Genomic DNA, 51972 nt, shown 5'->3' with positions numbered 1-51972 from the left:
CGGCCGCGCGTACGTGCGGTGCGTCCCGGTCCGGATCGGCGTAGACGGCTACGCTCGCGATTCCGGCATCCCGGCAGGCCCGTGCGACACGGACAGCGATCTCGCCACGGTTGGCGATGAGCACCTTAGTCAGCACGCCGCCGCCTCCCGCGTGGTCGCCCGCCCGCCGCTGAGCGGGCCGGGGATATCGATGACGCGAGGGACGCCGCCGAGGCGTATGCGCTGTCGCAGGTTGTTCATGGTTGCTCCGATCGGAAGGTCAGTGGGGCAGAGCCGGGGTGCGCCACCCGGCGGGGCCGTAGGTGTACGGAGTACGCGGGAGAAGGGGAGGAGACCCCCAGGCCCCGGCCGGGCGGGGGCCCGGGGCGGTGGCGGCGGTGGGGCCGGCGGTGCGGTCGGAGGACAACACCGCGACCATGGCGGCGAGTTCCTCGGCAGTGGGGTTTCCCCGGACAACCTTGATCACAGCGGCTCCTCATGGCACGCGGAGAGTCCTACAGGGGGATGTTGCCGTGCTTCTTGGGCGGCAGTGACTCGCGCTTGTTACGCAGGGCGCGCAGGCCCCGGACGAGGTGCCGGCGGGTCTCGGACGGCATGATCACCGCGTCGACGTAGCCGCGTTCGGCCGCGACGTAGGGGTTGAGGAGGGTGTCCTCGTACTCCGAGATCAGCCCGGCCCGGGTCGCCTCGGCGTCGTCCGCCGCCGCGATGGTGCGCCGGTGCAGGATGTTGACCGCGCCCTGCGCGCCCATGACGGCGATCTGCGCGGTCGGCCAGGCGACGTTCAGGTCGGCGCCCAGGTGCTTGGAGCCCATCACGTCGTACGCGCCGCCGAACGCCTTGCGGGTGATCACCGTGATGAGCGGGACCGTGGCCTCGGCGTACGCGAAGATCAGCTTGGCGCCGCGCCGGATGATGCCGTCGTACTCCTGGTCGGTGCCCGGCAGGAAGCCCGGTACGTCGACGAAGGTGATGACCGGGATGTTGTACGCGTCGCAGGTCCGCACGAAGCGGGCCGCCTTCTCCGACGCGTCGATGTTGAGACAGCCGGCGTACTGCAGCGGCTGGTTGGCGACGATACCGACGGAGTGGCCCTCGACCCGGCCGAAGCCGGTGATGATGTTCGGGGCGAACAGCGCCTGGGTCTCCAGGAATTCGTGGTCGTCCAGGACGTGCTCGATCGTGGTGAGCATGTCGTAGGGCTGGTTGGCCGAGTCCGGGATGAGCGTGTCCAGCTCCCGGTCGGTGTCCGAGGTCTCCAGGTCCGCCTCCTCAGGGAAGGCCGGCGGGGCGGAGAGGTTGTTGGACGGCAGATACGACAGCAGGCTCTTGACGTACTCGATCGCGTCCTTCTCGTCGCCCGCCATGTGGTGCGCCACACCGGACGTGGAGTTGTGGGTACGGGCGCCGCCCAGCTCCTCGAAGCCGACGTCCTCGCCGGTGACCGTCTTGATGACGTCGGGCCCGGTGATGAACATGTGCGAGGTCCGGTCGACCATCACCGTGAAGTCGGTGATGGCGGGGGAGTAGACCGCGCCACCCGCGCACGGGCCCACGACGAGGCTGATCTGGGGGATCACCCCCGAGGCATGGGTGTTGCGGCGGAAGATCTCACCGTAGGCGCCCAGCGAGGCCACGCCCTCCTGGATGCGCGCACCGCCGGAGTCGTTGATCCCGATGACAGGACAGCCGGTCTTGAGCGCGAAGTCCATGGCCTTGACGATCTTCTGGCCGTAGACCTCGCCGAGGGCCCCGCCGAAGACGGTGAAGTCCTGCGAGAACACGACGACCGGGCGGTCGTCGACCGTGCCGTAACCGGTGACGACCCCGTCGCCGTACGGGCGGTTGCTGTCGAGGCCGAAGTGGGTGGAGCGGTGCCGGGCGAACTCGTCCAGTTCGGTGAAGGACCCCTCGTCGAGCAGCAGGTCGATCCGCTCGCGGGCCGTCAGCTTGCCCTTGGCGTGCTGCTTCTCGATGGCGCGTGCCGATCCGGCATGTGTCGACTCCGACGTACGGAGCTGAAGATCGGCGAGTTTGCCCGCGGTCGTGTGGATGTCTGTGGCGTTCACTTCTGTGGCTTTCACTGGTTGTTCCACCCCGGAGGATCGTCGGTCAGAAGGTGTCGTGGGGGACGTGCACGCCCCAGATGTCGCGCAGCGCCTGGGCTACTTCGCCGACCGTGGCGTGCTGCCGCAGTGCCTCACGCATCGGGGGGAGTACGTTGCCGGTGCCCTGCGCGGTGGAGCGCAGAGCGTCCAGGGCACGTTGCACGGCGTCGTTGTCGCGCTCGGCGCGCAGGGCCGCGAGGCGCTCGCGCTGGTCGGTCTCGATGTGGGGATCGACTCGCAGCGGCTCGTAGGGCTCCTCCTCGTCGATGGCGTACTCGTTCACGCCGACGACCGTCCGGTCGCGGTTGTCGATCTCCAGCGCGATCCGGTACGCGGACTTCTCGATCTCGGACTTCTGGAAACCCTGCTCGATCGCCGCGACCGCACCGCCCCGGTCCTCGACCGCCTCGATCAGTTCCAGGGCCGCGCCTTCCACGTCGTCGGTCATCGACTCCATGACGTAGGAGCCGGCGAACGGGTCGACCGTCCTGGTCACGTCGGTCTCGTACGCGATGACCTGCTGGGTGCGCAGAGCGAGGCGGGCCGCCTTCTGGGTGGGCAGGGCGATGGCCTCGTCGTAGGAGTTGGTGTGCAGGGACTGCGTCCCGCCCAGGACGGCGCCCAGGCCCTGGAGGGCGACCCGGACGAGGTTGACCTCAGGCTGCTGCGCGGTCAGCTGCACCCCCGCGGTCTGGGTGTGGAAGCGCAGCATCTGCGACTTGGGGTTCCTGGCCTTGAACTCGTCGCGCATGATGCGCGCCCAGATACGGCGTGCGGCGCGGAACTTCGCGATCTCCTCCAGCAGCGTGGTCCTGGCGACGAAGAAGAACGACAGCCGCGGTGCGAAGTCGTCGACGTCGAGCCCGGCGGCGATCGCTGCCCTCACGTACTCCTTCGCGTTGGCCAGGGTGAAGGCGATCTCCTGCGCGGGCGTGGCTCCGGCCTCGGCCATGTGGTAGCCGGAGATGGAGATCGTGTTCCAGCGAGGCATCTCCCGGTGGCAGTAGGCGAAGATGTCGCTGATCAGGCGCAGTGACTGCTTCGGCGGGTAGATGTAGGTGCCGCGGGCGATGTACTCCTTCAGTACGTCGTTCTGGACCGTGCCCGTCAACCGGTCGCCGGATATGCCCTGTTCGGCGCCCACCAGCTGGTAGAGCAGGAGCAGGGTCGAGGCCGGTGCGTTGATCGTCATCGATGTCGACACCTGGTCCAGGGGAAGATCCCGGAACAGCGTCCGCATGTCCTCGATCGAGTCGATCGCGACACCGACCTTGCCCACTTCGCCACGGGCGATGGGCTCGTCGGAGTCGTACCCCATCTGCGTCGGCAGGTCGAAGGCGACGCTCAGGCCGCCTGTGCCCGCGCGGACCAGCTCGTGGTACCGCTCGTTGGACGCCTTCGCCGTGCCGAATCCGGCGTACTGCCGCATCGTCCATGGCCGACCGGTGTACATCGACGGATACACGCCCCGGGTGAACGGGAACTTCCCCGGGCTGCCCAGTTTGGTGTCCGCGTCGAAGTCCGCCAGCGACCAGCCGTCGTAGAGCGTCTGGATCGGCAGCCCTGACTCGCTCTCTGCAAGAGAACCCATGCCCCAACCTCCTGCGGTACTGGATATCGATAGGACGGTACTCAGTACCATTGGAGCGGGCAAGTGGTCTCGGCCTGCGAGACAGGAGAGGATGGGCCGTCATGAGCAAGCCACCCGCGCGAATCCGACTGGCGGACGCCGCCTTCGCGCTCTTCGACGAGCGCGGATACGAGCAGACGACCGTCGACGACATCGCGGAACGGGCCGGAGTCGGGCGTACGACGTTCTTCCGGCACTACCGGTCCAAAGAAGCGGTGATCTTCCCCGATCACGACCGGCTCCTCGACCTGATCAGGGACCGGCTGGCCACCTCCAGCCAGAGCACCGCCCTGGTCGCCGTGTCGGACGCGGTGCGCCTGGTCCTCCTGCACTACATCGACGAAGGCGACCTCGCCCGCAGGCGTTACACGCTCACCAGCAAGGTGACCGCCCTGCGCGACCGGGAGATCGCCAGTGTGGCGCGCTATCAGCGGCTCTTCCGCGAGTTCATCGCGGACTGGATGGGGGACCCGACGGCGGCGGCCTCACTGCGGGCCGAACTCATGGCGGCGTCGGTGGTCTCGGCCCACAACCATGTGCTGCGCCGCTGGCTCCGCGACGAGTGCTCCGAGCCGGTCGCCGAGGTGGACGAGGCGATGCGTGAGGTTCTCGCGCTCTTCTCGGGACCGCCGGAGCGCGAGAGCGTGGCGGCGGGGGCCGACACCATGATCGTCGCTTTCCGCACCGAGCAGGACTTGGAGGCGCTGCTTCCCTCGCTGAGGCGCCTGGCCGAACGCGGGCCCATGGGCTGATCCTGCCGCCGGGGGCCGGGGGCCGGGGGCCGGGGTCAAGGGCCAGGGGTCAGGGGGTCGAGGGGTCCTGTCGACGGGGGACGGGGGACGTGTCGCCCCCGCCGGCCGCGGTGGCGCCTCGGACGCAGTCGCGGAGCAGGGTGCGGCGCCGGTCGTGTACGTCATCTGGTTCCTGGCTGCCGGCCGCGTACACGTTGCTGACCGGTGACCAGGCCATGGACATGGCGATGACCACGGCCATGATGTCGAACGGGTCGCCCGCGCGGATCCGCCCGGCGGTCTGGGCCTCGGCGATGGCCGCGAGCTTGCGGTCGTCGTAGTGCTGATGCGTCTCGACGAGGTGCCCGGCGGGCCGGCGCTCCAGCCGTGTCCAGGTCGCCAGCCGGATGAGGTCGGGGCGGCGCAGATACTCGTCGTAGAGACGGACGGCCCAGCCCGCGAGATCGTCGGCGTCGATGGGCACGACGTTGGTGATGCGCTCCAGCGAGCTGAGGAAGATCGCGTCGAAGAGCCGTTCCTTGTCGCCGAAGTAGGCATAGAGCTGTGCCTTGTTGGTGCGCGCTGCCGTCACGATGCGTTCGATGCGCGCCCCGGCGATGCCGTGCTGGGCGAACTCTTCGGTGGCGGCGTCCAGGATGCGCTGGTAGGTCGCGGCGCCTCGCGAGGTCTGGGGCTGTTCCGGCATGCCCGCAGTCTACCAAACAGAACAGTTGGTTTGCCTTGGTGTGTGCGCCGCGCCTAGACTTCGGCAGACCGAACAGTCTGTTTAAGGAGTGGGAATGCGAACGAACACCGGATGGCAGGCGGCCGGCCCGACGGCGCTGCGGCGCACTTCGCTGGAGCGGCGTGACCTACGCCCGGACGACATCGCGGTGCGGGTCGACTACTGCGGTGTGTGCCACACCGACCTGCACGCCCTGCGCGCCTACGACCAGGACACGGACGCGCCCCTGGTGCCCGGTCACGAATTCACCGGCGTGGTGACCGGGACCGGACGGGAGGTGACGACCTTCGCGGTCGGCGACCGCGTCGCGGTGGGCAACATCGTCGACTCCTGTGGCGTGTGCGCCATGTGCGAAGCCGGACAGGAGAATTTCTGCCACTCCTTCCCGACTCTGACCTACGGCGGCACCGACCGGCAGGACGGGTCGACCACCCTGGGCGGCTACTCCCGCGAGTACGTCGTGCGCGACACCTTCGCCTACCCGCTTCCTTCCGGTCTCGACCCGGCCGCGGCCGCCCCGCTGATGTGCGCAGGCGTCACCGTCTGGGAACCCCTGCGCGCCCTCGGCGTGGGCCCCGGCAGCCGCGTCGCCGTGGCCGGGCTCGGCGGCCTGGGGCACCTCGCGGTCAAGATGGCCGTGGCACTCGGCGCTACCACGACCGTCATCAGCCGCACCGAGGACAAGCGCGACGACGCCCGCAAGCTCGGCGCCCACGACCTCATCGCCTCCACCGACCCCCAGCACATGGCCTCGGCACGCGACACCTTCGACGTCGTGCTCGACACCATCTCCGCCCCGCACGACCTCGCCCCGTATCTGAAGCCGGTGGCGATGGACGGCACCCTCAGCCTCCTCGGGTACCTGGGCCCCGTCACCGTCGACGCCATGGACCTGCTCCCCGGCCGTAAGAAGCTCAGCTCCGCGGGCAGCGGGGGCCGACCGGCGACAGCGGAGATGCTCCGATTCTGCGCCGACAACGGCATTGCCGCCGACATCGAGGTACTCCCGTCGTCACAGGTGGACACGGCACTCGACCGCCTCCGGCGCAACGACGTCCGCTACCGCTTTGTGCTCGACATGTCCGACCTGGACTGACCGGACTGAGCGGACAGTCGGCCGGGCCATGGCATCGTCGACGCGCCGCGGCGGGTACGGCCGGGCCGGGGGAGAAGAGGCCCTGGCTAGCCCGCGGCGGTGTTGTGCGCGCTCCTGCGGACGCCGATGGTGACCAGCGCGATGGCGGCGGCGGCGAACATCCCTGCCCCGCCGACGATCGCGCAAATGTGGAGAGCGTCGGTGAAGCTCGCGCCGTAGACGGCGTGCGCCTGAGCCGTGGCCCGGCCGGTGGGGAGACGGAGGACGGCGCCGGCCTGGATGCCGGTGTCGGCCACCACGCCCAGCACCCGGTTCCGGTCGGCGGTGTGCAGGCCGGAGGCGGCGAGGTGGCCCGGCAGGGCACTCAGGGTGCGGTTGGTGAGCAGAACACCGAAGGCCGCGGGGCCGAGCGCGCTGCCGATCTGGCGCAGGGCGCTGTTGGCGGCGCCCACGGTGGGGGCGAGGCGGCTCGGGAGGCTGTTCATCGCGATGGTGGTGATGGGCGCCGTGGCCAGGGCGATGCCGATGCCGAGTACGCCGATGACGGCGGCCGAGACGGCGATCCCGCTGGACGGGTCGAAGGTGGTGACCAGGAGGGCGCCGACGCCGCTCACGACGAGACCGACGACCAGCACGAGCCCGGGGGTGGTACGGATCATGAGCCGTCCGACCAGCGGGCCGAGGACGACGGTGAAGCCGTTGAGGGCGACGAGGCGGACGGCGATGTCGAGGGTGGAGGCGTGCTGGGCGAGGCCGAAGTACTCGCTCAGGGTGAAGACGAGACCGACCTGGGCGAAGAGCGTGAGGCACATGACGGCGGCGGTGCCGGAGAAGGCGAGGGACGAGAAGAGCCGCATGTCGAGCATGGGGTGAGCGGAACGCAGCTCGGTGACGACGAATGCGGCCAGGGCGAGAACGGCGACGACGAACGCGACGACGACTTCGGCGGAGCCCCAGCCGGTGACGCCGCCCTCGATGACCGCGTAGACCAGGGCCGCGATGGCGACGATCGCCAGGAGCTGTCCGGGAACGTCCAGTTGGCGTTCGCGTCCGGCACGGGAGTCGGCCAGCAGGAACGCACCGGCCACGCCGATGAGGGCGCCGAGAACCACGCAGGGCAGGAAGATCCACCGCCAGGATGCGTGGGCGACGATGAGCCCGTTGACCAGCGGGCCGAGTGTCAGTCCCAGTCCGAGGGAGGCCGTCCACAGGGCGATGGCCCGGGTCCGCTGCCGTCGTTCGGCGCATATGTGGGTGAGCAGGGAGAGCGTGGAGGGCATCAGGGCTGCGGTGCCGACACCGGTGAGGGCCTGACCCACGCAGAGCTGTACGACGCTGTTCGCCGTCAGACAGACGAGACCGCCGGTGACCACCAGGGCCAGTCCGGCCAGGTACACCTTCTTGCGGCCGAAGATGTCACCGAGCACTCCGCAGGTCAGCAGGAGCGCGGCGGACGGCATGATGAAGAGGTCGGTGATCCACTGCAGGCTGGTGGTGGAGGCGCTCAGAGCCTGCTGGATGACGGGCAGGGTGACCGAGACACCGACGACGGGCAGGTAGGAGACGAAGACACCCAGACAGGCCAGCACCGTCGTGGCCACCAAGTGCCAGGAAGCTGCCGGGAGTTGGGACGACTGCGGGGGCTGCGCTGAGGTGGGCGACGTGATGGCGGGCATGGCACCTCGAAACATTGTGGACAACGGCGGGCGGCTGTCTGCCCGTGCTGGATGACAGGCCGTCCGGCTGTGCCGTGGACGGTTGTGAGGCTGATGTGCGGTTGCCCTGCGAGGTGGCGGTGCGCCGGTGTGTGGCATCGGTGCGGCCGCCCGGCGCAGGGGTCGACGACACATGCTCGGCCCTGAGCTCAGCCGACCGTAGACGCTAATCGTGTACGATCACAAGAAGTTTCACAGTAAAGAATCGCTGCTCAGATATTCAGCGGGATGAGATGTCGTACATGATTGACGTATTCATCCCGGAGTGCGGGCAGGGTGCAGCGCGGTGCCCCGTCGGGGCACCCCGGAGGTGCCCGTGGGTGAGGGGCTCCGTGCGCGGGGCGGTCCGCCGCCGTCCCGGCCGATGCGTCCGCCGGTGTATCCGCGGGTGACGGCTCAGCCGACGAGTTCGCCGATGGCCCTGGCGGCGGCGGTCAGCCGCCGTGCGATTTCCTCCACGGGCCGTTCGCTCGTCACGTAGACGACGGCGACCGCCGCCCGTGCGGGGCCACTGGTGGGCATGGGTACCGCCACCGACGCCACCCCGGGGATCACCTCGCCGCGGCTGAGGGCGTAGCCGAGGCGGCGTGCTTCCTCGACCGCTGGTCCGGCCCCGGGGGCGCCGACCGGTTCGTCCCGTGCCGACAGGATCGCCACTCCCGGTGCGCCCTGGGTCAGTGCGTGCCGGGTGCCGGGCCGCTGCATCACCGTGCCCGAGGCGTGGCGGGGTTCGACGCTCACCAGGGTGACGCACTCCTGCTCGTCGTCGATCGCCACGAACGTGGTCATCCCCAGGTCCTCGGCCGCCGAGGCGAGTTCGGGCAGTGACACGGTGTGCAGGTCGCGCTCCACCGACTGTGCCAGCACCACCAGTCCGGCGCCGGGTGAGTAACGCCCGGTGGCCTGACGGCTGATCAGCCGGTGGCTCTCCAGGGTCCGCAGCATCCGGTACGCGATGGACCGGTGCACCCCGAGCTCGCCCGCGATCTCCTCGATGCTCAACGGCCGGTGCGCCGCCGCGAGTACCTCCAGCACGCGGATGCCCCGGGAGAGCGTCTGGGACGCGGGTGCCTTGCTGTCGACCATGTCGCAGAACTATAGCGGCCGACCCCTTGCGAGCCGACAGCCCGGACCTTTAGAGTTCTTTATTAGAACGATGAATTCGCATATAGAATTCACGCGATGTCACGGGAGGCGTCATGAGCGCTGGCACAACGCACCCCGCGGGTCTGGATCGGCGCTTTCGAGCCTCGCTGGCCCGCTTCGCCACCGGCGTCACGGTGGTGACCTTCGACGGTCCGGAGGGCCGGCGCGGCTTCACGGCCAACTCGTTCATCTCGGTCTCGCTCGACCCGCCGCTCGTGCTGGTGAGCGTGGCGCGAGCGGCCCGGTCGCACGACGAACTCGCCGACCGGCCGTTCGTGGTGAACGTGCTGGGCGCCGAGCAGGAGGCCATGGCGATGCACTTCGCCGGGCGGCCCCAGCTGGAGCCGGTGTGGGCCGACGGCCCCGCCGGACCCCGGCTGGACGGCGCGCTCGCGCACTTCGCCTGCGAGCCGTGGGCCGCGTACGACGGAGGGGACCACACCCTGTTCGTCGGCCGGGTGGTCGACTTCGACTACCGCAACGGCGACCTGCTCGGCTTCTGCGGCGGCTCCTTCGTGACCATCCCCGACCGGATGCTCGGCATCGAACACCTCATGTGACCCCACCCCGTCCGCAAGGAGACCCCCATGGGCGCACGTTCCGGCCAGGACTTCATCGACAGCCTGGCTCAGCGACACCCGCATGTTCAGATCGACGGTGAGACGCTCACCCAGGGCGGACTGCACCGCCACCCGGCCTTCGCCGGCTTGGCGCGCAGCTACGCCGCCCTGTACGACCTCCAGGTCAGCCCGGAGCTGAAGGACACGCTCACCTTCACCTCGCCCACATCGGGTGAGCCGGTCGGCGCCTCGTTCCTGGTCCCCAGGACCTATGAGGACCTGGTCAAGCGGCGCACGGCGTTCAGCACCTGGGCCAATCACAGCTTCGGCATGCTCGGCCGCACCGGCGACTACCTCAACAGTGGCCTCATGGCGCTCTCCGAGGCGTCCTCATGGTTCAGCGAGTCCAACAAGGACTTCGGGGAGAACCTGGTCCGCTATGTGGAGACCGTCCGCGAACAGGACCTGCTGACCACGCACACCCTGATACCGCCGCAGGTCAACCGCAGTGTCGCCGCGAGCCAGCAGGCCGGCGGCATGCTGGCGGCCCGGGTGGTGTCGGAGGACGACAACGGCATCGTCGTACGGGGTGCCCGGATGGTCGCCACCATCGCGCCGATCGCCGACGAGATCCTGGTCTTCCCCTCCACGGTGCTGCGCAACACCCCCGAGGACGAGCCGTACTCCTACGCGTTCGCGGTCCCGCTCGACACTCCGGGGCTGCGTCTGGTCGCCCGCCAGCCGGTGCTGCACGGCCGCGGCACCTTCGACGAGCCGCTCGCGTCCCGCTTCGACGAGAGCGACGCGCTGGTGATCTTCGACGACGTGCACGTGCCCTACGAGCGTGTCTTCGTGCTGCGCGACACCGCGATCTGCAACCAGTTCTACACACGCACATCGGCGACCGCGCACATGACGCACCAGGTGGCCTCCCGGACCCTGGCGAAGTCCGAGTTCTACCTCGGTCTGCTCTCGGCGATGGCCGACTCGATCGGCATCGGCCAGTTCGGCCACATCCAGGAGGACCTCGCCGAGGTCATCAACATCGTGGAGATCCAGAAGGCCCTGATCCAGGCGGCGGAGACCCAGGGATCGGAGAACGAGTTCGGTGTCCACACTCCGAAGTGGGAGCCGCTGAACACGTCCCGCAACTGGTTCCCCAAGGTGGCCCAGCGCTTCCCCGCCATCGTCCGGAAGTTCGGCGCGGGCGGTCTGATGGGCCTGCCCGGTGCCGACGACGTGTTCGGCGCCGCCGCCGAAGACGTGTCCACCTACCTGCAGGGCAAGGCCATCGACGGTCAGGAGCGGGTGCGCCTGTTCAAGCTGGCCTTCGACGCGAGCATCTCCTCGTTCGCCGGCCGCCAGACGCTGTACGAGAACTTCTTCTTCGGGGACCCGGTCCGGATGGCCGGCGCCCTGGTGAACAGCTACGACCGCACCGAACTCACCCAGCGCGTACGGGACTTCGTGCAGCGCGAGGGCTGATCAGGCTCCGCCCCGGGCGGCGGGCAGCAGGCTGCTTTCTGTTGCGCGTGAATTCATATACGATCTCGACTGTCCGTCCTGGACCGAGACGTTCCGTCCCCGGGCCCCGGGCCCCGGCTCGCGTGCGGGCCCCGGGCCCCGGGGACGGACCGGCGCGCCATGCGCCAGACAGGAGACGACGATGTCCCTCGGAGACTTCCGCAACCACCTCATCCCGGCCGACGCGGAGCGGCTGCGCGACGCGCGCGGCCTGGACCCGTGGACCTATGCCGAGCCGATCCGGCAGACGGACCGGGCCACCGGCCTCATCGACTACTGGCAGCGCCTCTACGCAGAGCCCTACCGAGGCATCACTACCGATGGCCACCCACTCGAAGGGCGCTACGCGATCGCCGACGAGGGGTTCGACGTGGCGGCCGCCGTCACGGCCGCGAAGGGGGTCGTCACCGCGCTGAGCGACGGCGAGCTGGCCCGGGTACGCCATCCCGTCGACGCCGCCGAGTGGCGGGACTGGTACAACCCCGAGTGGCCGATGAACGCACACGGAGTACGCCTCGACGAGGTCTCGCCCGAGGTCCGCACGGCGGTCACGGCCCTCATGCGCGCATGCTTCAGCGACGACGGATACGTCAAGACCAGCCAGGTGCGCTCGGCCAACCTCTACCTGGGCGAACTGTACGACCTGCGGAACATCATGAACGAGTGGAGCTACCACTTCCTGATGTTCGGCGAGCCCAGCGAGACCGAGCCATGGGGCTGGAACCTGTACGGCCACCACCTCGCTCTCAACTGCCTGGTCCTCGGCTCGCAGATCGTGGTCTCGCCCACCTTCATGGGGGCGGAGCCGACCACGGTGGACCGCGACAGCGGCGACAGCTTCGAGCTGTTCCGGCGGGAAGCACTCACCGGCATCGAGCTCATGCGGTCACTCCCGGCCGAGCAGCGCCATCTGGCCACGACTTACCGGCAGATGAAGGACCCGGCCATGCCGGAGGGGCGCCTGCACTTCGCCGACGAACGCACTCTCGGCGGGGCCTACCAGGACAACCGCGTCATCCCCTACGAAGGTGTGCGTGCCCGTGATCTCGGTCCGGCGCAGCAGAGGCAGCTGCTCAGCGTGGTGGAGAGCTTCATCGACTTCCTGCCCGAACGCCCGCTGCGTGCCCGGATGCGGCAGATCGAGTCGGCGCTGGAGGACACCTGGTGGAGCTGGATCGGCCCCGACGACGGTGTTCAGCCGTTCTACTACCGCGTACAGAGCCCTGTCGTCATGGTCGAGTTCGACAACCACCAGGGCGTGTGGCTCACCAACGACGAGCCCGCCCGCTTCCACGTGCACACGGTCGTACGCACGCCGAACGGCAACGACTACGGCAAGGACCTGCTGCGACAGCACTACGCCGCGGCGCACCGGGCCGGTACGGATCACCCCGGTCAGGCCGGTCAGGCCGGCCACCAGGGCCGCTGAGCAGAAGCCCGCGGTCATCACGTACGACGACGGAGAAGCACATGGTGTCACCGCTCGACCGCACACTGGACGGCGAAGAGGAGCCGGGACCGCTGACGTACGAGGCGCCGACGGCGATCCGGCAGATGCTGTTCGCCACCTGGGCGCTGCTCAACTCCCTCACCGGCGACCAGCGCGACCAGGCGTTCCTGCCCATGGACGACGAGCGTCGTGTCGACTGGGACTTCATTCCCAAGCCCGGCCGCTGCGGGGTTCCGCTGTTCGCGCTTGACCGGCACCAGCGGACCGTCGCCCACACCCTGCTGAAGGCCGGGCTGAGCATGCACGGCTACAGCCAGGCCCTGTCGATCATGGCAACCGAGAACATCCTGCGCGAACTCGAAGCCGTACCAAGGGGGTTCGGGGCGATCGCCGGTGACTTCCGTGATCCGGAGGGCTACTGGTTCAGCTTCTTCGGCCGGCCCGGCTTCGAGGACACCTGGGGGTGGCGGGTCATCGGGCACCACATCTCCTTCAGTTACACCATCGTCGGGCAGCGGTACCTCACCGTCACCCCGCTCGCGATGGGGGCCCAGCCCTTCCCGGCCGGAGTGCTCAATCCTCTGGGCGGCAGCGAGGAACTGGCCTTCCGGCTCCTGGGAGCGCTGGAGCAGGACAAGCGGTCCAAGGCACTGATCCACCCCGTCGCCCCGGCGGACTTCGTCACCCGGCAGGTGCCGCGGGTCGGCGCCGAGGAGTGGCCCGACCATGTGGACCTCGGCATCGTGGGGTACCACATCACCGACGAGGACCGGCAGGCCCTGCGCTTCGTGAAGAACGCGCCGTCCGGAGTCAACGGTGCCGAGCTGTCACGTGCCGAACTCGACCTGGTGCATGAGCTGTTGTTCCGCTACTTCGCCACCGTGCCCGAGGAGCTCGCCGCGCAGTACCGCGACGCCGTGCTCGCCGAGGACCCGGAACGTCTGACGTTCGCGTGGGCGGGCGGCACCGGCCCCGAGAGCCCCCACTACTACCGGATCTCCACCGGGCGCGTCCTGGTCGAGTCCGACAACGCCGTCGCGGCCGGCCAGCACATGCACACCGTCTGGCGTGACCTGGACAACGACCTCGGCCACGACCTGCTGCTCGACCACTACGAGCGGCACGGGCACCACGGCGAGCACTTGCGCCGCCGGCTGGTCAGCACCCGGCCGGAGACCTCCTGAGCGACAGGGCCTGGGTGGCCCGCTGCCGTAGCAGGCGGCCGCTTGCCCTGACCTCACGGAAACGTATATGATTTCTCTAGAATCGAATACGTCGAGGGGACCCCATGAGTAAACAATCAGCGGCGGCCGGCGTTCAGCCGGGGGAGGGGGCGGATCCGCGCTTCAGCGCGCTCCCGTCCCGCCCCGGAAAGATCATCGGGGTCCATCTGAGTTACCTCTCACGCGCGGAGCAGCGGGGCCGGCGTCCCGGCCGGCCGTCGTACTTCCTCAAGCCTTCCAGTTCCGTCGCTGCCGGCGACGGCCGCGTCGAGCGGCCGGCCGGCACCGAACTGCTCGCCTTCGAGGGGGAGATCGCCCTCGTCGTCGGAACGCCCGCGCGGCGGGTGGGCCTGGACACGGCCTGGGACCACATCGCCTGGGTCACCGCGGCGAACGACTTCGGCCTGTACGACCTGCGGGCCAACGACAACGGCTCCAACCTCCGCTCCAAGGGCGGCGACGGCTTCACTCCGATCGGGCCCAAGCTCCTCGACGCGCGGACGCTCGATCCGGCCGCGCTCCGGGTGCGGACGTGGGTCAACGGCCGTCCTGCGCAGGAGGACACCACCGCCGGCCTGCTCTTCCCGCTGGCGCAGATCGTGGCCGACCTCTCCCAGCACTTCACGCTTGAGGCCGGCGATGTCGTACTCACCGGCACTCCGGCCGGGTCGAGCGTCGTCGTCCCGGGCGACACCGTCGAGGTCGAGGTCGACTCGCCCGGAGCGGGCCGCTCGCTCCCCGCGGTCACGACGGGCCGGCTGACGACCACGGTGACCGCGGGCGACGTCGCCTTCGACGGCGCGCTCGGCTCGCTCCCCGCGGCCGACGACACCCAGCGGACCGAGGCATGGGGCTCGCCCGAGATGGCGCGAGCCTCAACCACGGCCGGTTCGAAGGAACTTCACGAGAAGCTGCTGTCGGCACCTGTCGCGGGGCTCTCCGCCCAACTGCGCAAGCGTGGTCTGAACAACGTGACGATCGACGGGGTGAGGCCACTGCACCCCGAGGCCAAGATGGTCGGTACCGCACGGACTCTGCGGTTCGTCCCGAACCGTGAGGACCTGTTCGCCGCCCACGGCGGCGGCTACAACGCCCAGAAGCGGGTCTTCGACGCCGTCGGCGCGGGCGAGGTCCTTGTGATCGAGGCGCGCGGCGAGGCCGGTTCGGGCACTCTGGGCGACATCCTCGCCCTGCGCGCGCACGCGCGCGGCGCCGCCGGCATCGTCACGGACGGCGGGGTCCGTGACGCCGACGCGGTCGCAGCCGTCGGCATCCCCGTCTATACCGTGGGCCCCCACCCGGCCGTCCTCGGCCGCAAGCACGTCCCGTGGGAGGCCGACGTCACCGTCGGGTGCGGTGGTACGACCGTGCAGCCCGGCGACATCGTCGTCGGCGACGCGGACGGCGTGATCGTCCTCCCGCTCGCACTCGCCGAGGAGGTCGTCGACGCGGCGCTCGCCCAGGAGGATGAGGACGCGTGGATCGCCGAACAGGTGGCGGCAGGCCACCCGGTCAGGGAACTGTTCCCGTTGAACGACGAGTGGAGAGCGAGGTACCAGGCATGGCGAGCGGCACAGTGAACCCGGGCATGGCGAGCGGCACGGCGAACAAGGCCAATTCCCTGAGCAAGTCCCAGCAGGCATACCGCTGGATCAAGGAGCGCATCGCGCAACAGGAGTTCACCCCCGGATACCGGCTGGTGCTCGCCACCATCGCGGGCGAGCTGGGCATGAGCGTCGTACCGGTACGCGAGGCTGTGCGGCAACTGGAGGCCGAGGGGCTCGTCACCTTCGAGCGGAACGTCGGCGCCCGGGTGTCGATGGTCGACGACTCGCAGTACCGCTCCGCCATGCAGGTCATCAGCGTCGTGGAGAGCGCGGCCACCGCGCTCGCCGCACGTGAGCTCACGAAGGACGACCTGCGGCGGGCCCGTGCCCTCAACGAGATCATGGCCGGTCACCTCGAACGCTTCGACCCGCGCGCTTTCTCGGCTCTCAACCAGGAGTTCCACCACACCCTTTACTCCAGGTGCGCCAACGCACGGCTGCTGGAGATCGTGAACGCCGAATGGGCGCGCCTCGGCAGCCTGCGTGACTCGATCTTCGCGTTCGTTCCCGAGCGGGCACGTGAGTCCGTACAGGAGCACGACCAGATCCTCGGCCTCATCGAGAACGGCGCTCCGCTGCACGAGATCGAGGAAGCGGTGCGGCGTCACCGGAAGGGCACGCTCTCGGCCTTCATCGAGCACGAACACCCTGACGAGCCCCTCGGATCCGCGCCCATCTGACGGGACCGGCCGGCGCGGCGCAGGAGTCACCGGCACTCCGGAGGGCCCTGCCGGCACCGCTGGCCGGGCGCCGGCCGCCCCGGGAGACCACGACGATCACGGCCGGCGCTGCGCCGGGCCGCGGTCCCACGACAAAGGAGTACGGATGCTGTCCGCCGAGACGATCACCGCGATCGCCGAGGAGCTCGCCGACTCAGGACGTACACGCGGAGTCATCCCTCGCCTCACCGCCCGCTATCCCGACGCCACGGTCGAGGATTCCTACGCCATCCAAGGCGTGTGGCGCGACAGGAGCGTCGCTGCGGGACGCCGTCTGATCGGCCGCAAGATCGGTCTGACCTCCCGGGCGATGCAGGCCGCGACCGGGATCACGGAGCCCGATTACGGCGTGATGTTCGACGACACCGTGTGGGAGAGCGGCGCCGTCATCCCGCACGACGCCTACTCGAATGTGCGGATAGAGGTCGAGCTGGCCTTCGTGCTCGCGACGCCGCTCGAAGGCCCGAACTGCTCGCTCTTCGACGTGCTGCGCGCGACGGAGTTCGTCACGCCTGCGCTGGAGATCCTCAACTCCCACTTCGAGCTGGAGGGGCGCACGATCGTCGACACCATCGCCGACAACGCCGCGTACGGCGGTGTGGTGCTGGGCGGCTCGCCTGTGAGGCCCGACCGGGTGGACCTGCGATGGGTCTCCGCGCTCCTGTACCGCAACGAGAGCATCGAGGAGACGGGAGTCTCCGCGGGTGTCCTCAGCCACCCGGCCACCGGGGTCGCCTGGCTCGCGAACAAGCTCCACCAGCACGGTGCGCGTCTGGAGGCGGGAGAGACCATCCTCGCCGGGTCGTTCACCCGCCCGGTGGCGGTCGCCCGCGGGGACAGCGTCCTGTGCGACTACGGACCGATGGGAATGATCTCATGCCGCTTCGTCTGAAAGCCCCGTTCCGGGACGCACTCCGCGACGCCGCTCCCCGGCCGCTCGCCGGGATGTGGGTGTGTTCGGGCAGTGCGACCGCCGCCGAGATCTGCGCGGGCGCCGGACTTGACTGGCTGCTGATCGACATGGAACACGGCCCGAACGGGCTGGAGTCCGTGCTGGCGCAGCTCCAGGCCGTCGCCTGCTACCCGGCCGTGCCGCTGGTACGGGTGCCGGCCAACGACCCCGTGACGATCAAGCAGGTGCTTGACCTGGGAGCCCAGAACCTGCTCGTACCGATGGTGTCCTCGGTGGCCGAGGCACGGGCCGCCGTGGAAGCGGTCAGATATCCACCGCGCGGCCGGCGCGGTGTCGGATCCGCCCTCGCGCGCTCCGCCCGCTGGAACCGGGTGGAGGACTACCTCACCGAAGCCGATGCGTACACCTCGCTGTTCGTGCAGGTGGAGACGGTCGCGGGGGTGGAGGCCGCCGCCGGGATCGCGGCCGTCGACGGGGTCGACGGCGTCTTCGTGGGGCCGTCGGACCTGGCGGCCTCGATGGGACACCTCGGCCGGCAGACCCACCCGGACGTCACAGCCGCCGTGCTGCGGGCCTTCGACGCCATACGGGGCGCAGGGGTGCCGGTCGGGGTCAACGCGTTCGACCCGGCCGTGGCGCGGACTTATCTGGACGCGGGGGCGAGCTTCGTTCTCGTCGGCGCGGACGTCGCCATGCTGGCCCGGGGCTCCGAGGCCCTCGCCGCTCGTTTCGTGGGCGTGCCGGACGCGGACCGGGCGAGTTACTGACCTCTTGTATCGGGTCGGAGATCGTATATCGATCGCCCCTAAGCGGGCTCCCCGGTTGAGCGGAGAAGCCTCTTCCGTAAAGCGGCCGAAGCGTCGACCTCTCGGGCTCATACCGCTGTGACCTGGGAGTATTCTCCCGCGGCCTGGCCTTGGTGCAGCGCCGAGTGCCCCCTCGGACGCCCGGCCCGCCCTTCCGCTGAAGTCTGAAATCATGTACGATCCATGGAGTTCGAATCATGGCCACTGAGGGCGGTGGCAGCCGGAAACGGCAGGAGGAGCCCGCGTTCCGCGCTGCACACCCTCGACGACGCCCACGACCGAGGAACGGTGGCAGATGACCGCTCTGGTCTCACGAGACATCGACTACACGCACGACGGCACGCGGATGATCGGTCACCTGTGCGCACCGGCCGGTTCCGAAAGCCTCCCCGGTGTCCTGCTCATCCACGACGCCTTCGGCCTGAGCGACGACATGATCGCCACCGCCCGCCGGATCGCGGAAGACGGATACGCGGTGTTCGCCGCGGATCTGTGGGGCGAACGCAGGCTGCCCTTGGCCGAGTCGGAGATCGGCCCGCTCATCGAGAGCCTGGCCGGCGACCGGGCACGCTGGATGGCGCGGGTGGCGGCGGCCCGCGGGGCCGCGGCCGCACAGCCCGAATTCGACGGGTCCGCGATCGCGGTGCTGGGCTACTGCTTCGGCGGTTCCACCGCACTCGAATACGTCCGTACGGGCGGTGCGGTGCACGGCGCCGTGAGCATCCACGGCGGACTCGACCTCATCGAGTTCGACTGGAGCGCGCCGGCCCCCGCCGCGTCCGTCCTCGTGTGCACCGGCGCGGACGACCCGATGGCCCCGGCCGAGGCCCTGACCCGACTGACGGACGCCATGAGCGCGGCAGGCGTCGACTGGGAGGTGGACCTGTACGGCAACACCAAGCACGCGTTCACCAACCCGAAGGCGGCGCACTCTCCCACCCCCGAGGTCATCGCCTACAACCCCCGCAGTGCCGCCCGGGCCCGGGAGTCGTCCATGCGGTTCCTCGGCGGCCTCATCCCGGGCCCGCGGCCCGCCACAAGCTGACCTCTCCCTCCGACCGCTGGGCACCCGGCCGGCGGGCGCAGGGCAGGTCACCCCACCACCCCGAAAGAGAACGAGGACGCCATGCTCGACATCGCCATCATCGGAGCCGGCCCCTGCGGTCTCGCCACCGCGCTCCGCCTCCACCAGCAGGGCTTTCGGCCCCGCATCTACGAAGCGGTCCCCGAGCTGCGACCGCTCGGCGTCGGCATCGACGTCAAGGTCTACGGCACGCGGGAGATGGACGAACTGGGCCTGCTCGACGAGTTCCGTGAGATCTCCGTCGACGCCGACGAGTCGATCTTCTTCAACAACCACGGCCAGGAGATCTACGCCGAGAAGTGCGGTGTCCACATGGGATACGCGCACGAGCAGCGCTTCGTGCACCGCGGCACCTTCCAGATGTTCCTGTACCGCAAGGTGCTGGAACGTCTCGGCGACGACGCGGTCGTGCTGGGCGTACGTACGACCGGCTACACACAGGACACCGACGGGGTCACGCTCCAGGTGGAGCACGCCGACGGCACCGGCGGCCAGGTCCGCGCCGATGTCGTGATCGCCGCGGACGGCATCAACTCGGTGGTCCGCAGGCAGATGCACCCGCAGAGCGCGGAGCCGAAGTACTCCGGCCTCACCATGTGGCGCGGCACGACGCTCATGGAGCCGTTCAAGACCGGCGGCACGATCCTGCACATCGGCGACCCTCGCGTCTCCAGCCTCATCGTCTACCCGATCGAGAACGATTTCGAAGGGACGGGCCTCACGCTCGTCAACTGGGTGGCCGAGGCCACGCGCGGCGAATCCACCGAGGACTGGAACCAGAAGGGTTCCGTCGACGAGATCCTGCCGTACTACGACGACTGCAGGATCGACTTCATCGATGTGCGGCAGATGCTCTCCGACGCACGCGAGGTGTACCTCTTCCCGCTCATCGACCACGACCCCCTCGACAGCTGGGTCGACGGCCGTGTCGTGCTCGTCGGCGACGCCGCGCACGCGATGTACCCGCGCGGCGGCAACGGCGCGTGCCAGGCCATCGTGGACACACGTGTCGTCGCCGAGAAGCTCGCGACCGTCCCCGGCCCCCACGAGGCACTCCTGGCGTTCGAGGCGGAGCGCCTGGAGGGGGTCAACCGGATCGTGATGGCCAACCGCGGTGAGGGGTACGAGGTCATCCGCCGCATGGTCGCCGAGCGCACCGACGGCAAGCGGTTCGACGACATCGAGAAGGTGCTCCCGCTCGCGGAGGCCGACGAGATCTTCAGCAAGTACCACCAGCTCGTGGGCCAGCGGCGCACGGACGCAGGGGGCAAGCCGATGGCCGGCTTCCGCACGTCGGCGGCCGAGTCCGCCTGACGGTCCCGGCACTCACGGAAGGAAGCACTCCGTATGGATCTCGGACTGACCGGAAGGACGGCGTTCGTCGCGGCCTCGTCCCAAGGACTTGGATACGCGTGCGCCCGTTCGCTGGCGCGAGAGGGCGTCCTGGTCACGCTCAACGGCCGCGAGGAGACCAAGCTGGCGGCCGCGGCCGAAACGCTCCGTGGCGAGGTCGGCGGTGCCCGGGTCGCCTGGGTCGCGGCCGACCTCACCACCGGCGGGGGCCGTGCCGCGATCGCGGCTGCTGTTCCGTCCGCCGACATCCTTGTCACCAACAACGCAGGCCCGGCCCCTGGCGGCCTCGACGACTGGGACGAGGACGCGCTCGTGGGCGCGCTGCGCGCGAACATGGTGCCGGCCGTGCAGCTCATGCGCGGCTATGTACCCGGCATGCGCGAGAGGAAGTTCGGACGGATCGTCAACATCACGTCGGCGATGGTCAAGGGGCCCGCCTACGAGATGGGACTTTCGACCTCCGCCCGCTCGGCGCTCACCGCGATCAGCAAGTCCATCAGCAACGACGTCGTCGCCGACAACGTGACGGTCAACAACCTGCTGCCCGAGCGGATCGACACACCACGGCAGGAGTTCATGGCACAGCGGATGATGGCGGCGCAGGGGATCGACCGTGACGAGGCCCGGCGGCGCATCGCCTCGACCGTCGCTGCCCGGCGGCTGGGCCGGCCGGAGGAGTTCGGCGACGCCTGCGCGTTCCTGTGCAGCGCCCAGGCCGGGTACATCTCCGGCCAGAACCTCCAGCTCGACGGCGGCTCGTACCGGGGGGTCCTGTGAGTGCGGGGGGTCCTGTGAGTACGGTCGTCGGCGCGGACGACGGGACCAGGGCCGAGCTGCTCGCCCTCGAAGAGCGCCGCCGCGCGGCTCTCGTCGCGGGGGACATCCCGGCGCTGGCCGACATGTTCGACGCGTCGCTCGTGCACATCCACGCCCCCGGGCTCACCCACAGCAGAGCCCAGCTGCTGGACCACGTCGCGACACGCCGGGCATACCTCGACTCGACCCGGGGTGAACTGACGATCCGGCTCATCGGCGAAGTCGCCGTCATGACCGGCCGGCTGACCAACCGGCTGCGCTCGCCGGGCGGGGGCGAGCGAGTCCTCAGCGGGGTCGTCACCCAGGTGCTGCGGCGCTGCGACGACGGCGAGTGGCGCTTCCTCAGTTTCCAGATGACGCCGGACGGCGAACACGTATGGCCCGCGATGCCATCGGAGTCGGCGGCACCGGACGAGAACACAGGGAAAGACGGACAACGATGAAAATCGCACGATTCCGCGTCGCCGACGGCCCCGTACGGCTCGGGCGCGTCGACGGGGACCGCGTCACCGACATCTCAGGCGTGCCGGGGGTGGGAACGTCGTTGCGCGCGATCCTGCCGGCGCTCGGCACGCTCCGCGCGGCCGTCCTCGCAGCCGATGGCCCGAGTCACCCGCTCGACGCCGTCAGACTGGAGGCGCCGGTCGACGACCCGCAGAAGTACCTCGGCATCGGCATGAACTACAGGGAGCACGCGGAGGAGGCGCGCCAGGCAGGCGTCCCGGTCCCGACGAGCCAGATGTGGTTCAACAAGCAGGTGTCGTGCATCGTCGGGCCGTACGACCCGATCCACAAGCCGGCCGTGTCGGACGAGCTCGACCACGAGGTGGAGCTGGGCGTCGTCATCGGGCAGCGCTGCCGGCATGTGGCCGCCGAAAACGCGCGCGCGGTGATCGCGGGCTACCTCGTGGCCAACGACGTGTCCGTGCGCGACTGGCTGGCCAAGAGGTCACCCACGTTCACGCTGGGCAAGTCCTTCGACACCCACGGGCCGATCGGACCGTGGCTGACGACGGACGACGAGATCGCCGACCCGCACGCCCTGCGAATGCGGCTGAGCGTCAACGGCGAAATCCGGCAGGACTGGCCCACCGACGACATGATCTACGACATCTACCAGCAGATCGCCTACCTCTCGCAGGTCATGACCCTGATGCCGGGTGACATCCTCGCCACGGGCACCCCGGCGGGGATCGGCGCCCCCACCGGGCGTTTCCTGAAGGCCGGTGACATCGTGCGGGCCGAGATCGACGGGCTCGGCGCGATCGAGAACCATGTCGTCGCGGAGCCCTGATCCCGTGCCGCGCCGCGTCAGCGTCCACCTGCCGGGCTTCGGGCACGCCAACCCCATCCCGGTCGCGAGCCGCATCGGCCCGTTCCTGGCCTCGGGGGCCCTCACCGGCCGCGACCCGGCCACCGGTGAGATGCCGCAGGACATCGAAGCGCAGTGCGCCACCGTGTTCACCCACGTACGGGCGCTCATGGCGGCCGTCGACGGCACGACGGACGACATCCTCAAGATGACGTTCCGGCTCGCCGAGTACCGCGACCGGACCGCGCTCAACCAGGAGTGGACCGCGATGTTCCCCGACCCGGCCGACCGCCCCGCCCGCCAGGTCGTCGCGGCGCAGCTGGACGGGGGCGCGCTCGTCCACTGCGACCTCCTGGCGGTTCTCGGCGACACGGGCGGCAGGTGAGGGGGCGCGGCTCCGGGCGGTACGGAACCATGGCTGACGGGGGCTGAGAGAGGAGACCCGGCCGTATGCCTGAGTGGATCTGTGTGACCTGCGCCGTGCAGTACCCGGACACCGGACAGCCGCCGGCGCACTGTCCCGTCTGCGAGGACGAGCGCCAGTACGTCGGTCCTGAGGGGCAGCGCTGGACCACGATGGGTGACCTGGCCCGCGACCACACCAACGAACTGCGTGACGAGGAACCCGGACTCGTCGGGATCGGTGTGCAGCCCTCGGTCGCGATCGGCCAGCGCGCCCTCCTGGTCCGCACGCCGCACGGAAACGTGCTGTGGGACTGCGTGCCCCTGCTCGACGACGACGCGAAGCGGCAGATCGCCCGGCTGGGCGGGATCGACGCGATCTGCATGTCCCACCCGCACTTCTACGGCGCCCACATCGAGTTCGCCGAGGCTTTCGACGCCCGGGTCCTGATCCCGCGCGCGGACCAGCAGTGGATCCAACGGCCTTCGCCCCGCATCGAGTTGTTCGACGACGAAGCCGAGCCCGTGCCCGGGCTCACGCTGGCCCGGATCGGCGGGCACTTCGACGGCGCCTCGGTGCTGCACTGGCCCGCGGGCTCCGCCGGCCGGGGCGCACTGCTGACCGGGGACACCGTCGCCGTCGTCCAGGACCGGCGCTGGGTCAGCTTCATGTGGAGCTTCCCCAACTTCATCCCCCTCGACGAGCACACCGTCGACGACATCGCCCGCAGGGTCGAACGCTTCGCCTTCGACCGCGTCTACGGCGGCTGGTGGGGCCGCGTCGTGATCGGCGACGGCGCCGCGGCCGTCCGCCGCTCGGCCGACCGCTACATCGCACGGCTGCGCGGGGAACGGCCGTCACCGTGAGGAGCAGCGGTCAGTACGGCCCAGGTCCCGGGCCCGCGCCGCACCGGCGCGGACCCGGGACCTGTTTCGGCTTCCCCCGGTCACTCCGTGGTCAGGGATAGACCCTGCCGCTGCACGGATCGATGCCCGCCTTGCTGAGGCAGACCTTGTAGCTGGTCGCACTCTTGTCGAAGTACGCGTCGGCACAGTTGGAGTTGTGGCCGTCCTTGTCGCTGAGGGTGTACTGGGTGCCGCCGTCCGCGAAGTAGTAGACGCCGTAGACCGAGTGCCCGTCGCTCTTGTCGTCGCAGACCCAGGCGTGGTGGTTGGCGGTGTTGTAAGCCGCGTGCCCGCCTCCCACATAGGCTTTGGTGGTGCTCGCCGGGGTCATCGTGGCGCTCGCCGCCGCCGCGGTCACCAGTGAACCGCCGAGCAGCGCCGTCACACCTGCGGTCACTGCGGCGATCCGGCGGATCCTGGCCTTCTCACGTTGGTTGGGCATATCTGTTCTCTCCCGTCTGTGGGAAACGGTCCGCGATGAAACCGTCTCTGCTGAAGCGGTGAAACCGACTCCGGTGAAACCGTCTCCGGTGAAACCGACGCCCGCCGCGCCGAGGCGCGAGGAACCGCTGCCTGCTGCTCGTCGGGCGAGGACTGCACCCACCTTGGACGGCCGCACCCCCTGGGACGACCCCGACGGAGCCTTCCGGGACGGCGGGTCGGGAGATACCGCCCGGCCTGCGAGGACGGCGGTTGCTGGGACGGTCGTGGGACGGTCGTGGGACGGGGGAGGGGAGGAGGGGACGGTCAGCCGCGGCCGTGGGGGCGGCTCAGGACGAGGACGGGGGTACCGGTCAGCGTCAGGGCGCGGCCGTGGAGCGGCTCCTGGCGTCCGCCGATGTGTGCCACCGCCACGGCGTCAGCGGGCACGGGAACAGCCGTACGTCCCTCTCCGGCCCACAGCACGCTCTCCTGTCCGGCGCGCCCCGGCCTGCGGAAGTCGCACCTCCACACCGCTCCGGGTAGCCCGGCCGCCGGGCCGTGGCCGCACCCCACCGTGCTCGCCCCGGCCAGCCAGTCCTGCAACTGCCCGACCGCACGCGCCGCGGCGGTCGGCGGTCTGCCTTCCGCCTGCAGTACGACCGGGACACGCGTACCGCCCCAGCTGTACAGGTAGGTGCGCTCCAGATGCAGATCCCGGGCAGCCAGTCCGACCAGATAGGTGCGTACGGCATAGTCCGCCGCCCGTGCCCCGGTCAGTCGCTGCCCGTGGGGGATGTCGTAGGCGGGCCCGGTGTTCCACAGCGCGATCCCCGCGCCGGCCGAGTGGAGTGTCTCGTACGCGGTACGCACCTGTTCGTACAGCTGCTCCGGTGGCTCTGCGCCGGGCCGCTGCCGCAGTTTCAGGCCCGCCACATCGCAGAACCGGTACCCGCCGAGTGCCGCGAACCGGCGTACGAAGTCCTTCCCGGCCGGTTCACCGGCCCGCTCCATGGAGGGACAGACCACGGTGGCGCCCGGATCGGCGTGCCGGATGACGTCGGCCGCACGCCGGACCATCTCGACCAGCTTCGCGGGGCTCCCGGTGTAGAAATGCTGGTCGTCGGCGGTGTCCCACAGTTCATAGGCCGCGATCCTGCCGCGGTCCCGCCGGACGAGTTCCCGCACGAACCGGTCCCAGTCGGCGAGCGAGTCGGGCGGTGCGGTGCGGGATTCATCGGCGTAGAGCGAGCGGCCGCCCGCCGGCGCGGCCCAGGCCGGTGTCCCGCCGAACACGAACAACACCGGTCGGCCCGCGCGGCGCGCCCCGGCCACCAGCCGGTCGAGCGGAGCCCAGGCGAACGTGCCCCGCCGTGGCTCCAGGTCGGCCCAGCGGGTGCCGCTGTCCCACAGCCGGACACTGCCGACCCGGAACGAGGGCATGGCACCGGTGTTGGAATTGAGCGTCACCCCGAACCCGGCCGGCTCGACCGGATCAGGCGCCCACACCCAGGACATTCCGGGCCCGCCAGGGTCCGCGACAGCGCGCCGCCCGTGCTGCTGGACCCCGCTCCCCGACATCATGAACACCGCGGTCAGCACCGCGGCCACCACCAGCACCGTACGCGGCAGCCGCCACCGCCACCGCCACCGCGCCCGGCGTGGTGGGCTCGCCGCGGGCGCCTCACCCCTCGCCGCCGCGGGCGGTATCCGGTCAGGCGGTGCCGGTGCCGGTTCCTGTACCGGTTGTTGTGCCGGTTCCTGTGCCTGCGCCCGTTCCGGCAGCTGCCGCCGGGCCGCCCGCCACAGGCGGAGCAGATCCTCCAGCTCGCCCGGTCCCGCACCGCACTCCTCCGCGAAAGCCACCAGCACCCGGCAGTCCTGCGGAACGCTCGCCCCCGTGCAGTACCGGTGCAACGTGGAGCTCGTGGTGAACACCCGCCCGGCCAGAACCCCGTAACTGTGGCCGCTGCGCTGCTTCAAGTCCTGCAACAGTGCGGCCAGTTGCCCGGCGGCCTGCTTCGAACGACGGTCGTCTCCCCCGTTGACAGCCATGACCAGCAGGCTATCCAAGGGTGCGGCTTCCCTCAGGCGAAACGGTTCCGGGGAGGACGGACGGGACAGGAGTGGCCACTGTCATGGAGAAACCCCCGGCGCAGCGGGTGCCGCGCCGGGCGGGGCCCGACGGATCGCCGTACCGCCGTGGCTACTTGAAAGAGCGCAGCCGCAGGCTGTTGGTGACCACGAAGACCGAGGAGAAGGCCATGGCGGCCCCGGCGATCATCGGGTTGAGCAGCCCGGCCGCGGCGAGCGGCAGGGCCGCCACGTTGTAGCCGAAGGCCCAGAACAGATTTCCCCTGATGGTGCCGAGGGTCCTGCGCGAGAGCCGGATCGCGTCCGCCGCCACGCGCAGATCGCCCCGTACCAGCGTCAGATCCCCGGCCTCGATGGCCGCGTCCGTGCCCGTGCCCATCGCCAGGCCCAGATCGGCGGTGGCCAGTGCGGCCGCGTCGTTCACGCCGTCGCCGACCATCGCCACCGAACGGCCTTCGCCCTGCAGCCGCCTGATGACGTCCACCTTGTCCTGCGGCAGTACCTCGGCGATGATCTCGTCGATACCGACGGCGCGGCCCACCGACTCGGCCACCGCCCTGTTGTCGCCGGTCAGCAGTACGGGGGTGAGGCCGAGCGCCCGCAGCCTGGCGACCGCTTCGGCGCTGGTCTCCTTGATGGCGTCGGCGACGGTGAGCACGCCCCGGGCCTCGCCGTCCCAGGCCACGACGACCGCTGTGCGCCCGTCGGCCTCCGCCGCGGCTTTCGCGTCCGCGAGCCCGGCCGGCAGCGCGATGGCCCACTCGGCCAGCAGCTTCTCCCGGCCGACGAGCACGGCGTGCCCGTCAACGATGCCCTGGACGCCGAGCCCGGCGACGTTCTCGAAGTTCTCGGCCACGGGGAGTGGACCGGCCAGCTCTCCGGCGCCCGCCGCGATGGCCTGGGCGATGGGGTGCTCGGAGGCGTGCTCCAGCGCGCCGGCCAGCCGCAGCAGTTCCTTCTCGCCGACGCCCGGCGCGGTGAGGGCGTCCTGGAGGGCCATCCGCCCGGTCGTGACGGTGCCGGTCTTGTCGAGTACGACGGTGTCGACCCGGCGGGTGGACTCCAGGACCTCCGGGCCCTTGATCAGGATGCCCAGCTGCGCGCCGCGCCCCGTCCCGACCATCAGTGCGGTCGGGGTGGCCAGGCCCAGGGCGCACGGGCAGGCGATGATCAGTACGGCGACGGCCGCGGTGAACGCGGCGGTCGCATCCCCGGTCGTGACCAGCCAGGTCAGCAGCGTGCCCAGCGCGATGACGAGGACGACGGGCACGAAGACGCCGGAGATCCGGTCGGCGAGGCGCTGCACCTCTGCCTTGCCGTTCTGGGCCTCCTCGACCAGCCGCGCCATCCGGGACAGCTGGGTGTCGGCGCCGACCCGGGTGGCCTCGACGACCAGCCGGCCCGAGACGTTCACGGTGGCCCCGGTGACGGGATCGCCCGTCCGTACATCGACCGGCACCGACTCACCGGTCAGCGTCGAGGCGTCGACGGCCGACGCCCCGTCGATCACGGTGCCGTCGGCTGCGATCTTCTCCCCGGGGCGTACGACGAAGCGGTCGCCCACGACCAGTGCGGCGACCGGGACCCGGGACTCGCGGCCGTCCCTGAGCACGGTCACGTCCTTGGCGCCCAGCTCCAGCAGCGCACGCAGTGCGGCGCCCGCCTTCCGCTTGGACTTCGCCTCCAGATAGCGCCCGGCGAGGATGAACGTGGTGACTCCGGCCGCGGCCTCCAGATAGATGGAGGACGATCCGTCGGCGCGCGACACGGTGAACTCGAACCCGTGCCGCATCCCCGTCATTCCGGCCGTGCCGAAGAACAGGGCCCACAGCGACCAGCCGAGCGCGGCCAGCGTGCCGATGGAGACCAGGGTGTCCATGGTGGCGGCGCCGTGCCGGGCGTTGGTCCAGGCGGCCCGGTGGAACGGCAGCGCGCCCCAGACCACGACGGGGGCGGCGAGCGTCAGGGAGAGCCACTGCCAGTTGTCGAACTGCAGGACCGGCACCATCGCCATCAGGACGACGGGTACGGAGAGGGTCAGGGAGACGAGCAGCCGCTGCCGGAGCGCGACCGGCTCACCGTCGTCCGCCGGCGGTCCGGTCTCCGTGCGCTCCTCGGCCGCGGGCGGCGCGGGCTCCTCGGCGGTGTAGCCGGTTCTCTCGACGGTGGCGATCAGGTCCGCGACGTCCATGCCCTCGCCGTACGAGACCTTGGCCTTCTCCGTGGCGAAGTTGACCGTGGCGGTGACGCCGTCCAGCCGGTTGAGCTTCTTCTCGACGCGCGCCGCACACGACGCGCAGGTCATCCCGCCGATGGAGAGCTCGACTTCGGCGGCCGGAGCCACCGGTTCCTGGTGAGCCGTAGTGGTCATTGCGTGTCTCCTGGGGGAGTCCGGTGCGTACGGCTTCCGTATGAGCGGGGCGGTAAGGACCGGAGTGGAATCCCAGGCCCGGGACGGAGCGGCCCCGGGCGGGACGGAACGTCAGAGACGGCCGGCGAGCTCGTAGCCCGCCTCGTCGACGGCGGCGCGGACGGCTTCGTCGTCCAGTGCCGCCGATGAGATGACCGTGACCCGGCCGGTGGCGGACACGGCCTCCACCGAGGTCACTCCGGCGATCGCCGAGATCTCCTCCGAGACCGCGCCTTCGCAGTGGCCGCAGGTCATGCCCGACACCTGGTACGTGGTGGTGAGGGGGCCGGCCGCGACGTCGGCCGCGGCACCGGAGCGGGAGTCTGGCTGGGAGGTCATCGCATCTTCCTTAGGATCGCTGTGAGCGGGCAGTCGGGTGGAGCAGGGTCGCACCTTGCGCACCCGTCTTCCCGAAGACAGGAACACCATACCCAAGGGGGGTATTCCCTCGCCTGCCGGGTCACCGCTGCGGGCGGAGCGGCCCGTACGCCGTCCCTGCCGCTCCTGTGGGATCAGTGATCGTGCGGCCCCGCGTGGTGCGTGGGCCCGTGGGCGTCCTCGCAGTGCGCCGCGGAGCGGGCGGCGGACGGTGGAGCGGCGCCGATGGTGAGGTCCTGTACGGCGGCGGCCGTATGGGCGTGGTCGACCTGGAGGGTGGTGTGGGTGATGTTCCACTGGTCCGCCAGGAGCCGTTCGAGACCGCGGCGCACGGCGTGGCAGTCACCGGCCGGGGTGACCAGCACATGGGCGGACAGGGCGGTCTGCTCGGAGCTGATCTGCCAGACGTGCAGATCGTGCACCTCCACGACCCCGTCCTGCGCCGCGAGCTGGTCGCCGAGGATGTCGGGGTCGGTGCCCGCCGGGGCGGCTTCCAGGAAGATACGGCCCGACGCCCGGGCGAGCCCGGCGCCTGCACGCACCATGAGGGCCACCACGACCAGCGTCGCGATGGCGTCGGCCCTGGCGAACCCGGTGGTCAGCACCACTACACCGGCGACCGCGGTGGCGATGAAGCCGTACAGGTCGGTCAGGATGTGCTGGTAGGCGCCCTCGACGTTGAGGCTCGTGCGGTTGGCCCTGGAGATGCACCAGGCGGCGAGGAGATTGACGGCGACTCCGACGAGCGCCGTGACCAGGACCGGTCCACCGGTGACCGGGGGAGGGTCGATCAGGCGTCGCGCCGCTTCGTAGGCCAGCCATGCGGCGAGTACGAGCAGGGTGATGCCGTTGGCCTGGGCGGAGAGGATCTCGGCGCGCTTGAGGCCGAAGGTGTAGCCGCCCCTGGCGGGGCGGGCGGCCAGCCGCATCGCGACGAGCGCCAGGACGATGGACGCGGCGTCGGTGAGCATATGGGCCGCGTCGGAGAGCAGGGCGAGGGAGTGCGAGGCCAGCCCGACGGCGACTTCCCCGGCCATGAAGACGAGGATCAGGGTGAGGGCGCCGCCCAGCCAGCGGCGGTCCGCGTCCTGGGCCACGCCGTGGCTGTGCCCGTGGTCGCCCGAGCCCGGATGGTGGTGATCGTGGCTGCTCACGTGATGCCCCCTGTGCGGTCGCAGACGGGCAGTGAACCTCAGTACGGGCCATCGGTGCAAAGGCTGCACCGATGTCGGTTACCAGTGTCGATAACGGCTGGGCCGGCGCACCGTGCACAGTGCCCGGCCGGCGGGTCGGCGCGCCACCCGCCAGGCATGGGGGAGAGGGCCCGGCCGGGCGCCCGATACCACGCCGGGGTATCGTCGGCCGAACGGTGACGGTCCTGGAGTACCAGGCACCCGGAACACCGGAACACGCAGAGCGGGGAGTCGGGTGAGCAGCGCAGCCGCACGCGGACGGGTCATGGCCCGGCCGGCCGTGGTGTGCGCGCTGCTCTTCGGCCTGTTCCTGATGCACGGCGCCCCGGCCTCCGCGGCCGGCGGCTGCCACGGGGTGTCCGCCGCGGCCTCCGCGGCGGCTGTCATGCCCGGAGGCCACGGCCATTCCGCGATGACGCCCGAGGCCGGGGCCGACCGTCCGGTCACGGCTCACTCCGGTTCCGCGTTCCGGGCCGGCCCCGAGTCGGAGATGCGCGGGGCGGTCTGTGTGTCGACCCCCGCACGCGACCACACCCTGCTCGAGCCCGCGGGTCTCGGCGGGGCGTCCGGTATCGCACTCCTGGCGGCCGGGGCGCTGAGCGGCCGGCCGCTGCTCCCGGGCCGCACCGGCCGAAGAGGGCCGCCGAGAAGCGGGCGGAGTCTGCTGCTGCAGGTGTGTATCGCGCGGGCGTGACAGGACCGCGCCGGACCTGGCCGGTACGGCCAGGGCTTCTGGCAACGGTTCCCGCCCACCCGCGCGCCATGCGGCGCGCCCACCCGGAAAGACCCCGCCATGTCTGTTCACTCGTACTCCTCCGCACGCCGCCGCGCCGGCGTGGCCGCCGGTGTCGTCACCGCTCTCGCGCTGGGACTCGCGGCCTGCGGCTCCGGCGGCTCCGGCGGCAAGGAATCGTCCGCGTCCGGTACGCACCACGGAAGCAGTGCTTCCGCCTCGGCTGCGGGGAACTTCGACGCAGCGGACGTGACGTTCGCGCAGATGATGATCCCGCACCACCAGCAGGCCGTATCGATGGCGAAACTTGCCGACGGCCGGGCATCGGACCAGGAGATCAAGAGCCTGGCCGCCGACATCGAGAAGGCTCAGGGCCCCGAGATCAACACGATGCAGGGCTGGCTGTCGTCGTGGGGCAAGCCGGCGTCGCCGTCCATGGACCACAGCATGCCGGGCATGGACCACGGCAGTGATTCGGCCATGCCGGGCATGATGACCGCCAAGGACATGACCGGACTCAAGGCCGCGAAGGGCAAGGACTTCGACAAGAGGTTCACCGAGATGATGATCGGCCACCACGAGGGCGCGATCACGATGGCCGATGACGAGCAGAAGAAGGGCCGCAATCCCGCGGCCAGGAAGCTCGCTGTCGCCGTGGCGAAGGACCAGCGGGCCGAAGTCGCCAGGATGCGCAAGATCCTCGACCGGCTCTGAGCCCCGCCGCCTCGACCGCCTCTGAGCCCCGCTCCGTGCCCGGCGGGCTGTGACCGGCACGGCCCGCCGGGTGCCGCGTACTCCCTGTTCCGGGCCCTCCTCGCCGAGGGCCCGGAACCGAGCGCTGCCGTACGGCCGGTGGCCTGTCCCCTGTGTCCCTGTCGGGGTCAGGTGCCGGGCGCCGCCCGGCCGGGCAGCAGCCGGGTCTCCGGAGCCCGGTGGGGGCGCAAGTCCCGCAGGACGGACTCGACTTCGACGATGAGAGCGTCGTACGAGACCAGGCGCTGCCACTCCGGGTCGGGGGCACCCGGTACCGTGGCGCCGCGTGCTGTCCACTGGGCGGCCAGCTCCGAGTACAGCGGTGTCCTGGAGTCCGTTCGGCCGAATGAGTAAGCGCCAGCATGCCTTCCCGTTGACGGGGGAGGGCCTTGAGGTGCCACCGGCTGCGGCGTGGGGAGCAGCGGGGCCTGGGCGGGAGGCGGGATGAAGACCGCTGAACCTCTGGCTGTGGTGGTGGCGGGCGCGCGTGCGTTCATGACGGGGGTAACGACCACCGCCCGTCGGAGTAACTCCCCACGGACAGAACGATAAGCTGTGATTTACCCTCTTCGGTGTAATTCAACGTTAAGTCGTTTCAAAACGGGCAATCCAGCGTTGATCCAGCCATGGATCCAAGGGAGCTGTGGGAGCGCCATGCTGTGCTGGCACAGGCGTTCTGCGCCAATGACGAAGAGGTGCGCCGTGCCCAGGGGGCGCTGGACGAGGGACACGCGGTGCGTACGCGGACGCTCGCCGCGTTCGCGGTGACGCTGGGGAGCGACAGCACCGTCGCGGGGCTGCTCGGACTCCCGGAACGCGAGGTACGCATCGCCCGGCGCACCGTGGGCAAGGACGACGCCCGCGCGGTGGCCCAGGCGCTCCTGGCGGAGCACACTCCCGAGCATCCCGAGCCGCCCCCGGTTGACTGCGGCGACGCCAACCAGACGCAGCAGGCGCCCGAGGCCGCCCAGCAGTTCCGTGCCACCATCCCCGCGCCGCGCCCCGCCCAGGCTCCCGGCGTCCCTCCCGTTCCCGAGGAGCCGGTTCAGGAACCCGCCGCGTCCCCTGCCGTCGACGCCGTTCTCGTCGGTGCCTGGAGCACCGGGGTCGACCTCTCCGTACTGGCCAACGAGCTCGGTCTCGACCTGGCGCATCTGGTCGCCAGGGCGCGCTATCTGGAGACCCAGGGCCATCTCACCTATGCGGCGCCTCCCCCCGACCGGTCGGGGCGCCACCGCCGGTCCGGCGCCGAGGCTGCCGCCGCCGCACCCTCCCAGCAGTGGTACCACCCGGCCCAGCACCAGCAGGTCCACCAGCAGAACCCCTGGGACCAGCAGCCGCCGCTCGCCGACTTCACCACCGGTCCGATGCACGACTGGGACGGCATCCTCAACCAGTGGGACGCGAACTCCAGCCCGACCATCAACTCGTCGGTCTCCTGGCAGGGGCGTATGTGACCCTCCCGCTGGCTCCTTCTTCCGCGGCGTCCCCGGTGGTGGCCCGGTACGTCTCGTGCAGACTGGCGGTGTGGCCACAGACGACGCGGAGGACCGGCTCGCGGCGGTCGGACAGGATCTGGAGCGGGCGACCGCCCGGCTGCGGCTGCTCGCCGACGCCAGCACCGCGCTGTCGAGCGTCCTCGACGCGGACGAGGCACTCAACCGGCTGGCACGGCTGATCGTCCCTCAGGTGGCGGACGCGTGTGTGGTGGACCTCGTCGCGGACGGCGGAGTGCGCAGGCTGGCCGCCGTGCACCGCGACCCGGGCCGTGAGCTGCCGCCCGCGCCGGAGAGCCTGCCCTGGTCCGACGAGTTCGCCGCACCGCTGGCCCGGGTGCTGCGCGGCGCGGGACCGGTGACGGTGACCGGCTTCGCAGGGCGCGCGCCGGCGGGCACGCTCCAGTCAGCGCAGCTGGAGCTCTACCGCGCCCTCGATGCCAGGACGGTGCTGATCGTGCCCCTCCAGGTGCGCAGAGAGGTGTTCGGTGCGCTGAGCCTCGTCCGTACCGGGTCCGCCGAGCCGTTCGGTGAGGAGGAGACCTCTCTCGCGGTCGATCTGGGCCACCGGGCCGGGCTCGCCGTCGAGAACGCCCGGCTGTACGCGGTCCAGCTGCGCACCGCCGAGCAGCTGCAGCTCTCGCTCCTGCCCGACCTGTCGGGGATCGAGCACCTGGAACTCGCCGCACGGTATGTGCCCGCCAGGGAGGGGGCCGAAGTCGGTGGTGACTGGTTCGACGCCTTCCGGCTGAGTGACGGCTCCACCGTGCTGGCCGTCGGAGACGTCGTCGGACACGATCTCGCCGCGGCCGTGGGCATGGGGCAGCTGCGCAACATGCTGCGCTCGCTGGCGTACGACAGCGGCGATTCGCCCGCCGGTGTGATGCGCAGGCTGGACGGTGTGATGCAGGGGCTGAGCTCCATCGAACTCGTCACCGGCGTCATCGCGCGCCTCTACACGCCCCCCACCGGGCCGTGGTTCGTGCACTGGACCAACGCCGGGCACCCGCCCCCGGTGCTGACCAGCCCCGCCGACGGCAGCAGACTCCTCGAGGAGGGCCTTGCCCCGCTCCTCGGAGTGGATCCGGCCATCGAGCGGGAGGACGCGCTGGCCGTGCTGGAACCGGGCTCCACCCTGCTGCTCTACACGGACGGACTCATCGAACGGCCCGGTGAGGACATCGGCAGGGGCTTCACCAGGCTGCGTCAGCACGCGGCGAGTCTGGCGGGTGAGCCGCTGGAGACCTTCTGCGACGAACTGCTGGTGCGGCTCACGGACGGCCACTTCGACGACATCGCGGTCCTGGCACTGCGCGTGCCCCCGCGGCCCTGAGGCGCCGGGCCCGGCCGCTCAGTCGCCCGGGTGCGCGGTGCCGGTGGGGCCGGCGGCGCCGTCGTCGTCCGATTCCACGGACGCCCCGTCGCCTCCGTGGTTCTCAGGAGCCTCGGGGCCTTCGGGGCTCTGGGAGTCTTCGGAGCCTTGAGGGTCCTGGGTCTCCTGGCCACCCCTGCGGCGCCGTCGGACGTACCTGACGACCAGCACGACCACGACCAGCCCCACGAACAGCAGCGCGGCGCCCCGGCCGACGAAGTGCTCGATGCTGCTGTACGCGTTGCCCGCTGCGTAGCCGATCAGCGTGAAGCCCACACCCCAGACGAGTCCGCCGAGCGCGTTGAACAGGAGGAAGGTGCGGTACCGCATGCCGGAAGCGCCCGCGAGCGCCGGCATGACCGCGCGGAAGAACGCCACGAAACGGCCCAGGAACACGGCCACCGGGCCTCGGCGGCGGATCAGGTCCCGGGCGGATTCGATGCCGTCCTGGTGGCGGCGCAGGGATCGCGCCGCCAGCAGCCGCGGGCCGAACCGGTGGCCGATCTCGTATCCGACGGAGTCCCCGGCGATGGCCGCTGCCACCACGATGAGGGCGAGCCAGTAGACGGACACCTGGTGCTGCGCGGCCAGGACGCCCCCGATGACGGCAGCGCTCTCGCCAGGGATGACGAAGCCGAAGAACAGCGCGTCCTCGCAGAAGACCAGAGCGGCGACGACGGCGTAGACCGCGGCCCCGGACAGCCCGGACAGCCAGTCGGTGATCGTGCCCACCGTGTCTCCTCCCTGCCGCCACGGCCCTGCCACCAGGTCCCTGCCGTCATGGTCCGTCAGCGCTGTTCGCGGCCCCGAGCGAGCGCGGCCGTGGTGTCCGAGGCTGTCAGCCGCCGCGCTGATCCGCACTACGGCGACGCTACCTCCCGGGCCGCAGGCGCCCGCTGCGGGCTGTGACCGGCCACGGTATGATCAGGAAGATCGGGAGGCCGGTGGTCTCCCGTACGGCGGTGGGGCCCGCCGTACCCGAACTGCGGCGATGGTGCCGCCAACGGTCCCTACTTGCGATGACGCGCGCCCGGTGCGTGCGGTGACCGCCGAGTAGGAGAACCACGTGACGACAGAGGCCCACGCCCCGACGGTGGACGACGACCCCGTCAGCTCGAACCCCGGCACAGGTACTGCCATTCCCGCGCAGCGCGACGGAGCGCGGGCCGCCCAGTGGCCGGTCCTGGCGGCTGTCTCGTTCGGCGGGGCGGCCGGCGCGTCCGCACGGTACGGCGCCGCGCTCCTGTGGCCCACAGCAGGCGGGGCCTTTCCCTGGACGACCCTCGTGGTCAACGCCGTGGGCTGCGCGGTCATCGGCGTGTTCATGGCGCTCATCACCGAGGCGAGGTCGGTGCACCGGCTCGTACGCCCCTTCTTCGCCACCGGGGTCCTGGGCGGCTTCACCACCTTCTCCACCTACGCCGTGGACATCCAGGGGCTGGTCAACGGCGGCCACGCCCGTACCGCGCTGGCCGGTCTGGCGCTGACACTGCTGGCCGCGCTTGCCGCCGTCTGGGCCACGTCCACCCTGACCCGGCGTCTCGTCGCGGGGCGACGGCGGGCCACAGCGCACATCAGTGGGAGCGCCGGAGGTACCGGCCGTGACGAGGAGGAACGTTGAACTGGCTGCTGGTGATCGTGGGGGCAGCGGTCGGCGCCCCGCTGCGCTATCTCACCGACCGCAGGGTGCAGGCGTCGCACGACACCGTCTTCCCCTGGGGGACCTTCGCGGTCAATGTCTCGGCCTGTCTGGTCCTGGGTCTGGTCACCGGCGCGGTCGCCGCAGGGGCCGCGTCGTCCCAGGTGCAGCTGCTCATCGGTACGGGGCTCTGCGGGGCGTTGTCGACGTACTCGACGTTCTCGTACGAGACATTGCGGCTGGCGCAGGACGGCGCCCGCTTCTTCGCCGCGGCCAATGTCACGGCGAGTGTGGTGGCAGGGCTGGGCGCGGCCTTCGTGGGAGCGTCCCTGGCCCAGGCGTTCTGGGGCTGAGGCGCTCCCGCCGGAGGACCGATGGGGCGGTCGTCCGACCGGCCGTGTCAGCCCGCCGCGTGGGACCCGGCAGGTCCCGCGGTCAGGACGGGGGCCAGCACCCCGGTCCGCAGCCGCTCGACCAGCGGGGTGGCGAGGCGGCGCAGAGCCAGGCTGGTCAGGAACGCGACGGGCAGGGCGAGGATGGCCGAGCCGAGCACGTCGTGGGGGTAGTGGGCGCCCACATAGACGCGGGTGAACGCCTCGAAGAGCGCGAAGACGGCGGCGATGGCGCTCAGCTTCCGGTTCAGCAGGTAAAGGGCCGCCACGGTCGCCGCGGCCGTCGTGGTGTGGCCGCTGGGGAAGGCGAAGTCGGACGGCACCGGGCAGGTCTCGACGATGAACGCGTGCGGCATCGAGCGGCAGGGCCGCACCTCCGACACGAGCTTCTTCACCACCTCGGCCACGGCGAAGGCGACCACGACGCTCACCGGCACGGCCAGCGCGAGAGCCATCGACGCACTGTCGCGCCGCCGGGCCTGCCACCATCCGACGACCATGAGGACCGCGAACACGCCGAGGCCGATGTTGGTCCACGATTCCAGCGGAGCGTTCAGCCACCGGGTGTCACGTGCGAAGTCCGTGACGGTGGTGAACAGCGAACCGTCGATGTGTGAGCCGTTGAAGGCCAGCGGCACCGGGGAGACAGCAGTCATCAGGCGGAACTCTCAGGCTCGGCCGGGGCTGCCATGCTCCGCGGGAGACGTACGGCATCCACGGTCTGAATGGATCTACAGGACTGTAGACGGACTGTAGACGGTGCCCAGGGGGGAGCCAAATCATGGATGGCGGGTGACGTCCGCTTGAACGGACCGTGGCCCCGGACGGCCGGGCCCGGCCCCGGCCGTCCGGGGCCGGACGCGGAGTCCGGCCCCTCAGCCAGTGCCTGTGTTCACACGGTGGGCGTGCTCAGGACGCCGGGGAGTCTCAGGACGCCGGGGAGTCGAAGCGGGGCTCGGTGGTGAGCAGTCCGGAGAGGTCGGATTCCACCGGCAGCTCGCGGGCGGGCGCTCCCCGGGTGAACAGGACACCCGGGCGTTCCCCTGCGAGCGTCGCCGCCGGTCCGTCCACCCGCAGCCAGCTGCCCTCGCGCAGGCCCAGTACGGGTACGTCGTTCTCCTCCAGGAACTCGGTCAGCCGCTCGGCGCGCGTCTCGCCCTTGTGCGTGCTGCCCGGGTCGGGGTCGAGGTAATGCGGGTTGATCTGGAACGGCACAAGGCCGAGTGTGTCGAAGGACGGCGGCTGCACGATGGGCATGTCGTTCGAGGTGCGGAGGGTGGGGGCGGCCATGTTGGTGCCGGCGCTGGCGCCCATATAGGGGAGTCCGCCGCGCACCGCGTCGCGTACGGCCTCGCGCAGACCCGTACGGTACAGGGCACTCAGCAGCCGGAAGGAGTTCCCGCCGCCGATGAACACGGCATTCGCTGCGGCCAGTTCGGCCAGCGGGTCGCCGCTCTCGTGGACCCCGCGCACCGAGATCCCGGCCGGCTCCAGCGCGCCGCGCACGCGTGCGGTGTACGTGTCGTGGTCGGCCAGGGCGTAGGGGACGAAGGCGAGCCTGGCGCCCCGCGGCAGGAAGCCGGTGACGGTGTCCAGGGCGTGTTCCAGGTAACCGCGCCCGTACTGGGTGGAGTTGGACAGCAGCAGCAGATTCACGATGGCGCTCTTTCAGTGAAGGGACAGTGGGGAAGGGGTAGTTCGGTCTGACGGGGGTGGGGTCAGGCGCGCGGCCGGCGGGAGCGCTGGGGCGGGTGGGTGAGCCGCTTCTCCAGGAGCTGGGCGGCCTGCCGCAGACTGTCGAGCCGGGGCTCGGGGCCGTCGGAGAAGCGCTCCGCGGCGCCGCCGAGGCTGAGACTGCCGTACGGCTCCCGGCCGAGGAACACCGGAACGGCGACCGTGGCGATCCCGCTGTCGTACTCGCCGACCGTCCACGCGTACCCCTGGGCGCGGATGCGCAGGAACTCCTGCTCCAGCAGGTCGGCGTCGGTGACCGTACGGTCGGTGAAGCGGGCCATCGGGCGGGCGCGGAAGAGCCGGTGGCGCTGGTCGTCGGGCAGGAACGCGTAGTACGACTTGCTGGTGGCGCCCGCGTGCGCCGGATACAGCTCGCCGATCAGCGGGTAGTACCGCAGCGGCCCCGACTCGCCCTCCTCCGCCGCCACACAGCGCATGTGGAAGCTGTCCGGCAGACAGAACAGCACGGTGTCGCCCGTGGTGCGGCACAGCTCCTCCAGCACCGGGCCTGCCAGCAGCTCCAGCGAGCCCGAGCGTTCCCACTGCCGGCTCAGCCGCAGTACCGCGGGGCCGATGCGGTAGCGCCTGGTGGCCGGGTCGGAGACCAGGAAGCCGCGGCCCGCCAGCGTCGACAGCAGGCGCTGGGCGACGGAGGTGTCCCAGCCGAACTCGGCGGCCACCTCGGTCACCCCCCAGTCGGGGCGGGTGCGCTCGAAGGCCAGCAGCACGAGCAGCGCCCGGTCGACGGTCTGCAGCGCGCCCGCGGGCTTGCGACGGTCCAGGTCGATCTCGGCCATCGTCATCTCACCATCCAGACCCGAATTGCAAATAGAGGGAAACAGTTGCGCTCAACGCTATCGGATCCCGAATCTGCTGTCAGCACCCCCGGAACTCAGCGGGTGCTGACGCAGCGAGAAAGGCCCCTCATGTTGAAGTACGTCCTGGACATCGTGGATCTGCTGGACGATCCCGCGGCCGACGGTAAGCGCGTCGTCGAGTACCTCGACGCGGTGGCGGGTCCCGAGGGGTCGGGCGCCGGGGTCACCACGGTGGCAGGGGAGCGCGGATCCACCGACTTCGTGCAGATCCGCATCCCGGGCAGCCGCGGCCGGTCGTCGGGCGGCACGGCCCGCACCCTCGGTGTGGTCGGGCGGCTCGGCGGAGTGGGCGCCAGGCCCGAGGTGACCGGCCTCGTATCGGACGCCGACGGCGCGGCCGCCGCACTGGCCACGGCCGCCAAACTCCTCGACATGCGCCGCCGGGGCGACATCCTGCCCGGTGACGTGATCGTGGCGACCCACATCTGCCCGGACGCGCCCACCGAGCCGCACGACCCGGTGCCGTTCATGGGCTCGCCCGTGGACATCGCCACCATGAACCGCCACGAGGTGACGGACGAGATGGAGGCGGTGCTCTCCATCGACACCACCAAGGGCAACCGCATCATCAACCACAAGGGCCTCGCCCTGTCGCCCACCGTCAAGGAGGGGTGGGTGCTGCGGGTGAGCGAGCAGCTCGGCGAGCTGCTCGCCGTCGTGACGGGTGAGCCGTTGGTCACTTACCCCGTGACGACACAGGACATCACTCCGTACGGTAATGGGGCACACCACATCAATTCGATCCTGCAGCCTGCCACGGCGACCGCCGCTCCGGTCGTCGGCCTCGCTATCACGTCGGCTGCCGCGGTGCCCGGATGCCAGACGGGCGCGAGCCATGAGACGGACATCGCGTCCGCCGCCCGCTTCGCCGTCGAGACCGCCAAGGTCTACGCCGGCGGGCAACTGGACTTCCACGACGCGGTGGAGTTCGACAACCTCGTCAACCGCTATGGGTCGCTGTCGCACCTGCAGACCCTCGGCCGCCCGCCCAGGGAGTCATGAATGGCTACTTCACCACCCGCTGACGCAGTCACCAAGGGCATCGGCAGCGACGACTACGCGCTCTCCCGCGTCCCGCGCGACAAGCGCTTCGGCTTCGGCAGCATGCTGCTCCAGTGGCTGGCCCAGTCCGGGTCCATCTCCCAGTTCACGCTCGGCGCCACCATCGGCGTCGGGATGACCTTCGGCCAGGCGTTCCTCGCCTTCACGCTGGGCGCGGTGACCCTGGAGATCGTCATCTTCGCCATCGGCCTGGCCGGAATGCGCGAGGGACTGGCGACGCCGCTGCTCACCCGCTGGGTCGGCTTCGGCCGCAACGGCTCGGCGCTGGTCAGCTTCGTCATCGCGGTCAGCCTGGTGGGCTGGTTCGGCGTACAGAACACGATCTTCGGGGACAGCGTCTCCTCGCTGGTCGGCGGGCCCTCCTGGATGTGGTGTGTGCTCGCGGGGCTGGCGGTCACGCTCCTGGTGATCTTCGGCTTCAAGTACATGGCCGTCTTCGCCAAGATCGTCACGCCGCTGTTCTTCGCGCTGGTCGCCTGGTCGGTCATCTCCACCCTGACCAAGCACTCCTTCATGGACCTGGTCCACTCGCCGGCGCCGGCCCAGCACATCTCGCTGGCGGTGGCCGCCACCGCCATCGCGGGCGGCTTCATGACGGGTGCGATCGTCGCGCCGGAGATGACCCGCTTCAACAGGAAGGGCTCGCACGTCTTCCTGCAGAGCGCTTCGTCGATGATCCTCTCCGAGTACATCGTCGGTATGACGGGCGTCCTGCTCGGCCACCTCGTGAAGAGCGACCAGGTCTCGCACATCGTGCTGAGCACCTCGGGTGCGATCGGCGTCATCGTGGTCCTGATGTCCACGGCCAAGGTCAACGACTGGAACCTGTACGGCTCCTCGCTCGGCGTCGTCAACTTCTTCCAGGTCGTCTTCGGCAAGCGCCTGCACCGCGGTGTGGTCACCATCGTGCTGGGGCTCGCGGGCACCCTGCTGTCCGCGGTCGGCATCATGACCCACTTCACCGACTTCCTGTCCCTGCTGGGTGTCGCCATCCCGCCGATCGGCGGGATCATCGTGGCCGAGTACTGGATCGTCCGGCGGATGCGCAAGCCACTGGACGAGACCCGCGAGGCCCAGACCCTGCCGGCCACCTCGCCCACCTGGGTCCCGATGTCCCTGGTCATCTGGATCGCGGCGTTCTGCGTCGGCAAGTTCTACGACGGCGGCATCCCCGCACTCAACTCGCTGATCACCGCGTTCGTGCTGTACGCGGCGCTGGGCCTGCTGGGCTGGATCAAGCCGTACGGCACATCGACGCTGGAGACCGCCCCCGACCTCCCCGTCGCCGACAACAACACCCCCGTGGGAGCGGCATGAACACCCCCGACAGCGAAACCGCGGCGGCCGGACCGGTCCCCGCGTCCGAAGAGGCACAGCGCGAGGTGATCGACCTCTGCGCCGAGCTGATCCGCTTCGACACCTCCAACCCCATCAGCAACGAACGCGCCTGCGCCGACTGGGTCGTGACCAAGCTGGCCGAGGCCGGTATCGACTCCGAGCTGATCGAGAGCGCCCCGGGACGTGCCAGCGTCATCGCCCGGATCGAGGGCGCCGACCGCGAGCGCGGCGCGCTGATGGTCCACGGCCACCTCGACGTCGTACCGGCCGACGCCTCCGAGTGGCAGGTGCCGCCGTTCTCCGGAGAGATCCGCGACGGGTATCTCTGGGGCCGCGGCGCCATCGACATGAAGGACACGGTGGCCGTCATGCTGGCCACCGCCCGGCACTTCGCCCGGACGGGCACCCGGCCCTCCCGGGACCTGGTGCTGGCCTTCCTCGCTGACGAGGAGGCGGGCGGCAAGTTCGGCGGTCACTGGCTCGTCGAGCACCGGCCCGAGCTGTTCGCAGGGGTCACCGAGGCGATCGGCGAGGGCGGCGGCTTCTCCTTCGCCATCGACGACACCCGCAGGCTCTACCCGATCGAGAACGCCCAGCGTGGCATGGCCTGGATGGAGCTGACCGCCACCGGCCGGGCCGGGCACGGCTCATCGCCCAACGACGAGAACGCCGTCACCGATCTGGCCGAGTCCCTCACCCGCATCGGCCGGCACACCTTCCCCGTCCGGCTCATCGAACCGGTGCGGGCCCTGCTCGCCGAGGCCGCCCGGCTCTACGGTGTCGAGTTCGACGAGGACGACATCGAGGGCAGCCTCGCCCGGCTCGGCCCGGTGTCGGACTTCATGCAGGTGGTGCTGCGCAACTCCGCGAACCCCACCATGTTCCAGGCCGGCTACCAGACGAACGTCATCCCCGGCCGGGCCACGGCCCGGGTCGACGGCCGCTTCCTGCCCGGTCACGAGCAGGAGCTGATCGACGCCATCGACGCCCTGCTGCTGCCGTCGGTCAGCCGGGAGTGGGTCAACCACGACCTCGCGATGGAGACCACCTTCGACGGTCCGCTGGTCGACGCGATGTGCGACGCGGTGCGCGCCGAGGACCCGGACGGCCACCCGGTGCCGTACTGCAATCCGGGCGGTACGGACGCCAAGGCATTCACCCACCTGGGCATCCGCTGCTTCGGCTTCAAGGGGCTCAAGCTGCCGCACGACCTGAACTACGGGCGGCTCTTCCACGGAGTGGACGAGCGGGTGCCGCTCGAAGGGCTGCGGTTCGGTGTACGGGTCATGACCCGGCTCTGGCAGAGCGCCTGACCGCCCTGCCGCGGGCCCGCACCGGCCCGTCATCGCGTACGCCCTCGACGTCACGGACGCCGGGGGCGTACTGCGTGGTACGGGCGACCGGCTCGGCGACTTCAAGAGGCGACTTCAAGCGGTGACTTCAAGGGGCGGCCGGCGTGGGCGGCTCTCGCGGGCGGCGGGGGAGACCCGGTTATCGGCCATTCGTCCGCGTGCAGTCCAGCCGGTGCACAGGGCCTGCTCAGGGGTTGCGGTACGCCTCGACGACCCGGTTGAGGACCGCGGCGGCCGTGACCAGCTCATCGGGCGAGAAGCCCCGCAGGCTGTCGTCGAGCCAGCGCCGGCCCGCCTCCTCCGCGCGCGCCACGACCTCCCGGCCCTCCTCGGTGACGGCGATCCGGCGGGCCCGGTGATCGCCCGGATCCCGGACCGTGCACACCAGGCCGCGCTCCTCCAGGCTGCGGATCTCCCGGGTGACATGCGGCGCCTGCACCAGCAGGGCCTGCGCGATCTCGACCATCCGCAGCGGGGAGTCCGCCGCCGTGAGGGTGCGCAGCAGGGCGAGCGAGGCACGGTCGACCGTGACTTCCGCCTGGAGGCGGAGGCGCATGTGGGCGCGGTTGCCCGCCATGGTGTAGGCGAGATCGGCGAGTGATCTGTAGAGGTCTTGGGCGGCGGAGCCGCCGGATTCGGGATGGTCCACGCCACGATGATCCCGTACGCCGCCCGCTCCGGCTCCCCGCTCGCACGGATCCGGTGGCCAGAAAGATGCCCTATGCATGGACTGGGGGTTCCCGAGGCGGTGAGCGGAGTACTAGCGTCCGTGCTGAGAAGTTACTTTTGTTAAGTAACGCGCTCATCCCCTAGTGCTGGAGGAACGACGTGCAGATCACCGTGGACACCGACAAGTGCTGTGCTGCGGGCCAGTGCGTGCTCGCCGCCCCCGAGGTGTTCGACCAGCGGGACGAGGACGGGATCGTCGTCGTACTGAACAGCAGCCCGCCCGCCGAGCAGCACGCCGCAGTGGAGGAGGCCGCGCAGATCTGTCCGGCCGCCGCCATCACCCTGTCCTGACCGGGCGGCCCGGCCCCCGCACCACCCCACTCCCCACCGTGGAAGGACGACGATGACCGAGGTCCCCACCGCTGCACCCGCGTACAGCACCAGCCGTGCCACCGGATGCCCCTTCGACCCGCCCCCGGAGATGTCCGGGCTGCTCACCTCGGAGCCGGTCTCCCGGGTCACGCTCTGGAACGGCGCCACGGCCTGGTACGTGACCCGGCACGCGGACCAGGTGGCGCTGCTGCGCGACGAGCGCATCAGCGCCGACAACAGGCGGCCCTCCTATCCGAGCTTCAGCCCGGGCAGCGAGGCGACCCGTGCTCACAACCGCACGTTCATCACGATGGACGAGCCTGAGCACAACGAGCAGCGCAAGCGGTTCACCGGCGACTTCACGATCAAACGCACCCAGGCCCTGCAGGACCGCATACAGCGCATCATCGACGACCTGCTGGACGGGATGGAGCAGGCCGGACCGCCCGCCGACCTGGTCACGTCCTTCGCGCTGCCGCTGCCCTCGCTCGTCATCTGCGAGCTGCTCGGTGTGCCGTACGAGGACCACGGGTTCTTCCAGCGGGCGAGCGCCGTCATCATCGACACCCGCAGCAGCGCGCAGGACGCCCTGGACGCCTCGCAGGAACTGGTCGACTACCTGGGCGATCTGGTGGAGAAGAAGGCCAAGGACCCGGGTGACGATCTGCTCAGCCGGCTCGCGGCGGACTATCTGGTGACCGGGATCAGCACCCGCGACGAATGCGCCAAACAGGCGCGGCTGCTGCTGGTCGCCGGACACGAGACCACGGCCAACATGATCGCCCTCGGCACCTGCGCACTGCTCCAGAACCCGGAGCAGCTGGCCGCGGTCCGCGACGGCAGCCCCCAGCGGGTGGCGGGTGCCGTCGAGGAACTCCTGCGGTATCTGACCATCACCCACCTGGGGCGGCGCCGCGTCGCCACCGCGGACATCGAGGTCGGCGGGCAGCTCATCAAGGCGGGTGACGCGGTGATCTGCGCCACCGACGTCGCCAACCGCGACCCCGAGGTCTTCGACGAGCCGGACCGGCTCGACATCGACCGGCAGGCCCGCAGGCACCTCGCGTTCGGCTCGGGCCCCCACCAGTGCCTCGGCCAGAACCTGGCCCGCGTCGAGCTGCAGCTCGCCTACCCGGCTCTGCTGCGCCGGCTGCCCGGACTACGGCTCGACCGACCGCTCGACGAGATCCCCTTCCGTACCGACATGGCCGTCTACGGCGTCCACGAACTGCCCGTCGCCTGGTGACACGACCGGTGCCGCGGTCCGCCCCGAGTGCCGGGCGGCCCGCGGCACCGGCGTTCCGGCGCTCATGTCCGGGCCGGCCGACGAGCCGGTCCGCGGCCGAGGTTTCCGGCCGAACGGAAAAATCACAGAACCCGCTGCATACCCTGCCTTTACGCGGAAGGAGGACAATTGACGAAGGGGGAGAACCCGCTACAGGAGACGAAGATGACGCGAAGCCGCTACACCCTCGACCGCGGTCTCACCACGCGCATGGTGAGCACCATGTTCCTGATCGGGCTGCTGTATGTCGTCCTGGTCGGCGTGCTGCTCGTGCTGCTGCGTGGCGCCTGGCCGATCATTCTGGTGGTCGCGGGTGTTCTCTTCGTCGCTCAGTTCTGGTTCAGCGACAAGATCGCGGCCGTCACCATGGGGGCGCACGAGGTCACTTCCGACGAGGCCCCCGAACTGCACGGCGCGATCGACCGGATCTGCGCGCTCGCCGACATGGACAAACCCAGAGTGGCCATCTCCCACAGCGATATCCCGAACGCCTTCGCGACCGGCCGCAGCGAGCGCACCGCACTGGTCTGCGCGACGACGGGACTGCTGCGCCGACTGGAGCCCGAAGAGCTGGAGGGGGTCCTCGCCCACGAGATGTCCCATGTGGCCCACCGCGATGCCGCGGTGATGACGATCGCCTCGTTCCTGGGCGTGCTGGCCGGGCTCATCACCCGTATCACCCTGTGGAGCGGACTCGCCCGCAACAGCAGGAACGCGGGACCGCTCGGCCTCGCCATCGTGCTCGTCCCGCTGGTCAGCGCCGCGGTGTACGTGATCAGCTTCCTGCTGACCCGGCTGCTCTCCCGCTACCGTGAGCTGTCCGCCGACCGGGCCGCCGCCCTGCTGACCGGCCGTCCGTCGGCCCTCGCCTCGGCGCTCACCAAGGTGAACGGCCAGATGGCGCGGATCCCCACCGAGGACCTGCGGAAGGCGGAGCCGTACAACGCCCTCTACTTCATGCCCGCGTTCTCCTCCAAGGAGAGCCTGAGCCGGCTGTTCTCCTCCCACCCGACGCTCGAACAGCGCCTTGACCAGCTCGCCCGGATCTCCACCGAACTCGCCCGCCCGTGACGCCGTCGCCTGCGACATCGGCCCGTGACGCCACCGCCCGCGACTGGCGGTGCGCGTCGGGTGCGGCCCGTCCGTGACCGAAGAGCGGCGGGCGCCCGGTGTCCGGCCGTCCTGACCCCGTAGGAGTACGCCCCGTGGGATTTCTCGACAGCATCCTCGGCCGGAGCAAGCCGGTCCGCCCCGATCTCGACCAGCTGTTCGCCGTGCCGTCCGCCGCACTCACCCTCCAGGCGGGCGCTGGATTCACCCCCACCGGGATGGGGTCCGTCTGCTTCGCGGGCGTCGAGGGCGGCGGCTTCGCCCGGATCAAGAAGGACGTCGAGGAACTGCTCGACGCGGACACCGGACGCGGCGGCGCCCCGGTCCGGTTCAGCCAGGACTCGTACGGCTACACCTGGCTGCTGGCGCAGCAGCCGTCCGACGACCTGGCAGCTCTCGTGAACGACCTGCACGCCGTCAACTCGCTGCTGGAGGACGGCGGGTTCGGCCCGCAGCTGCTCTGTTCGCTGCTGGCGTTCAAGGACGCCGATGAGCGGCCGCTCGCGCTGGTCTATCTGTACAAGCGGGGCACGTTCTTCCCCTTCGCGCCGATGCCGGACGGTACGGAGAAGCGGAACAGCCCGCTGGAACTCCAGGTCAAGGCGGTCCTGGGGGACGACCTGCGGGTGGAGCCCGACCTCGCCCGGTGGTTCCCCGTCTGGGGCGCGCCGGGTCTGTAACCGCGGTCAGCGCTGCCACCAGTGGCCCTTCGGCTTGCGGTGGCCGGGCGGGGCGGACGGCCGGTCACCGGCAGGCGGAACCGGGGGAGCGGGGGTTGGGGGAGCGGGGGTGTCCGGAGCGCCCGCGGGCCGGCCGGACCCGCCGCTCACGCCGTCCGTGCCGGTGCCTGCACCTGCGCCGGTACCCGTGTCCGTACCCGTATCCGTAGTGCTCCTGCCGGCACCCGTGTCCGTACCCGTCGTGTCGGGGCCGCTCCGGGTGGTGTCGGGCGGCGGGCGGAGTCCCTCGGCCGAGTAACCGGTGGTCGCGATGGCGTCGACCAGTTGCTCCTCGGTGAAGTCCTCCGAGCCCGCGATGTGCGGGACGAAGCCCACCAGCATCCCGTCGCTGAGCACCTGTGCGTCGAGCCCCGCCGCGCCGTCCGTGTCCCAGACCGCCTCGATGTTCCAGTCGATGACGACACGGACCCCGAACTGGTAGACACCCACCTCGGCCACGTGCGCCATCACCCCACGGGCGCGCAGCGCAGTCACCAGCCGTTCGGCGCGTTCCGAGTTCATGGGCGGCCCGACCTCCCTGGGTCGCGGTCCCGCGCAGCGGGAGCTGCTTCAACCAGCAGACAAAGCGGATAAATCCTTATGTCGATTCCACTGTATTCCCCGCTCGACGGCAACGACAGCGGCAACGGCGGGTGCCGCGATGCGGCCCGGACGCGGGCTGGGACGAGGGCTGGGACGAGGGCTCGGCCGCGGGCTCAGATATGGAAGGGCACGGTCGTCACCACGATCTTCGGCAGGGGCCGCAGCGCACGCCGCAGCCGCCCGCCGAGCGGGCTGTGCAGCAGCCGGTGCCGCCAGTGGCGCACCACGATCTCCGGAAGGATCACCGTGATGGTCAGATCCGGGCGCTGGTGGTGCAGCGACTCGATATAGCCGACGAGCGGGGTGACGGTGGCGCGGTACGGCGAGATCACGATCCGCAGCGGAAGGTGGTCGCCCCACAGGAGCCACGCCTCGCGGAACCGCTCGGCGTCCTCGTCACCCGGGCTGACGTGCAGCGCGAGGACCGGCTGCTGGAGGGAGGCGGCATAGGCGAGCGCGCGCATGCTCGCCTGGTGCAGCGCGTCGATCAGGACGACGGACAGATGGCTGATCGACTCGGGTGAGTCCTCGGACTCACGGTCCTCCTGCTCACGGTGCTCCTGCTCACGGCCCTCCCGGGCGGCTCCGGACGGCGGTTCCGCCCGGTCCGGCGGTTCCGCCCCGCCCGGCGGGCGGTTCTGCCCGGCGGGCAGCGAACTGCCGGAGCGCGGCGTGATCGTACGGCTGGGGACCTCGATGGCCTGCGGGTGCAGCCGCAGCGCCTCGGCCACCGCCTCGTAGTGACGGCGGATCCGCGTGGTCACCAGCAGGAACAGCGCCACGGTGACCAGCGCAAGCCAGGCGCCCTCGGTGAACTTGGTGATGCCGGCCGTGACGAAGACGACCGCCGACAGCAGCGCCCCGGTGGCGTTGAAGCACAGGCTCTTGCGCCAGTGCCTGCTGCGCGACCGCCACCAGTGCACCACCATGCCGCTCTGGGAGAGCGTGAAGGCGAGGAAGACCCCGACGGCGTACAGCGGAATCAGCGAGTCGGTCCTCCCGTCGAAAGCCACATAGACCACCGCCGCCGCCACGGAGAGCAGGATGACCCCGTTGCTGAAGGCCAGCCGGTCGCCGAGCCGCAGAAAGACCCGTGGCGCGTGGTGGTCACGGGCCAGCAGGAAAAGCACCCGGGGGAAGTCGTTGTACGCGGTGTTCGCGGCGAGGAGCAGCACCAGAGCGGTCGCCGCCTGCGTGAAGACGTACATACCGCCCGACCCGAAACTGCGGTGGGCCAGCTGCGACAGCACCGTTTCGCCCGGCTCCGGAACGACACCCTCCAGATGGACCATGGCGACCGTCCCCGCGAACAGCGCGACCAGGAGTCCGATCATCCAGGAGAGCGTGGTGCGCGCATTGCGCCAGGCGACGGGCTTGAAGGCCGGTACGGCGTTGGAGATCGCCTCGATTCCGGTCATGGCCGTCGAACCTGACGCGAAGGCCCGCATCACGAGCAGCAGTCCGACCCCCTCGACCGCGTGGTGCGGCGGTGCGGGCACAGCGGAGAAGCCCCGGCCCGCAGCGTGGTAGAGGCCGAACCCGATGAGGGCGGCGATGGCGATGACGAACGCGTACGTCGGTGCGGCGAAGAGCGCGCCCGCCTGCCGGACCCCGCGCAGATTCCCGGCGAGGAGCAGGGCGATGACCAGGACGCCGATCGGTACGGCGTCGCCCGCCAGCCCCGGCAGCGCGGAGGTCACCGCCGCGGTGCCGGACGAGATGGAGACGGCGACGGTGAGGATGTAGTCGGTCATCAGACCGGCCGCCGCCACCAGACCAGGTACCCGGCCGAGATTGTCCGTCGCGACGATGTACGAACCGCCGCCCTGCGGATACGCCCGGATCGTCTGGCGGTACGAGACCCCGACGGCCAGCATCAGGAAGACGATCGCCAGGGCCACCGGAACCGAGTACCGCAGCCCCGGCGCGCCCGCCAGCACCAGCACCGCCAGCAGCGCCTCAGGACCGTACGCCACCGACGACAGCGCGTCCGCCGAGAGCACTGGCAGCGCCACCAGCTTCCGCATCCGCTCGCGTGCGACCGCCGAACTGCGCAGCGGAGCCCCCAGCACGGCGCGCCGGATCCTGGAACGTGTCCCGCCGGCCCCGCCCGCCTCCTCCCAGCCGACCTCCACGTCGTGTGCGCCCGAACCGGCGGCCCGGCTCGCGAACGGGGCCACCGGCACGAAACGCCCGAAGCGGGCCGGCACGATCTGCGCGGGCTCCGGGAACCGTCCGGCGTCGGGGTCGACGGGCAGGGCATGGCGCCAGGCGGCGGGCGCCGCGGACACCCGCCCCCACTCCCGGCCCACCAGCCGCAGCAGCGTCGACTGCTCCTCGCTCAGCTCGGGGACGGAGACCAGCGAACCGGACAGGCCGGGCTGCTCCCGCCCGTCCGCCCCGGGGTCCTGTCCGCGTGTCCCGCTCACCTCGGCCCGCCCCCGTGGCCGGCCGAGGGCAGTGCGGCGGTGGTGATGGTCATCGGCTTGTCGCTCACCGCGATCAGATAGAAGCGGGCGCCGTTACGGGGCAGCCTGCGGAATCCGCCCGGCGGGCTGACGAGATACGAGGCGGAGGCGTGCGGGGCGATGGTGTGCGGGCCCGAGCGGATGGTCCACCAGCCGGACGCCCCCTGCCCGGTGCGGCTGGCGAAGTGCGGCGAGAGCGGATGCCCCGTGGTGTTCACGGCGTGCACGCGGACCGATGTGATGCCCCGGTGCGGGCGGTCGGCGAGCCGCGGTGTCACGGTCATACGCAGCGGCGCCGGGCTCGCGGCCGCCACCGTCAGACAGAGCAGGGACGGTACGACGAGCACGGTCGCCACCACGGCCTTGGCCCGGTACGAGCGCACGCGCGGGACCATCGGCCGCCAGGCGGTGGCGAGCGCGGACGCCGGGACGGTGGCGGCGGCCGCCAGCCACAGCGGGGTCATCAGCAGGAAGTAGCCGTCCTGCGAGCGTGTGGCGAGATAGAAGGGCAGCCAGGGCAGCACGGTCAGGGCGGGGCCCAGCCGCCGGACGAAGAGCAGGGTGGCGCCGAGCAGCCCCAGGAGGAGCAGCACGCTGGCGTACGAGTAGAAGTCCAGGCGGCTGCTGCCGTCGGTGAAGTAGTAGGAGATGCCCATGGCGCCCTGGCCGTGCAGGATCGCACCCTGTGTGAGGGGCAGCAGTGAGCCGTCGAGCCAGCCGTGGAAGCCGTCGGCGGCGAAGTAGGCGTTCAGCGCCGCCCAGGTGAGAAGAGCCGTACCGGCGTAACGGGCGGTCACTCCGAGGGCGGCCCGCCCGCCCAGCTCACCGCGGCGTACGGCGTGGATACCGATCAGCAGGAACGGGACGAGGAACCAGGCCAGTTGCTGACTGGCGCACGCCGCACCCAGGCAGACCGCCCGGAACACCCCGTACCGCCCCAGGCGTCCGCCCGCGCCGGTGTCGGGCCAGCGGACGACGACCGGGACCAGGAAGGCCAGGGCCACCACGGCCGGGTAGCCCGACCTCGCGTAACCGGGGAGCAGCCCGAAGCCCAGACAGACAGCGGTGACCGCCGGACGCCACGGCGCGGGGAGCAGCACCCACAGGGCGACCGTGCCGATGAGCAGCGCCGCGGTGGTCACCAGGGTCGCGGCGGCCGTGGAGTGCACCACGGCGTGCACCGGAGCGGCGATCAGCGCGGTCAGCGGGGGATAGGCATACGTGTAGTCGGCGCCGCCCGACATGGTCTTGGTGACCCCGGCCTTCGGTGTGCCGAAGAGCCAGGGCCACGGCTGACCGTAGACCGGCCGGCCGTGCAGGATCGCGTTCGCCGCCTGGGCGGTCAGCACACCTTCGTCGGACCCGGCGTGATCCAGCCAGTACTGACAGATCACCAGAGTGATCGCGAGCCCCAGCACCGCCAGATCCACCCTGGCCAGGGCCCGGCGGCCGCGTACGGACAGGGCGAGGACACCGCACGTCAGAATCCCCGCGTAACAGACCGTCACGATCGCCGCGGCCGCCGGGTGCGACGCGGTGGCCCGGGTCCAGAGGTCGCGGGTGCCGATGAACAGGCTGACGACCGCGACGACGGTCAGCCCGCGGTGCCACTGCGGCGGGGCCGCGGCCGGCAGCCGGCCGGCCCGCAGCACCCGG

General features: G+C 70.7%; 51 protein-coding genes. 30 read left to right on the top strand and 21 right to left on the bottom strand.

The genetic code is table 11. The features are described from left to right. The 4 genes from G3I19_RS06460 to G3I19_RS06445 form a co-directional block, all read right to left on the bottom strand. Positions 1 to 133, bottom strand: a 133-nt coding sequence (locus G3I19_RS06460; protein ID WP_164260416.1) for a biotin carboxylase N-terminal domain-containing protein, incomplete at its 3' end; no start/stop codon positions are given. A gap of 126 nt (positions 134 to 259) precedes the next feature. Next, complete coding sequence (locus tag G3I19_RS06455) at positions 260 to 466, bottom strand: acyl-CoA carboxylase subunit epsilon (RefSeq protein WP_164260414.1); 207 nt, start codon at positions 464 to 466, stop codon at positions 260 to 262. Positions 467 to 494: 28 nt separating this feature from the next. Beyond that, complete coding sequence (locus G3I19_RS06450; protein ID WP_343235009.1) at positions 495 to 2069, bottom strand: acyl-CoA carboxylase subunit beta; 1575 nt, start codon at positions 2067 to 2069, stop codon at positions 495 to 497. Positions 2070 to 2112: 43 nt separating this feature from the next. After that, positions 2113 to 3699, bottom strand: a complete 1587-nt coding sequence (locus G3I19_RS06445) for a methylmalonyl-CoA mutase family protein (protein WP_164260411.1) — start codon at positions 3697 to 3699, stop codon at positions 2113 to 2115. Positions 3700 to 3800: 101 nt separating this feature from the next. Here G3I19_RS06445 and G3I19_RS06440 point away from each other — a divergent pair, with 101 nt between their 5' ends. After that, positions 3801 to 4490 (top strand): TetR/AcrR family transcriptional regulator, encoded by a 690-nt coding sequence (locus G3I19_RS06440; RefSeq protein WP_164260409.1) that lies wholly within the window; start codon positions 3801 to 3803, stop codon positions 4488 to 4490. Between the two features lie 49 nt (positions 4491 to 4539). Here the strand turns inward: G3I19_RS06440 and G3I19_RS06435 are convergent, their stop codons facing one another. Next, the gene (locus G3I19_RS06435; protein ID WP_164260407.1) at positions 4540 to 5175 is read right to left on the bottom strand and encodes a TetR/AcrR family transcriptional regulator; all 636 of its coding nucleotides are present in this window, start codon (positions 5173 to 5175) and stop codon (positions 4540 to 4542) included. A 94-nt stretch (positions 5176 to 5269) separates the two neighbouring features. Between G3I19_RS06435 and G3I19_RS06430 the strand changes: the two genes are divergently transcribed. Next, positions 5270 to 6310 carry an NAD(P)-dependent alcohol dehydrogenase gene (locus G3I19_RS06430; protein ID WP_164260405.1) on the top strand — a complete coding sequence of 347 codons (1041 nt, stop codon included), beginning with the start codon at positions 5270 to 5272 and terminating at the stop codon, positions 6308 to 6310. Between the two features lie 86 nt (positions 6311 to 6396). Here the strand turns inward: G3I19_RS06430 and G3I19_RS06425 are convergent, their stop codons facing one another. Both G3I19_RS06425 and G3I19_RS06420 read right to left on the bottom strand, forming a co-directional pair. After that, positions 6397 to 7986 carry an MFS transporter gene (locus G3I19_RS06425; RefSeq protein WP_164260403.1) on the bottom strand — a complete coding sequence of 530 codons (1590 nt, stop codon included), beginning with the start codon at positions 7984 to 7986 and terminating at the stop codon, positions 6397 to 6399. Positions 7987 to 8421: 435 nt separating this feature from the next. After that, entirely contained in the window at positions 8422 to 9111 is a 690-nt protein-coding gene (locus G3I19_RS06420) for a helix-turn-helix domain-containing protein (protein WP_164260401.1), read from the bottom strand. A gap of 113 nt (positions 9112 to 9224) precedes the next feature. Here G3I19_RS06420 and G3I19_RS06415 point away from each other — a divergent pair, with 113 nt between their 5' ends. The 15 genes from G3I19_RS06415 to G3I19_RS06345 all read left to right on the top strand — a co-directional run bounded on the left by G3I19_RS06415 (position 9225) and on the right by G3I19_RS06345 (position 23807). Beyond that, complete coding sequence (locus tag G3I19_RS06415; RefSeq protein WP_164260399.1) at positions 9225 to 9731, top strand: flavin reductase family protein; 507 nt, start codon at positions 9225 to 9227, stop codon at positions 9729 to 9731. 27 nt (positions 9732 to 9758) lie between these two features. Next, positions 9759 to 11216 carry a 4-hydroxyphenylacetate 3-monooxygenase, oxygenase component gene (gene hpaB / locus G3I19_RS06410; RefSeq protein WP_164260397.1) on the top strand — a complete coding sequence of 486 codons (1458 nt, stop codon included), beginning with the start codon at positions 9759 to 9761 and terminating at the stop codon, positions 11214 to 11216. Between the two features lie 181 nt (positions 11217 to 11397). Next, positions 11398 to 12684: a DUF3500 domain-containing protein gene (locus tag G3I19_RS06405; RefSeq protein ID WP_164260395.1), complete on the top strand. Its 1287-nt coding sequence runs from the start codon at positions 11398 to 11400 to the stop codon at positions 12682 to 12684. Positions 12685 to 12725: 41 nt separating this feature from the next. Then, positions 12726 to 13889 carry a DUF3500 domain-containing protein gene (locus G3I19_RS06400; protein WP_164260393.1) on the top strand — a complete coding sequence of 388 codons (1164 nt, stop codon included), beginning with the start codon at positions 12726 to 12728 and terminating at the stop codon, positions 13887 to 13889. A 104-nt stretch (positions 13890 to 13993) separates the two neighbouring features. After that, positions 13994 to 15508 carry a fumarylacetoacetate hydrolase family protein gene (locus G3I19_RS06395; RefSeq protein ID WP_164260392.1) on the top strand — a complete coding sequence of 505 codons (1515 nt, stop codon included), beginning with the start codon at positions 13994 to 13996 and terminating at the stop codon, positions 15506 to 15508. Then, positions 15490 to 16215 (top strand): GntR family transcriptional regulator, encoded by a 726-nt coding sequence (locus G3I19_RS06390; RefSeq protein ID WP_239074010.1) that lies wholly within the window; start codon positions 15490 to 15492, stop codon positions 16213 to 16215. Before G3I19_RS06395 ends, G3I19_RS06390 begins: the two co-directional genes overlap by 19 nt. A 145-nt stretch (positions 16216 to 16360) precedes the next feature. After that, positions 16361 to 17146, top strand: coding sequence for a 2-oxo-hept-4-ene-1,7-dioate hydratase (hpaH, locus tag G3I19_RS06385; RefSeq protein WP_164260390.1), 786 nt, complete (start codon positions 16361 to 16363; stop codon positions 17144 to 17146). Continuing rightward, entirely contained in the window at positions 17131 to 17934 is an 804-nt protein-coding gene (locus tag G3I19_RS06380) for an HpcH/HpaI aldolase/citrate lyase family protein (RefSeq protein WP_164260388.1), read from the top strand. Before hpaH ends, G3I19_RS06380 begins: the two co-directional genes overlap by 16 nt. 334 nt (positions 17935 to 18268) lie before the next feature. Continuing rightward, positions 18269 to 19018 (top strand): dienelactone hydrolase family protein, encoded by a 750-nt coding sequence (locus G3I19_RS06375; RefSeq protein ID WP_164260386.1) that lies wholly within the window; start codon positions 18269 to 18271, stop codon positions 19016 to 19018. Between the two features lie 81 nt (positions 19019 to 19099). Further along, entirely contained in the window at positions 19100 to 20371 is a 1272-nt protein-coding gene (locus tag G3I19_RS06370) for an FAD-dependent monooxygenase (RefSeq protein WP_164260384.1), read from the top strand. 33 nt (positions 20372 to 20404) lie between these two features. Next, positions 20405 to 21187, top strand: coding sequence for an SDR family oxidoreductase (locus tag G3I19_RS06365; protein WP_164260382.1), 783 nt, complete (start codon positions 20405 to 20407; stop codon positions 21185 to 21187). Positions 21188 to 21201: 14 nt separating this feature from the next. After that, complete coding sequence (locus tag G3I19_RS06360; RefSeq protein WP_164260380.1) at positions 21202 to 21669, top strand: nuclear transport factor 2 family protein; 468 nt, start codon at positions 21202 to 21204, stop codon at positions 21667 to 21669. Continuing rightward, a complete protein-coding gene (locus tag G3I19_RS06355; protein ID WP_164260378.1) occupies positions 21666 to 22520 on the top strand; it encodes a fumarylacetoacetate hydrolase family protein in 855 nt (284 codons plus the stop codon). The genes G3I19_RS06360 and G3I19_RS06355 overlap by 4 nt, the downstream gene beginning before the upstream one ends. Positions 22521 to 22524: 4 nt before the next feature. Continuing rightward, positions 22525 to 22923 carry a RidA family protein gene (locus G3I19_RS06350; RefSeq protein ID WP_343235008.1) on the top strand — a complete coding sequence of 133 codons (399 nt, stop codon included), beginning with the start codon at positions 22525 to 22527 and terminating at the stop codon, positions 22921 to 22923. 65 nt (positions 22924 to 22988) lie between these two features. Then, entirely contained in the window at positions 22989 to 23807 is an 819-nt protein-coding gene (locus G3I19_RS06345) for an MBL fold metallo-hydrolase (protein ID WP_164260374.1), read from the top strand. Positions 23808 to 23898: 91 nt separating this feature from the next. Here G3I19_RS06345 and G3I19_RS06340 read toward each other — a convergent pair whose 3' ends face one another. From G3I19_RS06340 to G3I19_RS06320, 5 genes are all read right to left on the bottom strand, one after another. Continuing rightward, positions 23899 to 24288 carry a hypothetical protein gene (locus tag G3I19_RS06340; protein WP_164260372.1) on the bottom strand — a complete coding sequence of 130 codons (390 nt, stop codon included), beginning with the start codon at positions 24286 to 24288 and terminating at the stop codon, positions 23899 to 23901. A gap of 305 nt (positions 24289 to 24593) precedes the next feature. Beyond that, entirely contained in the window at positions 24594 to 26321 is a 1728-nt protein-coding gene (locus G3I19_RS06335; protein WP_164260370.1) for a helix-turn-helix transcriptional regulator, read from the bottom strand. A 151-nt stretch (positions 26322 to 26472) separates the two neighbouring features. Further along, positions 26473 to 28731, bottom strand: a complete 2259-nt coding sequence (locus G3I19_RS06330) for a heavy metal translocating P-type ATPase (protein WP_164260368.1) — start codon at positions 28729 to 28731, stop codon at positions 26473 to 26475. Between the two features lie 111 nt (positions 28732 to 28842). Beyond that, positions 28843 to 29109 carry a heavy-metal-associated domain-containing protein gene (locus tag G3I19_RS06325; protein ID WP_164260366.1) on the bottom strand — a complete coding sequence of 89 codons (267 nt, stop codon included), beginning with the start codon at positions 29107 to 29109 and terminating at the stop codon, positions 28843 to 28845. A 173-nt stretch (positions 29110 to 29282) separates the two neighbouring features. Beyond that, entirely contained in the window at positions 29283 to 30302 is a 1020-nt protein-coding gene (locus tag G3I19_RS06320) for a cation diffusion facilitator family transporter (RefSeq protein ID WP_343235007.1), read from the bottom strand. Positions 30303 to 30576: 274 nt separating this feature from the next. Here G3I19_RS06320 and G3I19_RS06315 point away from each other — a divergent pair, with 274 nt between their 5' ends. Both G3I19_RS06315 and G3I19_RS06310 read left to right on the top strand, forming a co-directional pair. Next, positions 30577 to 31035, top strand: coding sequence for a hypothetical protein (locus G3I19_RS06315; protein ID WP_343235006.1), 459 nt, complete (start codon positions 30577 to 30579; stop codon positions 31033 to 31035). A 99-nt stretch (positions 31036 to 31134) separates the two neighbouring features. Next, positions 31135 to 31788, top strand: a complete 654-nt coding sequence (locus G3I19_RS06310) for a DUF305 domain-containing protein (RefSeq protein WP_164260364.1) — start codon at positions 31135 to 31137, stop codon at positions 31786 to 31788. A gap of 167 nt (positions 31789 to 31955) precedes the next feature. Here G3I19_RS06310 and G3I19_RS06305 read toward each other — a convergent pair whose 3' ends face one another. Beyond that, entirely contained in the window at positions 31956 to 32324 is a 369-nt protein-coding gene (locus G3I19_RS06305) for a hypothetical protein (protein WP_164260362.1), read from the bottom strand. A gap of 129 nt (positions 32325 to 32453) precedes the next feature. Here G3I19_RS06305 and G3I19_RS37295 point away from each other — a divergent pair, with 129 nt between their 5' ends. Both G3I19_RS37295 and G3I19_RS06300 read left to right on the top strand, forming a co-directional pair. Next, the gene (locus G3I19_RS37295) at positions 32454 to 33284 is read left to right on the top strand and encodes a hypothetical protein (RefSeq protein WP_239074009.1); all 831 of its coding nucleotides are present in this window, start codon (positions 32454 to 32456) and stop codon (positions 33282 to 33284) included. A 70-nt stretch (positions 33285 to 33354) separates the two neighbouring features. Beyond that, a complete protein-coding gene (locus G3I19_RS06300; RefSeq protein WP_343235005.1) occupies positions 33355 to 34656 on the top strand; it encodes a GAF domain-containing SpoIIE family protein phosphatase in 1302 nt (433 codons plus the stop codon). Positions 34657 to 34674: 18 nt separating this feature from the next. On the opposite strand, the gene G3I19_RS06295 is transcribed toward G3I19_RS06300, so the two are convergent. Next, positions 34675 to 35427 carry a DedA family protein gene (locus tag G3I19_RS06295; protein ID WP_164260358.1) on the bottom strand — a complete coding sequence of 251 codons (753 nt, stop codon included), beginning with the start codon at positions 35425 to 35427 and terminating at the stop codon, positions 34675 to 34677. A gap of 406 nt (positions 35428 to 35833) precedes the next feature. Here G3I19_RS06295 and G3I19_RS06290 point away from each other — a divergent pair, with 406 nt between their 5' ends. Continuing rightward, positions 35834 to 36316, top strand: a complete 483-nt coding sequence (locus G3I19_RS06290; RefSeq protein WP_164260422.1) for a CrcB family protein — start codon at positions 35834 to 35836, stop codon at positions 36314 to 36316. Further along, entirely contained in the window at positions 36313 to 36687 is a 375-nt protein-coding gene (gene crcB / locus G3I19_RS06285; RefSeq protein ID WP_164260356.1) for a fluoride efflux transporter CrcB, read from the top strand. Before G3I19_RS06290 ends, crcB begins: the two co-directional genes overlap by 4 nt. Positions 36688 to 36734: 47 nt before the next feature. On the opposite strand, the gene G3I19_RS06280 is transcribed toward crcB, so the two are convergent. The 3 genes from G3I19_RS06280 to G3I19_RS06270 all read right to left on the bottom strand — a co-directional run bounded on the left by G3I19_RS06280 (position 36735) and on the right by G3I19_RS06270 (position 39263). Beyond that, positions 36735 to 37382 carry a phosphatase PAP2 family protein gene (locus tag G3I19_RS06280; RefSeq protein WP_164260354.1) on the bottom strand — a complete coding sequence of 216 codons (648 nt, stop codon included), beginning with the start codon at positions 37380 to 37382 and terminating at the stop codon, positions 36735 to 36737. 271 nt (positions 37383 to 37653) lie between these two features. Beyond that, positions 37654 to 38382, bottom strand: coding sequence for a dipeptidase PepE (gene pepE, locus G3I19_RS06275; protein WP_164260353.1), 729 nt, complete (start codon positions 38380 to 38382; stop codon positions 37654 to 37656). 62 nt (positions 38383 to 38444) lie between these two features. Next, a complete protein-coding gene (locus G3I19_RS06270; RefSeq protein WP_164260351.1) occupies positions 38445 to 39263 on the bottom strand; it encodes an IclR family transcriptional regulator in 819 nt (272 codons plus the stop codon). Positions 39264 to 39386: 123 nt separating this feature from the next. Between G3I19_RS06270 and G3I19_RS06265 the strand changes: the two genes are divergently transcribed. The 3 genes from G3I19_RS06265 to G3I19_RS06255 are packed head-to-tail and all read left to right on the top strand — an operon-like array spanning position 39387 to position 43051. After that, positions 39387 to 40340 carry a DUF1177 domain-containing protein gene (locus tag G3I19_RS06265; RefSeq protein ID WP_164260349.1) on the top strand — a complete coding sequence of 318 codons (954 nt, stop codon included), beginning with the start codon at positions 39387 to 39389 and terminating at the stop codon, positions 40338 to 40340. Then, the gene (locus G3I19_RS06260; protein ID WP_164260347.1) at positions 40341 to 41717 is read left to right on the top strand and encodes a cytosine permease; all 1377 of its coding nucleotides are present in this window, start codon (positions 40341 to 40343) and stop codon (positions 41715 to 41717) included. Then, on the top strand, positions 41714 to 43051 hold the full coding sequence (locus G3I19_RS06255; RefSeq protein ID WP_164260345.1) for a M20/M25/M40 family metallo-hydrolase: 1338 nt from the start codon (positions 41714 to 41716) through the stop codon (positions 43049 to 43051). Before G3I19_RS06260 ends, G3I19_RS06255 begins: the two co-directional genes overlap by 4 nt. Positions 43052 to 43277: 226 nt before the next feature. Here G3I19_RS06255 and G3I19_RS37290 read toward each other — a convergent pair whose 3' ends face one another. Then, positions 43278 to 43739, bottom strand: coding sequence for a MarR family transcriptional regulator (locus tag G3I19_RS37290; RefSeq protein WP_164260343.1), 462 nt, complete (start codon positions 43737 to 43739; stop codon positions 43278 to 43280). Positions 43740 to 43918: 179 nt separating this feature from the next. Between G3I19_RS37290 and G3I19_RS06245 the strand changes: the two genes are divergently transcribed. The 4 genes from G3I19_RS06245 (at position 43919) to G3I19_RS06230 (ending at position 47206) form a co-directional block, all read left to right on the top strand. Further along, complete coding sequence (locus tag G3I19_RS06245; RefSeq protein ID WP_164260341.1) at positions 43919 to 44110, top strand: ferredoxin; 192 nt, start codon at positions 43919 to 43921, stop codon at positions 44108 to 44110. Positions 44111 to 44162: 52 nt separating this feature from the next. Next, positions 44163 to 45377, top strand: a complete 1215-nt coding sequence (locus G3I19_RS06240) for a cytochrome P450 (protein WP_164260339.1) — start codon at positions 44163 to 44165, stop codon at positions 45375 to 45377. A 204-nt stretch (positions 45378 to 45581) separates the two neighbouring features. Beyond that, positions 45582 to 46487, top strand: coding sequence for a zinc metalloprotease HtpX (gene htpX, locus G3I19_RS06235; RefSeq protein WP_164260337.1), 906 nt, complete (start codon positions 45582 to 45584; stop codon positions 46485 to 46487). Positions 46488 to 46621: 134 nt separating this feature from the next. Then, on the top strand, positions 46622 to 47206 hold the full coding sequence (locus tag G3I19_RS06230; RefSeq protein WP_164260335.1) for a hypothetical protein: 585 nt from the start codon (positions 46622 to 46624) through the stop codon (positions 47204 to 47206). A 6-nt stretch (positions 47207 to 47212) separates the two neighbouring features. Here the strand turns inward: G3I19_RS06230 and G3I19_RS36810 are convergent, their stop codons facing one another. The 3 genes from G3I19_RS36810 to G3I19_RS06215 all read right to left on the bottom strand — a co-directional run bounded on the left by G3I19_RS36810 (position 47213) and on the right by G3I19_RS06215 (position 51968). Further along, entirely contained in the window at positions 47213 to 47767 is a 555-nt protein-coding gene (locus G3I19_RS36810; RefSeq protein ID WP_203599237.1) for a hypothetical protein, read from the bottom strand. Positions 47768 to 47961: 194 nt separating this feature from the next. Then, the gene (locus G3I19_RS06220; RefSeq protein WP_239074011.1) at positions 47962 to 49875 is read right to left on the bottom strand and encodes an APC family permease; all 1914 of its coding nucleotides are present in this window, start codon (positions 49873 to 49875) and stop codon (positions 47962 to 47964) included. 398 nt (positions 49876 to 50273) lie between these two features. After that, positions 50274 to 51968: a hypothetical protein gene (locus G3I19_RS06215; RefSeq protein ID WP_164260418.1), complete on the bottom strand. Its 1695-nt coding sequence runs from the start codon at positions 51966 to 51968 to the stop codon at positions 50274 to 50276. Positions 51969 to 51972: the final 4 nt, after the last annotated feature.

Source organism: Streptomyces sp. SID10853 (assembly GCF_010548145.1).
Lineage (GTDB): Bacteria > Actinomycetota > Actinomycetes > Streptomycetales > Streptomycetaceae > Streptomyces.
This window is presented reverse-complemented; position numbering and strand designations above follow the sequence as displayed.

Coding starts and splice junctions, on each gene's coding strand:
- G3I19_RS06445 (WP_164260411.1), bottom strand. CDS start 3,699: ATGGGTTCTCTTGCAGAGAGCGAGTCAGGGCTGCCGATCCAGACGCTC.
- G3I19_RS06440 (WP_164260409.1), top strand. CDS start 3,801: ATGAGCAAGCCACCCGCGCGAATCCGACTGGCGGACGCCGCCTTCGCG.
- G3I19_RS06435 (WP_164260407.1), bottom strand. CDS start 5,175: ATGCCGGAACAGCCCCAGACCTCGCGAGGCGCCGCGACCTACCAGCGC.
- G3I19_RS06430 (WP_164260405.1), top strand. CDS start 5,270: ATGCGAACGAACACCGGATGGCAGGCGGCCGGCCCGACGGCGCTGCGG.
- G3I19_RS06425 (WP_164260403.1), bottom strand. CDS start 7,986: ATGCCCGCCATCACGTCGCCCACCTCAGCGCAGCCCCCGCAGTCGTCC.
- G3I19_RS06420 (WP_164260401.1), bottom strand. CDS start 9,111: ATGGTCGACAGCAAGGCACCCGCGTCCCAGACGCTCTCCCGGGGCATC.
- G3I19_RS06415 (WP_164260399.1), top strand. CDS start 9,225: ATGAGCGCTGGCACAACGCACCCCGCGGGTCTGGATCGGCGCTTTCGA.
- hpaB (WP_164260397.1), top strand. CDS start 9,759: ATGGGCGCACGTTCCGGCCAGGACTTCATCGACAGCCTGGCTCAGCGA.
- G3I19_RS06405 (WP_164260395.1), top strand. CDS start 11,398: ATGTCCCTCGGAGACTTCCGCAACCACCTCATCCCGGCCGACGCGGAG.
- G3I19_RS06400 (WP_164260393.1), top strand. CDS start 12,726: ATGGTGTCACCGCTCGACCGCACACTGGACGGCGAAGAGGAGCCGGGA.
- G3I19_RS06395 (WP_164260392.1), top strand. CDS start 13,994: ATGAGTAAACAATCAGCGGCGGCCGGCGTTCAGCCGGGGGAGGGGGCG.
- G3I19_RS06390 (WP_239074010.1), top strand. CDS start 15,490: ATGGCGAGCGGCACAGTGAACCCGGGCATGGCGAGCGGCACGGCGAAC.
- hpaH (WP_164260390.1), top strand. CDS start 16,361: ATGCTGTCCGCCGAGACGATCACCGCGATCGCCGAGGAGCTCGCCGAC.
- G3I19_RS06380 (WP_164260388.1), top strand. CDS start 17,131: ATGCCGCTTCGTCTGAAAGCCCCGTTCCGGGACGCACTCCGCGACGCC.
- G3I19_RS06375 (WP_164260386.1), top strand. CDS start 18,269: ATGACCGCTCTGGTCTCACGAGACATCGACTACACGCACGACGGCACG.
- G3I19_RS06370 (WP_164260384.1), top strand. CDS start 19,100: ATGCTCGACATCGCCATCATCGGAGCCGGCCCCTGCGGTCTCGCCACC.
- G3I19_RS06365 (WP_164260382.1), top strand. CDS start 20,405: ATGGATCTCGGACTGACCGGAAGGACGGCGTTCGTCGCGGCCTCGTCC.
- G3I19_RS06355 (WP_164260378.1), top strand. CDS start 21,666: ATGAAAATCGCACGATTCCGCGTCGCCGACGGCCCCGTACGGCTCGGG.
- G3I19_RS06345 (WP_164260374.1), top strand. CDS start 22,989: ATGCCTGAGTGGATCTGTGTGACCTGCGCCGTGCAGTACCCGGACACC.
- G3I19_RS06340 (WP_164260372.1), bottom strand. CDS start 24,288: ATGCCCAACCAACGTGAGAAGGCCAGGATCCGCCGGATCGCCGCAGTG.
- G3I19_RS06335 (WP_164260370.1), bottom strand. CDS start 26,321: ATGGCTGTCAACGGGGGAGACGACCGTCGTTCGAAGCAGGCCGCCGGG.
- G3I19_RS06330 (WP_164260368.1), bottom strand. CDS start 28,731: ATGACCACTACGGCTCACCAGGAACCGGTGGCTCCGGCCGCCGAAGTC.
- G3I19_RS06325 (WP_164260366.1), bottom strand. CDS start 29,109: ATGACCTCCCAGCCAGACTCCCGCTCCGGTGCCGCGGCCGACGTCGCG.
- G3I19_RS06310 (WP_164260364.1), top strand. CDS start 31,135: ATGTCTGTTCACTCGTACTCCTCCGCACGCCGCCGCGCCGGCGTGGCC.
- G3I19_RS06305 (WP_164260362.1), bottom strand. CDS start 32,324: ATGAACGCACGCGCGCCCGCCACCACCACAGCCAGAGGTTCAGCGGTC.
- G3I19_RS37295 (WP_239074009.1), top strand. CDS start 32,454: ATGGATCCAAGGGAGCTGTGGGAGCGCCATGCTGTGCTGGCACAGGCG.
- G3I19_RS06280 (WP_164260354.1), bottom strand. CDS start 37,382: ATGACTGCTGTCTCCCCGGTGCCGCTGGCCTTCAACGGCTCACACATC.
- G3I19_RS06270 (WP_164260351.1), bottom strand. CDS start 39,263: ATGACGATGGCCGAGATCGACCTGGACCGTCGCAAGCCCGCGGGCGCG.
- G3I19_RS06265 (WP_164260349.1), top strand. CDS start 39,387: ATGTTGAAGTACGTCCTGGACATCGTGGATCTGCTGGACGATCCCGCG.
- G3I19_RS06260 (WP_164260347.1), top strand. CDS start 40,341: ATGGCTACTTCACCACCCGCTGACGCAGTCACCAAGGGCATCGGCAGC.
- G3I19_RS06255 (WP_164260345.1), top strand. CDS start 41,714: ATGAACACCCCCGACAGCGAAACCGCGGCGGCCGGACCGGTCCCCGCG.
- G3I19_RS06240 (WP_164260339.1), top strand. CDS start 44,163: ATGACCGAGGTCCCCACCGCTGCACCCGCGTACAGCACCAGCCGTGCC.
- htpX (WP_164260337.1), top strand. CDS start 45,582: ATGACGCGAAGCCGCTACACCCTCGACCGCGGTCTCACCACGCGCATG.
- G3I19_RS36810 (WP_203599237.1), bottom strand. CDS start 47,767: ATGAACTCGGAACGCGCCGAACGGCTGGTGACTGCGCTGCGCGCCCGT.
- G3I19_RS06220 (WP_239074011.1), bottom strand. CDS start 49,875: ATGCGGAAGCTGGTGGCGCTGCCAGTGCTCTCGGCGGACGCGCTGTCG.